45 protein-coding genes are annotated in these 42,269 nt (G+C 69.4%); 22 read left to right on the forward strand and 23 right to left on the reverse strand.

Annotated elements, in window-relative coordinates:
* Positions 1 to 137 precede the first annotated feature (137 nt).
* Entirely contained in the window at positions 138 to 1,292 is a 1,155-nt protein-coding gene (locus MKK54_RS01490; protein ID WP_244008740.1) for a dimethylmenaquinone methyltransferase, read from the reverse strand.
* A gap of 211 nt (positions 1,293 to 1,503) precedes the next feature.
* Between MKK54_RS01490 and dinB the strand changes: the two genes are divergently transcribed.
* Complete coding sequence (gene dinB, locus MKK54_RS01495) at positions 1,504 to 2,592, forward strand: DNA polymerase IV (RefSeq protein WP_244008741.1); 1,089 nt, start codon at positions 1,504 to 1,506, stop codon at positions 2,590 to 2,592.
* A gap of 84 nt (positions 2,593 to 2,676) precedes the next feature.
* Here dinB and pqqA (MKK54_RS01500) read toward each other — a convergent pair whose 3' ends face one another.
* Together pqqA (MKK54_RS01500) and pqqA (MKK54_RS01505) are read right to left on the reverse strand one after the other, a co-directional pair.
* Positions 2,677 to 2,766: a pyrroloquinoline quinone precursor peptide PqqA gene (gene pqqA, locus MKK54_RS01500; protein WP_056092902.1), complete on the reverse strand. Its 90-nt coding sequence runs from the start codon at positions 2,764 to 2,766 to the stop codon at positions 2,677 to 2,679.
* 76 nt (positions 2,767 to 2,842) lie between these two features.
* Positions 2,843 to 2,932 carry a pyrroloquinoline quinone precursor peptide PqqA gene (gene pqqA / locus MKK54_RS01505; protein WP_091970034.1) on the reverse strand — a complete coding sequence of 30 codons (90 nt, stop codon included), beginning with the start codon at positions 2,930 to 2,932 and terminating at the stop codon, positions 2,843 to 2,845.
* Positions 2,933 to 3,438: 506 nt separating this feature from the next.
* Between pqqA (MKK54_RS01505) and mgtE the strand changes: the two genes are divergently transcribed.
* Positions 3,439 to 4,809, forward strand: coding sequence for a magnesium transporter (gene mgtE / locus MKK54_RS01510; RefSeq protein WP_244008742.1), 1,371 nt, complete (start codon positions 3,439 to 3,441; stop codon positions 4,807 to 4,809).
* Between the two features lie 13 nt (positions 4,810 to 4,822).
* On the opposite strand, the gene MKK54_RS01515 is transcribed toward mgtE, so the two are convergent.
* Positions 4,823 to 5,569: a sigma-70 family RNA polymerase sigma factor gene (locus MKK54_RS01515; RefSeq protein WP_244008743.1), complete on the reverse strand. Its 747-nt coding sequence runs from the start codon at positions 5,567 to 5,569 to the stop codon at positions 4,823 to 4,825.
* A gap of 446 nt (positions 5,570 to 6,015) precedes the next feature.
* Positions 6,016 to 6,723 (reverse strand): Crp/Fnr family transcriptional regulator, encoded by a 708-nt coding sequence (locus MKK54_RS01520; protein ID WP_244008744.1) that lies wholly within the window; start codon positions 6,721 to 6,723, stop codon positions 6,016 to 6,018.
* A gap of 448 nt (positions 6,724 to 7,171) precedes the next feature.
* Between MKK54_RS01520 and MKK54_RS01525 the strand changes: the two genes are divergently transcribed.
* Entirely contained in the window at positions 7,172 to 7,954 is a 783-nt protein-coding gene (locus MKK54_RS01525; RefSeq protein WP_244008745.1) for a Crp/Fnr family transcriptional regulator, read from the forward strand.
* Positions 7,955 to 8,099: 145 nt separating this feature from the next.
* Here the strand turns inward: MKK54_RS01525 and MKK54_RS01530 are convergent, their stop codons facing one another.
* Entirely contained in the window at positions 8,100 to 8,273 is a 174-nt protein-coding gene (locus MKK54_RS01530; protein ID WP_244008746.1) for a hypothetical protein, read from the reverse strand.
* Positions 8,274 to 8,507: 234 nt separating this feature from the next.
* Here MKK54_RS01530 and MKK54_RS01535 point away from each other — a divergent pair, with 234 nt between their 5' ends.
* Both MKK54_RS01535 and MKK54_RS01540 read left to right on the forward strand, forming a co-directional pair.
* Positions 8,508 to 9,707, forward strand: a complete 1,200-nt coding sequence (locus MKK54_RS01535; protein ID WP_244008747.1) for an efflux RND transporter periplasmic adaptor subunit — start codon at positions 8,508 to 8,510, stop codon at positions 9,705 to 9,707.
* A gap of 12 nt (positions 9,708 to 9,719) precedes the next feature.
* On the forward strand, positions 9,720 to 12,863 hold the full coding sequence (locus MKK54_RS01540) for an efflux RND transporter permease subunit (RefSeq protein WP_244008748.1): 3,144 nt from the start codon (positions 9,720 to 9,722) through the stop codon (positions 12,861 to 12,863).
* 93 nt (positions 12,864 to 12,956) lie between these two features.
* On the opposite strand, the gene MKK54_RS01545 is transcribed toward MKK54_RS01540, so the two are convergent.
* From MKK54_RS01545 to MKK54_RS01560, 4 genes are all read right to left on the reverse strand, one after another.
* Positions 12,957 to 13,151 (reverse strand): hypothetical protein, encoded by a 195-nt coding sequence (locus MKK54_RS01545; protein ID WP_244008749.1) that lies wholly within the window; start codon positions 13,149 to 13,151, stop codon positions 12,957 to 12,959.
* Between the two features lie 129 nt (positions 13,152 to 13,280).
* The gene (locus MKK54_RS01550) at positions 13,281 to 14,672 is read right to left on the reverse strand and encodes an ATP-binding protein (protein WP_244008750.1); all 1,392 of its coding nucleotides are present in this window, start codon (positions 14,670 to 14,672) and stop codon (positions 13,281 to 13,283) included.
* Between the two features lie 4 nt (positions 14,673 to 14,676).
* A complete protein-coding gene (locus MKK54_RS01555; RefSeq protein WP_244008751.1) occupies positions 14,677 to 15,402 on the reverse strand; it encodes a response regulator in 726 nt (241 codons plus the stop codon).
* Entirely contained in the window at positions 15,402 to 15,911 is a 510-nt protein-coding gene (locus MKK54_RS01560) for a MarR family winged helix-turn-helix transcriptional regulator (RefSeq protein WP_244008752.1), read from the reverse strand. The genes MKK54_RS01555 and MKK54_RS01560 overlap by 1 nt, the downstream gene beginning before the upstream one ends.
* A 253-nt stretch (positions 15,912 to 16,164) precedes the next feature.
* Between MKK54_RS01560 and MKK54_RS01565 the strand changes: the two genes are divergently transcribed.
* Together MKK54_RS01565 and MKK54_RS24600 are read left to right on the forward strand one after the other, a co-directional pair.
* Positions 16,165 to 16,410 (forward strand): DUF3072 domain-containing protein, encoded by a 246-nt coding sequence (locus MKK54_RS01565; protein ID WP_244008753.1) that lies wholly within the window; start codon positions 16,165 to 16,167, stop codon positions 16,408 to 16,410.
* A gap of 10 nt (positions 16,411 to 16,420) precedes the next feature.
* Positions 16,421 to 16,810: a Flp family type IVb pilin gene (locus MKK54_RS24600; RefSeq protein WP_313898367.1), complete on the forward strand. Its 390-nt coding sequence runs from the start codon at positions 16,421 to 16,423 to the stop codon at positions 16,808 to 16,810.
* Between the two features lie 29 nt (positions 16,811 to 16,839).
* Here the strand turns inward: MKK54_RS24600 and MKK54_RS01575 are convergent, their stop codons facing one another.
* The gene (locus tag MKK54_RS01575) at positions 16,840 to 17,643 is read right to left on the reverse strand and encodes a DUF937 domain-containing protein (RefSeq protein ID WP_244008754.1); all 804 of its coding nucleotides are present in this window, start codon (positions 17,641 to 17,643) and stop codon (positions 16,840 to 16,842) included.
* A gap of 195 nt (positions 17,644 to 17,838) precedes the next feature.
* Here MKK54_RS01575 and sfsA point away from each other — a divergent pair, with 195 nt between their 5' ends.
* Together sfsA and MKK54_RS01585 are read left to right on the forward strand one after the other, a co-directional pair.
* Positions 17,839 to 18,546, forward strand: a complete 708-nt coding sequence (sfsA, locus tag MKK54_RS01580; RefSeq protein WP_244008755.1) for a DNA/RNA nuclease SfsA — start codon at positions 17,839 to 17,841, stop codon at positions 18,544 to 18,546.
* A gap of 38 nt (positions 18,547 to 18,584) precedes the next feature.
* Positions 18,585 to 19,118, forward strand: coding sequence for an MAPEG family protein (locus MKK54_RS01585; RefSeq protein ID WP_244008756.1), 534 nt, complete (start codon positions 18,585 to 18,587; stop codon positions 19,116 to 19,118).
* On the opposite strand, the gene MKK54_RS01590 is transcribed toward MKK54_RS01585, so the two are convergent.
* Positions 19,113 to 19,943, reverse strand: a complete 831-nt coding sequence (locus MKK54_RS01590) for an FkbM family methyltransferase (protein WP_244008757.1) — start codon at positions 19,941 to 19,943, stop codon at positions 19,113 to 19,115. The two genes, MKK54_RS01585 and MKK54_RS01590, sit on opposite strands and share 6 nt — an antisense overlap.
* Before the next feature lie 258 nt (positions 19,944 to 20,201).
* Between MKK54_RS01590 and MKK54_RS01595 the strand changes: the two genes are divergently transcribed.
* Positions 20,202 to 21,467 carry an outer membrane beta-barrel protein gene (locus MKK54_RS01595; RefSeq protein ID WP_244008758.1) on the forward strand — a complete coding sequence of 422 codons (1,266 nt, stop codon included), beginning with the start codon at positions 20,202 to 20,204 and terminating at the stop codon, positions 21,465 to 21,467.
* 152 nt (positions 21,468 to 21,619) lie between these two features.
* Positions 21,620 to 22,384 carry an alpha/beta fold hydrolase gene (locus MKK54_RS01600; protein WP_244008776.1) on the forward strand — a complete coding sequence of 255 codons (765 nt, stop codon included), beginning with the start codon at positions 21,620 to 21,622 and terminating at the stop codon, positions 22,382 to 22,384.
* 3 nt (positions 22,385 to 22,387) lie between these two features.
* Here MKK54_RS01600 and MKK54_RS01605 read toward each other — a convergent pair whose 3' ends face one another.
* The 9 genes from MKK54_RS01605 to MKK54_RS01645 all read right to left on the reverse strand — a co-directional run bounded on the left by MKK54_RS01605 (position 22,388) and on the right by MKK54_RS01645 (position 28,459).
* Positions 22,388 to 23,149, reverse strand: a complete 762-nt coding sequence (locus tag MKK54_RS01605) for an ABC transporter permease (RefSeq protein WP_244008759.1) — start codon at positions 23,147 to 23,149, stop codon at positions 22,388 to 22,390.
* The gene (locus MKK54_RS01610) at positions 23,146 to 24,072 is read right to left on the reverse strand and encodes an ABC transporter ATP-binding protein (protein ID WP_244008760.1); all 927 of its coding nucleotides are present in this window, start codon (positions 24,070 to 24,072) and stop codon (positions 23,146 to 23,148) included. The genes MKK54_RS01605 and MKK54_RS01610 overlap by 4 nt, the downstream gene beginning before the upstream one ends.
* 100 nt (positions 24,073 to 24,172) lie before the next feature.
* Entirely contained in the window at positions 24,173 to 24,658 is a 486-nt protein-coding gene (locus MKK54_RS01615; protein WP_244008777.1) for an ATP F0F1 synthase subunit B, read from the reverse strand.
* A gap of 94 nt (positions 24,659 to 24,752) precedes the next feature.
* Positions 24,753 to 25,316 carry a F0F1 ATP synthase subunit B' gene (locus MKK54_RS01620; RefSeq protein WP_244008761.1) on the reverse strand — a complete coding sequence of 188 codons (564 nt, stop codon included), beginning with the start codon at positions 25,314 to 25,316 and terminating at the stop codon, positions 24,753 to 24,755.
* A gap of 110 nt (positions 25,317 to 25,426) precedes the next feature.
* The gene (locus MKK54_RS01625) at positions 25,427 to 25,654 is read right to left on the reverse strand and encodes a F0F1 ATP synthase subunit C (protein WP_018044493.1); all 228 of its coding nucleotides are present in this window, start codon (positions 25,652 to 25,654) and stop codon (positions 25,427 to 25,429) included.
* 111 nt (positions 25,655 to 25,765) lie between these two features.
* A complete protein-coding gene (locus tag MKK54_RS01630; RefSeq protein ID WP_238282203.1) occupies positions 25,766 to 26,521 on the reverse strand; it encodes a F0F1 ATP synthase subunit A in 756 nt (251 codons plus the stop codon).
* A gap of 118 nt (positions 26,522 to 26,639) precedes the next feature.
* Complete coding sequence (locus tag MKK54_RS01635; RefSeq protein WP_244008762.1) at positions 26,640 to 27,014, reverse strand: AtpZ/AtpI family protein; 375 nt, start codon at positions 27,012 to 27,014, stop codon at positions 26,640 to 26,642.
* Between the two features lie 214 nt (positions 27,015 to 27,228).
* The gene (locus MKK54_RS01640) at positions 27,229 to 27,882 is read right to left on the reverse strand and encodes a thioredoxin domain-containing protein (RefSeq protein WP_244008763.1); all 654 of its coding nucleotides are present in this window, start codon (positions 27,880 to 27,882) and stop codon (positions 27,229 to 27,231) included.
* A gap of 91 nt (positions 27,883 to 27,973) precedes the next feature.
* Entirely contained in the window at positions 27,974 to 28,459 is a 486-nt protein-coding gene (locus MKK54_RS01645) for a DUF721 domain-containing protein (protein WP_244008764.1), read from the reverse strand.
* A gap of 162 nt (positions 28,460 to 28,621) precedes the next feature.
* Here MKK54_RS01645 and mutY point away from each other — a divergent pair, with 162 nt between their 5' ends.
* The gene (gene mutY, locus MKK54_RS01650; protein ID WP_409564107.1) at positions 28,622 to 29,968 is read left to right on the forward strand and encodes an A/G-specific adenine glycosylase; all 1,347 of its coding nucleotides are present in this window, start codon (positions 28,622 to 28,624) and stop codon (positions 29,966 to 29,968) included.
* Positions 29,969 to 30,134: 166 nt separating this feature from the next.
* Here the strand turns inward: mutY and MKK54_RS01655 are convergent, their stop codons facing one another.
* On the reverse strand, positions 30,135 to 31,328 hold the full coding sequence (locus MKK54_RS01655) for a site-specific DNA-methyltransferase (protein ID WP_409564108.1): 1,194 nt from the start codon (positions 31,326 to 31,328) through the stop codon (positions 30,135 to 30,137).
* 632 nt (positions 31,329 to 31,960) lie between these two features.
* On the opposite strand from MKK54_RS01655, the gene MKK54_RS01660 reads away from it, so the two are divergent.
* The 7 genes from MKK54_RS01660 (at position 31,961) to MKK54_RS01690 (ending at position 40,083) form a co-directional block, all read left to right on the forward strand.
* Positions 31,961 to 32,275, forward strand: a complete 315-nt coding sequence (locus MKK54_RS01660) for a septal ring lytic transglycosylase RlpA family protein (protein ID WP_409564109.1) — start codon at positions 31,961 to 31,963, stop codon at positions 32,273 to 32,275.
* Between the two features lie 77 nt (positions 32,276 to 32,352).
* Positions 32,353 to 32,667: a polyhydroxyalkanoic acid system family protein gene (locus tag MKK54_RS01665; RefSeq protein WP_244008767.1), complete on the forward strand. Its 315-nt coding sequence runs from the start codon at positions 32,353 to 32,355 to the stop codon at positions 32,665 to 32,667.
* A 126-nt stretch (positions 32,668 to 32,793) separates the two neighbouring features.
* Complete coding sequence (locus MKK54_RS01670; protein ID WP_409564110.1) at positions 32,794 to 32,988, forward strand: hypothetical protein; 195 nt, start codon at positions 32,794 to 32,796, stop codon at positions 32,986 to 32,988.
* Between the two features lie 81 nt (positions 32,989 to 33,069).
* Positions 33,070 to 34,911: an ABC-F family ATP-binding cassette domain-containing protein gene (locus MKK54_RS01675; RefSeq protein ID WP_244008768.1), complete on the forward strand. Its 1,842-nt coding sequence runs from the start codon at positions 33,070 to 33,072 to the stop codon at positions 34,909 to 34,911.
* Between the two features lie 104 nt (positions 34,912 to 35,015).
* The gene (locus tag MKK54_RS01680; protein ID WP_244008769.1) at positions 35,016 to 37,055 is read left to right on the forward strand and encodes a hypothetical protein; all 2,040 of its coding nucleotides are present in this window, start codon (positions 35,016 to 35,018) and stop codon (positions 37,053 to 37,055) included.
* Positions 37,056 to 37,077: 22 nt separating this feature from the next.
* Positions 37,078 to 37,359 (forward strand): hypothetical protein, encoded by a 282-nt coding sequence (locus MKK54_RS01685; protein ID WP_244008770.1) that lies wholly within the window; start codon positions 37,078 to 37,080, stop codon positions 37,357 to 37,359.
* Between the two features lie 162 nt (positions 37,360 to 37,521).
* Positions 37,522 to 40,083: an HWE histidine kinase domain-containing protein gene (locus tag MKK54_RS01690; protein ID WP_244008771.1), complete on the forward strand. Its 2,562-nt coding sequence runs from the start codon at positions 37,522 to 37,524 to the stop codon at positions 40,081 to 40,083.
* A gap of 36 nt (positions 40,084 to 40,119) precedes the next feature.
* On the opposite strand, the gene MKK54_RS01695 is transcribed toward MKK54_RS01690, so the two are convergent.
* Positions 40,120 to 40,728: a biliverdin-producing heme oxygenase gene (locus MKK54_RS01695; RefSeq protein WP_244008772.1), complete on the reverse strand. Its 609-nt coding sequence runs from the start codon at positions 40,726 to 40,728 to the stop codon at positions 40,120 to 40,122.
* A 228-nt stretch (positions 40,729 to 40,956) separates the two neighbouring features.
* Between MKK54_RS01695 and MKK54_RS01700 the strand changes: the two genes are divergently transcribed.
* From MKK54_RS01700 to MKK54_RS01710, 3 genes are all read left to right on the forward strand, one after another.
* Positions 40,957 to 41,400, forward strand: coding sequence for a DMT family transporter (locus MKK54_RS01700; protein ID WP_244008773.1), 444 nt, complete (start codon positions 40,957 to 40,959; stop codon positions 41,398 to 41,400).
* A gap of 122 nt (positions 41,401 to 41,522) precedes the next feature.
* Complete coding sequence (locus MKK54_RS01705) at positions 41,523 to 41,984, forward strand: tellurite resistance TerB family protein (RefSeq protein WP_244008774.1); 462 nt, start codon at positions 41,523 to 41,525, stop codon at positions 41,982 to 41,984.
* Positions 41,985 to 42,128: 144 nt separating this feature from the next.
* The coding region (locus MKK54_RS01710) for a GTP-binding protein (protein ID WP_244008527.1) at positions 42,129 to 42,269 on the forward strand (141 nt) is incomplete at its 3' end.

The following is a 42,269-nucleotide window of genomic DNA, read 5'->3' on the forward strand; positions in this document are numbered from 1 at the left end:
CCTGGAAGGAGAGGGTTGGGGTGAGGTGTAGTCCATCTCCGGAGAGGTCACGCACCTCACCCTGTCCCTCTCCTTCCAGGAGAGGGGACCCGCGCTCCGTCTCGTCAGCTGTCCGACCTAATCTACCGGAGGCCGTATCAGCCCTTCCAGTTCTTCAGGGCGGCGAAGGGGCTCGCCGACGGGTCGGGCGCGGGCGGGTTCAGGACGGGCTCCACCTGCGCGATGGCGTCGGCGAGCGAGAAGGCCGTGCCGCTCGTCAGCTTGCCGCCGGCCGCATCCTTGTGCCCGCCGCCGCGGAAGCGCCGGGCGCCCTCCAGGGCGGTCTCGTTGTTGGAGCGGAACGACATCGTGCCCGCCCGCTGCACGTTGAGGACGCGCCGGGCCTTGCCGCTCTCCATGATGAGATCGGAGACGCGCTGGAAGGTGCCCGAATCGAGGCCGAAGGACATCAGCGTGCCGTCCGAGAGCGGATGGAACAGCTCCGAGCGCGCGAGCACGCGGGCGATCCGCATGCGGGTGGTCAGCGTGCGGTCGTCGGTGGCATCGTCCGCGAGGTAGCGGTCGAGGATGGCGGTGCGCAGCGCGGCGACCTGCCCCTCGACCATGGCGGGGGTGGCGCCGTCGCCGAGCAGGCGCGCCACGCCGAGGAGGAGGTCGCCGACGAAGCGGTCGTGCCAGGGATGCCCGATCGGCACGAGGTTCGAGACGTTGTCCCAGAACACCTCGTCGAGGCTGAGTCCGGTCCGGAATTCCGGCCGGTCCTTGCGCCAGAGGTCGACGGCGTCCACCGCCGTCACCAGCGCGCCCAGGATCGGGTCCTCACCGGCCTCGCGCGTGGCGTAGAGGGCGCGGTGCTCGTAGGCCATGCGGGTGGCGCAGCGGGTCTCGTCGATCAGCACGACGATGTTCGGGTCCTCGAGGTCGAAGCGCTGGACGCCCGGCGCCTCGGGGGCGACCCGCGGCTCCAGCTTCTGGTCGCGGAGCTGGTCCACCGAGGAGGCGTGGTGATCGAGGACGATCAGGCGATGGCGCGCCGCCTCGTCGCGGCGGCGGTTCAGGGCGGCGAAACCGCGGATGAAGCTGACGGCGACCGCCTCCAGGCCGAGATCGGTCATCACGATCATCTCGGGGGCCGCCGCCTTGCCGAGGCGCTTCAGCTCGGCCTCGACCACGGGGCCGACATCGGCGTAGCGCGGCACGTGGACGATGCGGGACACATCGGCGAACTGGCCGACCACCGTGGAGGCGCCGTAGCCGTCGAGGTCGTGGTGGGTGATCTGGGTGACGTTCACGGGGACGGTCCTCGGGCGAATCGCAGACGAGGCCGGCGGTGGTCTCGGTCGCGGTCTTATGCGGCAGGCGGCGGCCGGGGGCGAGCCCCGTCGCCGCGTCGGTTCGGCCGTGGATCGCGCGGCGTGCGGGCTTGATTCATGCGCGCGAACGCGGATTGTGCGAACAGACCACGAACGAACGCTGGGGCAACGCTCAGGAGACCTGTCCGCGATGGACCCGGACGGCATCGGCCAGACCCGCAAGATCATCCATATCGACATGGACGCGTTCTACGCCTCCGTCGAGCAGCGCGACGATCCGGGGCTGAGGGGGCGCCCAGTGGCGGTCGGCGGCTCGCGCGAGCGCGGCGTGGTCGCGGCGGCGAGCTACGAGGCCCGGGTGTTCGGCGTGCGCTCGGCCATGCCCTCGGTCACGGCGCGCCGCCTCTGCCCCGACCTCGTCTTCGTGAAGCCGCGCTTCGACGTCTACCGGGCGATCTCGGAGCAGATCCGGGCGGTGTTCGCCGAGCACACGGATCTCATCGAGCCGGTCGCCCTCGACGAGGCCTATCTCGACGTGACGCACAACCACCGGGGGCTCGCCACCGCCACCGAGGTCGCGCGCGCGATCCGGGCGGCGATCCGCGAGCGGACCGGGCTCGTCGCCTCGGCGGGGGTCTCGTACAACAAGTTCCTGGCCAAGGTGGCCTCGGATTTCCGCAAGCCGGACGCCCTGTTCGTGATCACGCCCGCCATGGGGCCGGGCTTCGTGGAGGATCTGCCGATCGGGCGCTTCCACGGGGTCGGACCGGTGACGGAAGCGCGGATGAAGGCGCTCGGCATCCTGACCGGGCGGGACCTCAGGGGCCAGAGCCTCGACAGCCTGGCGGCGCGGTTCGGCGCCTCGGCGCCCTATTACTACGGGGTGGCGCGCGGCATCGACGAGCGGCCGGTGCGCGTGAACCGGGTGCGCAAGTCCATCGGCGCGGAGAACACCTTCGCGGAGGATTCGACCGACTACGCGGTGCTCGCCGGACGGCTCGGTCCGATCCTCGACAAGGTCTGGGGGGCGGCCACCCACAAGGAGGTCCGGGCCCGGACGGTGACGTTGAAGGTGAAGTTCTCGGATTTCGAGCAGATCACCCGTGCCCGCTCGCTCGTAGGCTTCGTGCCGGACCGGGCGGAGCTGGAGCGCATCGTCCTGGGGCTTCTGCGGGAGCTGTTCCCGCTCCGGCGCAGCGTGCGCCTGCTCGGCGTCTCGCTCTCGGCCCTGGAACACGGGCCTGCCCCCGAGCCCATGCAGCTCGGTCTCGCGCTCTGATCCGGCCAAACGAAAGGGGCGCTACCCTCGCGGGTAACGCCCCTCCGGATCAGCAGACCCCGCGATCGGGGCCCGCGATCACCCTCAGTTGAAGGTATCGATCTCGGCGGACTCGTAGCTCGTCACTTCCATGCCGACGCAGATTTCCTGAACGATGGGGGCAGACCACTTCATCACGTTTCTCCTGTTGACTGGGTTTGTGAAAGCCGAACCGAAAGGGGCTCGATGAACCTGAACCGAGGGCGGACCCTTAGTTGAAGGTGTCGATCTCGGCGGACTCGTAGCTGGTGACTTCCATGCCGACGCAGATTTCCTGGACGACGGGGGCGGACCACTTCATGGGGAAACTCCTTCCTGTTCGACACCCCTGATATGCCATTACATTGGGCGCAATACAAGCGGGCACTACACTTATATTTCTCATAGGATCGCCGATCGCGGTCCCGGGGCGACGTTTCAAACCGCAGGCGGCGCCTCGCGAACGGACTTATGGTGCCGGGTTTCGAGGGAGAATCGGGGCGGACGGGGGCGCGACGGTTCCGGCACCCGCCCGCCCGGCGGCAAATTCCGCCCGGACCGCGTTTCACCCTTGACGCGCGGCAGCCGCGAGGCGCACTCACGCGCCGCCCGGGGCGGCGCACGCCGGTGATTCAAGGCGCCGCTTCCGTCCCGGGCTCCCACTCGATGAACCCCATGCCCAGCGACAATCCCGAACGATCGCCCGCGCCGTGCGCGGCCGCGTCCGCTCCCGTCCCGCGACGCTGAGGCCCCCGGGCTCGCGCGCGGCGGCCGGGGCGGTTCCGGCCCGCCCACGGCTGGATCGCGCCGCCATTCCGAGGTGAGCCCATGAACGAGATCGCCCCCTTCCCGACCGGCATCGACCCGGCCGTGCTCGCCGCCCGACTGTCCGACGAGCGGGCGCCCGACATCGTCGAGGCCCTGAACGAGGAAGCCCCCGAGGTGGCCGCCGCCATCCTGCTCGGATTGCCGCAGGAGCGGGCGATCGAGGTGCTCGACCAGCCCGAACTCGATTGCGCCGCCGACATCATCGAGATGCTGCCGCGCGACCGCGTCGCCTCCTACCTGTCGGGCATGTCGGCCGACCGCATCACCGACATCTTCCGCGAGATCGAGGAGCCGGGGCGCTCCGACCTGCGGGCCCGCCTCGATGCCGAGACGCGGGGCGCCGTCGACCGGCTGAGCACCTACGGCGAGGAGACCGTCGGCTCGCTGATGACGACGGAATTCGTGACCGTGCCGGGCAACTGGACGATCCAGCAGACCCTCGACCACGTCCGGCACGTGGAGAAGACGCGCGAGACGATCTACGCGATCTTCGTCCTCGATCCGCGCACGCGCGCGCTGACCAAGGCCGTGCCGCTGCGCCGGCTGATCTCGGGCAATCCGGGCGACAACGTGCTCTCGGTGGCGCCCGGGCGGCGTCCGCTCGCGGTCTCGCCGACCGCGAGCCGCGAGGAGGCCGCGCGGCTGATCTCGAAATACGACCTCCTGGCGCTGCCGGTCATCGACGCGGTCGGTCATCTCATCGGCATCGTCACCGTGGACGACATGATCGACGCCATGGTCGAGAAGCAGACGCAGGACGTGCAGCGCTTCGGCGGCATGGAGGCCCTGCCGGAGCCCTACATGGACATCCGCTTTCCGACCATGATCCGGAAGCGGGCCGGCTGGCTCTGCGCCCTGTTCCTCGGCGAGATGATGACCGCCACCGCCATGCAGGGCTTCGAGGGCGAGCTCGAGAAGGCGATCGTGCTGACCCTGTTCATCCCGCTGATCATGAGTTCGGGCGGCAATTCCGGCAGCCAGGCCACCTCGCTCCTCATCCGCGCCCTCGCCCTGCACGAGGTGCGCCTGCGCGACTGGTGGCGGGTGGCCCTGCGGGAACTGCCCACCGGCCTCGTGCTCGGCACGATCCTCGGCGCGATCGGGATCGTGCGCATCGTGGTCTGGCAGAAGACCGGCCTGTACGATTACGGCGAGCACTGGATGCTGGTGGCCGCGACGGTCGGGGCGGCGCTGGTCGGGATCGTCACCTTCGGGTCGCTCACCGGGTCGATGCTGCCGTTCCTGCTGCAGCGCCTCGGCTTCGATCCCGCCACCGCCTCGGCCCCCTTCGTCGCCACCCTGGTCGACGTCACCGGGCTCGTCATCTACTTCTCGGTGGCGATGCTGATCCTGCGCGGGACGCTGCTCTGAAGGCGCCGGACCGTCAGGCCCGGGCGCGCGGGCGCGCGTCGCCGAGGACCGAGCCGGCGAGGCGGTCCGGGCCGATCTCGTCGGCGGAATAGCCGACGAGGGCCGCCAGACTCTCGCGAGCCCGCCAGACGCGGCTCTTCACCGTTCCGATCTTGCAGCCCATCACGGCGGCGGCCTCGTCGTAGGTCATGTTGTCGATGGCCACCAGCGTCAGCGCCTGCCGCAGGGTGCTCGACAGCCGCCCGATGGCGGCGTTCACGTCCTCGAGGTCGAGGACGGCGCCCTGCGCCGGCAGGGTCACCAGTTGCGCCGCGTAGCTGCCATCCGTGTCCTCGACCTCGTGAACGCGCTTGCGCTGGCCCGAATAGAACGTGTTGCGCATGATGATGGTGAGCCAGCCGCAGACGTTGGTGCCGGGGGTGAAGCTCTCGCGATACATCCAGGCGCGCAGCATCGTGTCCTGGACGAGGTCGTCGGCGCGGGCGGCGTCGCGGGTCAGCGAGAGCGCGTACTTGCGCAGACCGGGCGCATGATCCCGAAGGCCCTGGCGGACTTCCGCCGTGAGGGTCTCGCCCCGTGCGGCCAGAACCGCCGCGAGGCGGGCGAGCAGAACGGCGAACCGGTCGGGATGATCGTCGTCCAGGGAGGCGTAGGCCTCGCGCAGATGCTGTCCGAGGGATCGTCCGATCGATGACGGGAGCAGCGGCGCTTCCACCATCACGGCGGGGGATGAGGCATCCGTTCCTGCTTGCGATGTCATCCAATGTCTTCTCGGGCGGCCGGAAGCGGCGAGGGCCGTTTCCATCGATCGCCCGGAAGTGTGCGAGAACCTCGGCACACCCGCATCAACACACATTAATGGGAGTGAATTGGTTTCCGATCACACGACGTCGCACGATACCCGGCTACTTCGTGCGGTTACTCGAGATCATACGGTCGAAAATCGATGAAACCGAACGCGAAAAGGCCCGCCGCGGCATGACACCGGGCAGGCTGGTGTCTCGGGAGGAACGCATGATGCGTGGCGGATCAACGGGTTCGCGGGCGGCGGGTTCAATCGCATCCCGGGCCAAGCGACCGGAAAACGAGCGCCGGTTTGCCGCCTCGCGACATCGCCGATCCGTCAGTCCCGGCCGAGCCGCCGGACCCGGATCGCCGCCGCCTCGATCCGCAATGGTCGGATCGAACTGCGCGGCCCGAATGTCTTCAGTCTCCGATCAGACGAACGTATTCGGCTTCGGGCACGCCGTAGCTGTCGCTGGCCACTGCGAGCAGGCCGACGCGGTCCAGCACCGCGATCCGGCCACGCCGGGCCCTGATCAGGCGATTGCCTTCCAGCATCTGCAGGGCGAGCGTCACGGTCGTGCGCTGCACCCCCAGCATGAACGACAGGAAGTCGTGCGTGACGGTGAGTTCGTCCCCGTTGACCCGGTCCTGGCACATGAGGAGCCAGCGGGCGAGGCGGACCTCGATGTTGTAGCTCGCATTGGCGAAGGCCGTCTGCGCGGTCTGGATCAGCAGGGTCTGGACGAAGCGCAGCAGGAGGTTTCGCAGGACGACACTGGTTTCCGTCGCCGCCAGGAACTCCGGAACGCCGATCGCGAGCATCTCGCCCGCGCCCTGAACGAAGTGGTCGTAGGGCGTCCGGTCGCTGCCGAGCAGCACGGGCGTCGCCCCGACGATGCCCTCGGGCCCGATGATCCCGACCTCGACCTTGCCGAGGCCAGCCGTCGTGATCGAGGCATAGCCCGCTTCGGGGAAGAACAACTCGTGGATCGGGACGTAGGGCTGGATGAGCGTCTGGTGCAGCTCAGTCGCGAACGGCCGCAGATGCGGTCTGAGCAAGCCGAAGTCGCTCGGCGAAAGTCGCTTGAGCAAACGGTTGCGAACGGCAGATTGCTCGAAAAGAGACACGGCCTTGCCCTAGCGGGCAAGAGCACAAATAGTCTCCCATCGCCTCCTGCCCAGGAATATATACAAGCGATAGTCCGACTATCCGTACGATATGCGACGAACGCAACCCTGCGAAAAGATCTGTCGGGTAGTCGACATATAGCCAATGTCGGGCATCACACCAAAGCCCCCAAGCGGGGCGCAACGGCGCGAGATCGGATTTATAAAATCCTCAAGACGTGTGAATTCAGGCGGAGGGTCTGGGCTCGCGCGTCGAAAGATCGAGTTTTCGTGTCTCCGCGCGGGTCCACCCAACGAAAACGGGGTCTCTCCAGACTTTTCCTGCGGCGCGTTGCTTCCAGGGTCGGTGCGCATTGACCATCCAACGGGGCGAGGTGTCGGGAACGATGACAGCGAATACGGGAGGCGGCGACAGCCTGCGTGCTCGATCCGCGCAGAGCGGGCACCGATGATGACGGACCGACGTCCGGGACGTTCCTTCAAGACCCTCACGTCGAGCGAGACGAGCGGTGAGCCGAACGCCCTGATCCGCAGACTCGAGGGCTTGGAATCTCTGGGCACCGACGCGAAGGCATGGCTGGCCGGAATCGAGGAGGCCGCGTTTTCCGTGCCGGCTCGAACCGATCTCATCGCCGAGGGCGATGCGCCCGACGGTCTCGTCGTCATCCTCGAAGGCATGGCCTGCCGCTTCAAGCTACGGCCCGGTGGCGCCCGCCAGATCACCGCCTACCTCATTCCGGGCGACCTCTGTAACCTCGACCTAGCGCTGCGGCCGCGAATGGACCACGCCATCGCGACGCTCTCGCCCTGTCGGGTCGCGCGCCTCGACTTCGAGGCGCTTAGCCATTTGAGCGGGGATCTCGACATCGTGACCCGCGCCATGCGCAGGGCGGCCCTGGTGGATGACGCCATCTTGCGCGAGTGGCTGGTGAATGTCGGGTCCCGCTCCGCCATCCGGCGCATCGCGCATCTGTTCTGTGAATTGCTGATGCGGTTCCGGGCCGTCGGCCTGGCGCGGGGCGACAGCTACGAGCTCCCCGTCTCGCAGCTCGATCTCGCCGAAACGACCGGCCTGTCCACCGTCCACGTCAACCGGACGCTGCAGGAACTGAAGCGGCAGGGCCTCATCGAGCTCCGCGCGCGCAGCCTGATGATCCGCAATCTCGCGCGGCTCCAGACACTCGGCGAGTTCGACGCCGGCTACCTGTCGCTCGGCGAGCCGATCGCCTGAGGGCCACGCGATCGCGATCGGCGATCTCCGGGGGCATTCCCGCACACATCGTCCGGCCAAATTCCCTCGACGCACGAAAAAGCCCTTCGTCTCCGATGTGGGAGACGAAGGGCTTTTCAGACCGTCGTGACGGCTGGAACCAGGCTCAGGCGATCGGGCGGGCGACCGGGCAGGCGGCGCGAATGTCGTCGGGAAGCGAGGCGAAATCCACGTAGCCCGCCTCACGCGCCATCGCGTCGAGGGCGGAGGTCTCGTCGAGGGCGCTTCCGGTCCAGAGCACCGCGCCGTTCGTCTGCTGCCGGATCTCGAAGATGCTCATGATTCGTTAACCTCGGCTCGGGAAAGGTCTATCATGCCGCCAACGTGCGGTGACGCTGAAGGTTGCACGATCCTGCCGCGCTCGGCGGCTCGAACATCGGCTCCCGTCCCGGCCACGGGGTGCGCCATGACATCACCCGGCACATCGCTCAGCGCCAGCGCGCCGGACGACGCCTTGAAAACGCCGGTCTCGCCCCGCAGGCATCCGGCTTCCGCCGCCGAGACGCGAAACCCGATGCGCCGCCTTCCTCTCCTTCGTGCCGGCGTCCTCATCCTCGCCGCGAGCTTTGCCGCCGGACCGGCCCGGGCGACGGACGCCCCGGCGGTTCCCGATCCCGCTTCCGTCGCGCCGGCCGTGACGGTGGCGACGGCGGTCCAGCGGGAGGTGGTGGAGCAGGCCGTCGTCACCGGCACCCTCGTGCCGCGCGACGAGATCCTCGTCGCCCCCGAGATCGAGGGCCCCCGCATCACCGAGCTGCTGGTGGAGGAGGGCGCGCAGGTCGCGCGCGGTCAACCCCTGGCGCGGCTTTCCCTCGAGATGATCGTCACCCAGGAAGCCGCCAACGCCGCCGCCATCGCCAAGGCGCAGGCCGCGATCATCCAGGCCCGCAGTCAGATCGTCCAGGCGGAAGCCGCGCAGGTCGAGGCGAACCTCGCGCTGGAGCGCACCCGCAGCCTCATCCGCACCGGCAACGCCACGGCGGTGACCCTGGAGCAGCGCGTCTCGACCGCGCAGGGGAACGAGGGTCGCCTCGCCGCCGCCCGCGGTGGCCTGCAACTCGCCGAGGCCGACCTCGCCACCGCGCGGGCGCTCGGGACCGAGATCGCCCTCAGGCGCGCCCGCACCGAAATCCGTGCGCCGGAAGCCGGCATCGTCAGCCGCCGCACGGCCCGGGTCGGCGCCATGGCGAGCACCTCCGGCGAGCCGATGTTCCGCCTGATCGCGCGAGGCGAGATCGAGCTCGAAGGCGAAGTGCCCGAGATCTGGATGCCGCGCCTGCGTGTCGGCGCCCCCGTGCGGCTCGACTGGGACGAGGGGCGCGCCCTGAAGGGCCGTGTCCGCCGGATCGACCCCGAGATCGACCGTGCGACCCGGCTCGGGCGCGTCCGCATCGGCCTCGATGCCGATCCCTCCTTGCGGATCGGCGCCTTCGCGCGCGGCAAGGTCGAAGTCGCGCGCCGCGCCAGCGTGGTGGTGCCGCTCTCGGCCGTGCTCTACGGCGCGGAGGGCGGGGCGAGCGTCTTCGTCGTGGCCGACGATCGCGTGGAAGCCAGGACGGTCGTCCCGGGCCTGTCCACGGACGGGTCCATGGAAATCCGGTCCGGGATCGCGGACGGGGAGACGGTGGTCGCGCGCGCCAGCAGCTTCCTGCGCGACGGGGACCGCGTCCGGGCGGTCGTCCCGGCCCGGAAGGCGGCCGATGCCGCGCGCTGATCGGATGAACCCATGCGCCTGAACGTTTCCGCCTGGGCGATCCGCAAGCCGATCCCCTCGATCGTGCTGTTCCTGGTGCTGGTGGTCCTCGGGCTCGTCAGCTTCCGGGCCCTGCCGATCACGCGCTTTCCCAACATCGACATCCCGATCGTCTCGGTCCAGGTGCTGCAATCGGGTGCCGCGCCCTCCGAACTGCAGACCCAGGTCACCAAGGTGGTCGAGGACGCGGTGGCGGGCGTGAAGGGCGTCAAGCACGTCATCTCGACGATCTCGGAAGGGCTCTCCAGCACCACCATCGAGTTCCGCCTGGAGGTGAACAGCGACCGGGCGGTCAACGACGTCAAGGACGCGATCTCGAAGGTGCGGGTGAACCTGCCGCGCACCATCGAGGAGCCGATCATCAACCGCGTCGAGATCGCGGGCCTGCCCATCATGATCTACGGCGCCTCCGCGCCCGCGATGACGCCCGAGGACCTGTCCTGGCTGATCGACGACGTCATCGCCCGGCAGGTGCAGAGCGTGAAGGGCGTCGGCGGCGTCGAGCGCCTCGGCGGCGTCGCCCGCGAGGTCCGCGTGACGCTCAGGCCCGACCGCCTGCTGGCGCTCGGCATCACGGCGGCGGACGTGAACCGGCAATTGCGCCTCACCGCCGCCGACATGGCGGGCGGGCGCGGCGAACTCGGGGGCCAGGAACAGTCGATCCGCACGCTCGCGGGGGCCGCCAGCCTCGACACCCTGGCGGAGACCTCCATCATCGTGCCCGGCGGCCGCAAGGTCCGCCTCGACGAGCTCGCCACCCTGGTCGACGGCTCGGAGGAGCCCCGCACCTTCGCGCGCTTCAACGGCGAGCCCGTGGTGGCCTTCGCGATCTCGCGCTCCACGGGCGCCAGCGACGCCGAGGTGGCGGTGGGCGTCGCCAGGCGCATCGCGGAACTCGGCGTCCGGTATCCGGGCGTGCGCTTCGACCTGATCGACACCTCCGTCATCAACACGGTGGGCAACTACCACTCGGCGATGCTGAGCCTCGTCGAGGGCGCGGCCCTCGCGGTCATCGTGGTGTTCCTGTTCCTGCGCGATTGGCGCGCGACGCTGATCGCCTCGATCGCCCTGCCGCTCTCGGTGCTGCCGACTTTCTGGGTGATGAGCAGCCTCGGCTTCTCCCTGAACGCTGTCAGTCTCCTCGCCATCACGCTGGTCACCGGCATCCTCGTCGACGACGCTATCGTGGAGATCGAGAACATCGTCCGCCACATGCGCATGGGCAAATCGCCCTACCGCGCCGCGCTGGAGGCCGCCGACGAGATCGGTCTGGCCGTCATCGCCATCACGGCGACGATCATGGCGATCTTCGCCCCCGTCTCGTTCATGAGCGGCATCGCCGGGCAGTACTTCAAGCAGTTCGGCCTCACCATCGCGGCGGCGGTGTTCATGTCGCTCCTGGTGGCGCGCCTGATCACGCCGCTGCTCGCCGCCTATTTCCTGCGCGACCACGGCCCCGACCACACGCGCGAGGGGTTCGTCATGTGGGGCTACACCCGCGTGGTGGCATGGTCGGTGCGCCACAAGTTCATCACGCTCGTGCTGGGGCTCGCCTGCTTTGCCGGCTCCATCATGTCGACCGGCCTGCTGCCGGCGGGCTTCCTGCCGGCCGAGGACGCGGCCCGCACGATCTTCGTGGTCGAGCTTCCGCCGGGCGCGCGGCTCGCCGACACCACGCAGGTCACCGACGCTCTGGTGGAGCGCATCCGCGCCCTGCCGGAGGTGCGCAGCGTGTTCGTCGACGGCGGCCGCCAGCTTCCCGCCAAGAAGGAGGTGCGCCTCGCGACCTTCACCATCAACCTGACGCCGAAGAACACGCGTCACCGCACCCAGAAGCAGGTCGACATCGCCGTCCGGGCGATCCTGCACGAGGAGCCGGACATCCGGTTCTGGGCCCTGCGCGAGGGCGGACAGCGCGACGTCACCCTGATCGTGTCGGGCCCCGACAAGGCGGTCGTGGCCGAGACGGCGGCCAAGCTCCAGCGCGAGGCGGCGGGCGTGCCCCACCTCGTCAACGTGCTCTCGACGGCGCCCCTCGACCGCACCGAGATCCGCATCCGCCCGAAGGCCGGGGTCGCGGCCGAACTCGGCGTCTCGACCGATCTCATCGCCGAGACGGTGCGGGTCGGCACCATCGGCGACATCGGCGCGAATCTCGCCAAGTTCAACACCATCGACCGGCAGGTGCCGATCCGGGTGCAACTGCCCGAGCGCCTGCGCGGCGACCTCTCGCAGCTCGAGACCCTGAAGGTGCCGGTCAAGGGCGGGACCGCCGTGCCGCTCTCCACCGTGGCCGATCTCAGCCTCGGGCGCGGCCCCACCGCCATCGACCGCTACGACCGCGCCATCCGCGTGGCGCTGGAGGCCGACATGGAGGGCTCGGACGCGCTCGGCTCGCTCATCGGCGCGATCCTGGCCCTGCCCACCGCGAAGGACCTGCCGCCGGGCGTGACCATCCGCCAGACGGGCGACGCCGAGGTGATGGGCGAGGTCTTCGAGGGCTTCGCGCTCGCCATGGGGGCCGGCCTGATGATGGTCTTCGGCGTGCTCGTGCTGCTGTTCGGCAACTTCCTCCAGCCGCTGACCATCCTGTTCTCGCTGCCGCTCTCCATCGGCGGCGCGATCCTGGGCCTGCTCATCTTCAACAAGCCGATCTCGATGCCGGTGGTGATCGGCATCCTTATGCTGATGGGCGTGGTCACGAAGAACGCCATCATGCTGGTCGACTTCGCCGTCGAGGAGATGAGCCGGGGCGTGGACCGCGCCACCGCGATCATCGATGCGGGCCGCAAGCGCGCGCGCCCCATCGTGATGACCACCATCGCGATGGCGGCCGGCATGGTGCCCTCCGCCATGGCGCTCGGCATCGGCGGCGAGTTCCGCGCCCCGATGGCGATCGCGGTGATCGGCGGCCTCATCGTCTCGACCGGGCTGTCGCTGATCTTCGTGCCGGCGATCTTCGTGTTGGTGGACGACCTCTCGCGCCTGTTCGTGCGCCTGTTCGGCCGCTTCATCGGCGCGGTGGACGAGCCGACCGAGGGTGCCTTCGCGCTGCCCCGACCACACTCGGACAATGCCCCGAAGCCGTTTCCGCCGCCCCGCATCGCGGCGGAGTAGGGCGGCGGAGCAGGGTAGACCTTGCCAAACGAAAAGGCCCGGACCTCACGGTCCGGGCCTTTTCGATTCCGAGCGATGGAGAACCTTGCTTGCTCAGCCCTCGGCGCGCGCGGCGAGGCGGCTCGCGGCGAAGCAGAGGCCGCCGGCGACGATGAAGAGCACCACGAAGGTCTTCACGGTGGCGTAGAACAGGGCCGGCTCGATGCCCGCATCGGTGTAGAGCACCGCGCCGATCGCGCAGATCGGCAGGAGCAGGAGGATCAGGAGCGGGGTCAGCGGGCTCTTCATGGGGTCTCTCAACCTCTGTCGGACCCGGTTCACCGGCCCCGTGTGGCGTTCACTGCGCCCCTCATAGCATCGCGAGGCGGGGCGCGCCAAGGTCGTGCGGCCAAGCTCTTCGACGCATCGGGACCGGGTTCAGGCGGGAATCCGCACCGTGGCGCGCAAGCCCCCGAGCGGACTGTCGTGCAGGTTAACGTCGCCACCATGCGCCCGGGCGATGTCGCGGGCGATGGACAGGCCGAGACCGGAGCCGCCGGCATCCTGGCGCGCGTCGTCGAGGCGCACGAAGGGCTTGAACACCTCCTCGCGCTGGTCGGGCGGAATGCCGGGGCCGTCGTCGTCGATGGAGACCAGGAAGGCGCGCGCCTCGCGCCGGCCGGTGATGGACACCGTGTCGCCGTAGCGGGCGGCGTTGGCGGCGAGGTTGAAGAGGCAGCGGCGGATCGCGTCCGGCCGCAGGGTCACGTGGGGATGGTCCTCCATTTCCACGGTCTCCACGTGGGCGCCGAGGCGCTCGACGTCGGAGCGCAGGTCCTCCAGCAGCGCGCGCATGTCGGTGGGGACCGCCACCTCGCCGGAATCGCCCCGCGCGAAGGCGAGGTAGGCCTCCAGCATCCGGCTCATCTCGTCGACGTCGCGCTGCAGGTCCTCCACCTCCGGCGTCTGCTCCACGAGCGCGAGGGAGAGCTTGAACCGCGTGATGATGGTGCGCAGGTCGTGGCTGACCCCGTTGAGCATCGTCGTGCGCTGCTCCATCGCCCGCTCGATGCGCCGCTTCATCTCGATGAAGGCGTGGCCCGCCTGCCGGACCTCGCGGGCGCCGCGCGGCCGGAACTCGATCTCGCGGCCCTTGCCGAAGCTCTCGGCCACGGCGGCCAGCCGCAGGATCGGCTTGATCTGGTTGCGCAGGAACAGGATCGCGACGCCGAGGAGCACCAGGGACGAGCCGCTCATCCAGAGCAGGAAGATATGCGAGTTCGAGGCGTAGGCCATGCTGCGCCGCGCGGTCACGCGCATCACCCCGTCGGGAATCGAGACCCGGATCTCGATCAGGCTGGAACGGCCCACCGTGTCGATCCAGTAGGGCCGGCGGATCTGGCGCCGGATCTCGTCGGAGAGCGCCTCGTCCAGGATGGAGAAGAACGGTCGCGGCCCCGCGGGCGGAAGCTTGGCCCCCTTGAGGATGTCGACGTCGAGGTTGAGCCGCTCGCCCGCGATCCGGCTCAGGGTCTCCGAATCCTTGTCCTGCGGATAGCTCTCGTAGATGTCGATCAGCGCGGCGACGTCGGCCGTGACGGCAGCCGAGAGGCGGCGCGTCACGAGCTGCCAGTGGCGCTCCATGAAGGTGTAGGCGATCACCGACTGGAGCAGCACCACCGGCGCGATGATGATGATCAGCGAGCGGGCGTAGAGCCCCTTGGGCAGCACGTCGCCGATGGCGCGCGCGACGAGGCGCCAGATCCGGGCCGGACGGGGAAGGGCGGCGAGCCAACGCGCGGTGCGCCCGAGGAGGCCGGTGGCCGCCATGACCTCAGTCGACCGCGAGGCGGTAACCGACGCCCCGCACCGTCTGCAGGAACAGGGGATTGGCCGGGTCGACCTCGGTCTTGCGGCGCAGGCGGTTGATCTGCACGTCGATGCTGCGCTCGGCCGCGAGCCCGCCGCCCCCGGCCAGGGCCTCCCGCTCGACATTGGCGCCCGCCGCCTGGGCGAGGATCGTGAGGATCTCGCGCTCGCGCTCGGTGATGCGAATGGTCTCGTCCTCCCGGCGCAGCTCGCCCCGGTCGATCCGGTAGGAAAACGGCCCGAAGGTCACGGTGTCGTGGCCGAGCGCCCGGCCGTCGCCCCCCGCGCTGCGGCGCTTGATGATGTTCGAGAGGCGCAGGATGAGTTCGCGCGGCTCGAAGGGCTTGGGCAGGTAATCGTCGGCGCCGATCTCGAGCCCCATCACCCGGTCGTTCGGGTTCGAGCGCGCGGTGAGCATCAGGATCGGCACCCGCGAGGACTTGCGGACCTCGCGGGCGTAGTCGAAGCCGCTCTCGCCCGGCATCATCACGTCGAGGACCAGGGCGTCGAAGACGAAGCACTGCGCCTTGATGCGCGCCTCCGGCACGTTGCCGGCCGACGTCACCCGGAACCCCTGCTCGAACAGGAAGCGCGCCAGCAATTCGCGCACGCGGCGGTCGTCGTCCACCACGAGGACGTGGGGTGCATGGTCGGGAAGCTCGATGCCCGCCCGGGTGATCGCGGCCGCCATCAGGCGGCGCTCCGCACGCGCCGGGCCATCAGCCGGCGCACGGCGGCGCGCTCCTCGGGCTCGATCATCCCGAACAGGAAGCTCTCGGCCGAGAGCGGGTTCTCGCGCCCGATCTCCGAATCGGCCAGCGCGCGCGCCACCCGCCGGCTCTGGACCCGGATGAGGTCTCCCGCCAGGGCGGTCCCGGCGGCCGTGCAGAACAGCAGGCGCTGGCGCCGGTCGCTCGTGCCGGTCTTCTGGGTGATGTAGCCCTGTCCGATCAAATCCTTGAGCACCCGGTTCAGACTCTGCTTGGTGATGCGCAGGATATCGAGGAGTTCGGCGATCGTGAGGCCCGGATAGCGATCGACGAAGTGCAGCACCCGGTGATGGGCCCGTCCGAAGCCGTACTGCGCCAGGATGCGGTCGGGATCGCCGACGAAATCCCGGTAGGCGAAGAACAGCAACTCGATGAGATCGTCACCGGAATCGCCGGCCGTCCGCAGGGCGTCGGCTTCGACATCGGGCATCGCGCGGGCTGTCACGTCGGGGGCGACCTAATTTTATGTCAGTGTTGTTGACATGTTCCAGCCGCGCTCGAACGCGTCAAGCCGTCCGATCGCGGTTGGGCACTGGCGATTCCGCCCTACGGGGCAGCACGGACAGGCCGAGGCTTCCGGCGAAGTCCGGTTCGGAGCCGGGGCGGGCGCGTGCGGACTGTCTCGGAACTCCGGCTCGCACCCGGCGTTCACTAGAACATTTCATGAACGACGAGGACCAGAGATGGCGAAGACCCAGCAGTCCGAGACCGAGTCCAATCCGAAGACGGACCCGAAGGATACCTCCAACCAGATCAAGGATCCGAGCCAGTGGACCACCGGCGGTGAACCGATGACGGGCGCCCAGGCCTCGTACCTCAAGACCCTGTCGGAGGAGACGAAGGAGCCGGAGGCGTTCGACCCGGACCTCGACAAGGCCGAGGCTTCGCAGCGGATCGATGCTCTGCGCAAGGAAGCCGGCAAGGCCTGACGCCGGCCGCATGGGCCGGACCGCCGACGGACAGCACCGCGGCGGCCCGGCCTTGCCTGCCATTTCGACGGCGGAAGGCCGACCTTCGCGGATCGGCTTAAGTCATCGGCAAGAAACCTGCCCTAGACTCGAAGCCGCTGAAATGGACGAAAGACGATCGGCAGCCATGACCAGACTGGAAGCGATCGTGTCCAGGCATCGGCCCGGTATGGATATCGGAGGCCGAGCCCGCGCGCTCGCGATGCGGTTTCTCAGGGACACCAGCGGTGCGACGGCCATCGAATACGGTCTGATCGCCGGCCTGACCTTCCTGGCGATCGTCGGCGCCCTTCGCGTCTACGCGGACCGGGTGGGCGCGATGTATCAGTATATCGGCAACAACGTCGCCAAGTCCTCCTGACCCGGCCCATCCGACGTCCGAATCCGGTCTCAGCGGCGACCGCGATCCGCGTCCGTCCTCGAACCGGGGGCGCCGGCATTCGGCGCGTCGGTCCCGTTCGCCTCGGTGCCCGCCGACCCGCGCGGGTCCTGCCAGAACGTGTCGAACAGGCGCTGCATCGCGCGGGCATTCTCCTGATGCACCTCCAGTCCGGTCTGGAACATCTGGTTCATCATCTCGAAGGGCGCATCGCCCGCGGCCTTGTCCTGTGCGGCCGGCGCGGCCTTCGACGCCACGGCGAGGCGCGGCGGCGAAGCCTTGCGGGCCTGAGGCGCGCTCGGCGCAGACGGCAGGGCGTTTCCACCGGACCGCAGGAACACATCCATCATCTCAGACCACGCATTGGGGGGGAATCCGAAGGGCTGGGACGCGTTCCGGGGTGCCGGCGCGGGGGGCGGGTTCTGGTTGATCATGACGTGGACGATACCGGCCACCACCATGCCGGCCATGATCGGCAGCATCTGCTTCAGGGCGGGCGTCGCGACGCCGCTCACCGTGGCGGCCTGCTGGAGGACGGCTTGGCTGAGGTTCGACGAGCCGAAGAGCTGCTTGACCAGCATTTCCATCTGCGGCGACTGTGCCGGCGCGGAGGGAGGGTTCGCGCCCACGAGGTTGAACAGGTGCGCGAAGCCGGTGGGGTCGTTGGCGGCATTGCGCTGCAGACCCATGGTCAGGGCCGGCAGCAGCGCTTCCATCGCGCGAAGGCTCTGTTCCTGCGTCAGCCCGAACTGACGGGCGAAGCTCGGGACATGGGCGCCCGCCTGCGCCTGGAGGATGTCGAACAGGTTGAACATGGCGGCGGCCTCACGGACGAACGGCGACAGGTCCGGGACAAGCACCGGACGCGCCCCCGAGTTCTGCCGTATCCCAATTCTGTCGTATCCCATGGGCACTGACCAGCCTGTGTGCCTCACGGGTGCCCGATTCCATGTCGACGGAGCGCGGGAATCGGACCTTCCGCCCGATCGCCGCACGTCCCGGAGCCGTCGATGCGCTTTGCCGAGCCCTTGATCGAGGCGCGCCTCGTGCGCCGCTACAAGCGCTTCCTCGCCGACATGGAACTCGCCGACGGGTCGCTCGTGACCGCGCATTGCGCCAATCCGGGCGCGATGCTGGGGCTGACCACGGCCGGCGCGCGTGTCCTGCTCTCGCGATCCACCAACCTGGCGCGCAAGCTCGGCTTCTCCTGGGAGCTGGTCGAGGCGGACCTTCCCGGCGGCCCGCAATGGGTCGGCATCAATACGATGCGTCCCAACGCCCTGGTGGCGGAGGCATTCGCGGCGGGCGGCCTGCCGCCGCTGTCCGGCTACACGCGCCTGCGCCCCGAGGTCCGCTACGGGCGGGCGAGCCGCGTCGATTTCGTGGCTGGCGGGGAGGGGATGCCGCCCTGCCACGTGGAGGTGAAGAACTGCCACCTGATGCGCGAGGCGGGACTTGCCGAGTTTCCCGATTGCGTGGCCGCCCGGAGCGCCCGGCACATGGATGACCTCGCGGCGGTGGTGGCCGGGGGCGGGCGCGCCATGGTGATCATCGTGGTGCAGATGTGGGCGGCCCGGTTCGACACCGCCCGCGATCTCGATCCCGCCTTCGACCGGGCTTTTCAGGCCGCGCGTGCGGCAGGCGTCTCGGTGCATGCCCATCGCTGCCGGATCGATCCCGCCGGGATCGTCGTGGCCGACGCGATCCCGGTGGCGTAGGCTTCTCGACACCGAAGATGCCCATGAAGGAGCCCGCCATGGATCGTGACGCGGCCTTTCTTCGCGAGCGGCGCGGCGTGCGGCGCGGGGCCGGTCTCGCCCTGCTGATCGGAGCCGCCGCCCTGGGCCTCGCCTTCGGTTTCGCGCGGCCCTCGGATCCGGGTCTCGGCCCGGGGGACCGCATCGCCTTCGCGCTGCGCGTCGATCTCTGCGTCGTCGGCTGGTTCGCCGTAGCGATCGGAAACGTCGCGCGGCTGCGATTCGCATCGCCCGCGGACATCGGCGCGGGCACCGCCTCCGCGTCCGGGCGGCGCGTGACGATCGCCCGGGCCATCCTCGGGAACACGGGCGAACAGGCCGGGCTCGCGGTGTTCGCGCATTGCCTCGTGGCGGTCACCCTGGATGCCTACGCGGTCCTCGTGCCGGTGCTGGCGGGCTTGTTCTGCGCGGGCCGGCTGCTGTTCTGGCGGGGATACGCGGGCGGGGCCTCCGCGCGCGCCCTCGGCTTCGGACTCACCTTCTATCCGAGCCTGGCCGCCCTGATCATCGCGGCGGCCGCGAGCCTGTCATGACGTCCGCTCGAAGATGAGGTTCAGCCGGGTCCGCGCGATCCGCCGGTATCCATGCTGCTCCAGCAGGGCGGGCAGATCGATCTGCCACTGATCCGTGCCGTTCTCGACGATCAGCAGCACGGGATGGAGCGAGACCGGCGCCGCGCGCAGGAACGGCTCCAGGATCAGGTCCTCCGCCCCCTCCACGTCGAGCTTCATCGCGTCGATGCGCGCGATCCCCTCGCTGCGGGCGAGATCGAGGAGCGTCACCGCCGGCACGCGGATCTGCGCGCCCTCGTTGGTGCCGACGATCTTCAGGCTGGATTCGCCCCGGTTGCGCGGATCGACGAAGAGGGTGAGTTCGCCCGCCTTGTCGGCCACCGCGCAGGCCAGGGCCTTGACCGTCCCGAACGGGTTCTGGGCGATGTTGTAGGTCAGCCGATCGAAGACATCCGGCTGCGGCTCGATGGCGAGGATGCGCGCGCGCGGCCCCGCGAAGGCCGCCACGAACAGCGCGTAGGCGCCGATATTGGCGCCGATGTCGAGGAAGGTGCAGCCGGGCGAGAGCCTCGCCTTGAGGAGGTCACGCTCCTCGGGATCGAAGAATTGCGGGGTGAAGAGGACTTTCTTCTCGCAATTGTTGTTGTACGGGTAGAGCCGCATGCGAGCGCCGTAGCGCTCCACGTCGAGGGGCTCTCCGTGCAGCAGGCCGATCGCGATGCGCCGCAGGAACAGCGACAGCCGCCGCCCGCCCCAGCTTCCATAGGTCAGCCGCCCCGTGCGCTCGGCGATGCGGGCAACGAGGCCGGTGGGTGCGTAGGTGCCGTAAGGCTGCATGTCTTTCATCGCGCCTGCTGATGCCAGGACGCGCGCGCGGCAGCAAGCATGCGGGAGGCCGCGTCCGGCCGGACTTCGCCGTTTCCGGCCGATATCCAGTGCGGGCCTTCGCCCGACCTGTTCCTTTGTGGCAACACCGCGACCCAAACCCGTCCGCGACGACCCGATCTGCTCGAAATGTAGGCGGATGCACAAAGGATAGCTTTGCCGCAACGCGAAAGCTTTGAGACCTTGGGCGCAACGCAGATTCCTCCACAGAGTTCCGACATGGCCATGAACCGCTCGCTCCTCGCCCTCTCAGCCGTGCTGTTGTCCTCTGTCTGTGCCTACGCAGCGGACCTGAAGGCGCCCGTCGCCCCGGCGCCCCCGCCGGCGGCCTGCAAGGCCGAGATCACGTTCCCGGCCTATGGCGGCGTCATCAAGCAGAACCCGAACCCGGCCTGCCTGACCATCGGCGGCCTCGGCGACATCTATGTCGGCGGCGCGGTGAGCGGCTACTTCTACACCCAGACCAACCCGTCTTCCATCGTGCTGCCGGGCATCGCCGCCGATCGCGCCGCGCGGGTCGACTTCTCGAACCTGATGGGCTTCATCCAGAAGGCCGATGGTCCGTTCCAGTTCTACGCTGCCTTCGGCGCCTACACGATCCCGGGCCTCGGCGCGCCGATCTTCAGCGCGTTCGACCAGACCAACCTGCTGTTCTCGCCGGCGCCGATCGTCTTCGGCAAATACGTGATCAACGACAACTGGTCGATCCAAGGCGGCCGCATGCCGACGCTGATCGGCTCGGAGCTGCCCTTCACCTTCCAGAACCTGAACATCTCGCGCGGCCTCCTCTTCGCCCAGGAGAACGTGATCAACCACGGCGTACAGATCAACTACGCCGATGGACCGTGGTCGGCCTCGTTCGCGGCGACGGACGGGTTCTTCTCGGGTGAGATCAACTGGGTCACCGGGGCGATCACCTACAAGATCGACGCCGCCAACACGATCGGCATCAACGGCGGCACGCACTTCTCCAGCTACACCCGGTTCGACTTCTCCGACCGTAGCCTGCGCAATCAGTTCACCACCCCGCAGACGCTGCAGAACAGCAGCATCGTCAGCGCGAACTACACCTACGCCGATGGCCCCTGGATCGTGACGCCGTACATCCAGTACACCAATGTCGAGCGCAACGATTTCCTTGTCCTCGCAGGGGCTGAGACCTTCGGCGCTGCGGTCCTGGCCAGCTACGCCTTCACGGATAACTTCGCGCTCGCCGGCCGCGTCGAGTACATCACCCAGAGCGGAACCCGCGGGAACTTCGCCGGACAATCGAGCGTCCTGTACGGCCCCGGCAGCTCGGCGTTCTCCTTCACGGTGACGCCGACCTTCACCTTCGACCGCTACTTCCTGCGCGGCGAGTTCTCGACCGTTCAGCTCTACGACACCAGCACCATCATCCCGGGCGTCCTCGGCACCGGCTTCGGCCGCAACGGCCTGAAGACCTCGCAGGAGCGCTACATGATCGAGACCGGCATCACCTTCTGATCCCGGTATCCCAACACGCGTCCTGAAACACGGCGGCGGGGCAACCCGCCGCCGCTTTCATTTTCAGCGGAGCGTCACGCCAGGGCTTTCGTCGGCGCGCCCGACAGTCCAATGAGGCGGTCACCATGCCCCGACCGATAAGGCCCGAGCCCATGCAGACCTTCGATTCCGACGGCGTCGCCATCGCGTATATCGACGTTCCGGCCGTGGGCGGGTCCGGCGATCCGGTGCTGCTGATCCACGGCTTCGCCTCGAATCACGCCGTGAACTGGGTCAACACCCTCTGGGTCCGCACCCTGACTCAGGCCGGGTACCGCACCATCGCGTTCGACAACCGGGGGCATGGCGAGAGCCAGAAGCTCTACGATCCGGAGGCCTACGGCTCCGACACCATGGCCCAGGACGCGCGCCGCCTCCTCGACCATCTCGGCATCGGCCGCGCCGACGTGATGGGCTATTCGATGGGCGCGCGCATCAGTGCCTTCCTCGCCCTCGACGCGCCGGAGCGGGTGCGCTCGGTGCTCATCGGCGGCCTCGGCCTGCACCTCGTGGAGGGCAGGGGCCTTCCGGACGGCATCGCCGAGGCGCTGGAGGCGGAGCCCGGCGCGCCCGCCCCGAACCCCACGGCCGCCGCCTTCCGAACCTTCGCCGAGCAGACGAAGAGCGACCTGCGGGCGCTCGCCGCCTGCATGCGCGGCTCGCGTCAGGCCCTGTCGCGCGCCGAGGTGGCGCAGATCGAGATGCCGACCCTCGTCACCGTGGGCACCCTCGACACGGTCTCGGGCTCGGGGCCGGCGCTCGCCGCCCTGATCCCCAACGCCACGTCCCTCGAATTGGCGAACCGCGACCACAGCACCGCCGTCGGCGACCGGGGACACCGGACCGGCGTGCTCGAATTTCTCGCCAAACGGGCCTGAAGCTCAGCTCTTCAGGCGGTAGCCGGTCCGGAAGATCCAGGTCACGCCGGCCAGACACAGCGCGAGGAAGACCAGCGCCATGGCGAAGCTGATGCCGACGCCGACATCCGAGGTGCCGAAGAACGCCCAGCGGAAGCCGCTGATCAGGTAGACCACCGGGTTGGCGAGGCTCACCGCCCGCCAGAACGGCGGCAGCATCTCGATGGCGTAGAAGCTGCCGCCGAGGAAGGTCAGCGGCGTCACGATGAGGAGCGGCACCAGTTGCAGCTTCTCGAACCCGTCCGCCCAGAGCCCGATCAGGAACCCGAACAGGCTGAACGTCACCGCCGTGAGGAGCAGGAACAGCACCATCACGAATGGGTGCTCGATGCGCAGCGGCACGAACAGGGCGGCGGTGGCGAGGATGATCAGGCCGATCAGGATCGACTTCGAGGCGGCGGCCCCGACATAGCCGAGCACGATCTCGAGGGGCGAGACCGGCGCCGAGAGGATCTCGTAGATCGTGCCGGCGAAGCGCGGGAAGTAGATGCCGAACGAGGCGTTGGCGATGCTCTGGGTCAGGAGCGAGAGCATCATCAGGCCGGGCACGATGAAGGCTCCGTAGGGAACCCCGTCCACGGAGGCGACGCGCGAGCCGATGGCGGCTCCGAACACCACGAAGTAGAGCGAGGTGGCGATGACCGGCGCGACGATGCTCTGCAGGGCCGTGCGCCAGAAACGCGCCATCTCGAAGCCGTAGATGGCGCGGACCGCGTACCAGTTCATGCGCGTTCCTTCACGAGGTCGACGAAGATCTCTTCGAGCGACGATTGGCTGGTCTGGAGGTCGCGGAAGCGGATGCCGGCCTCCGCGAGGTCGGCCAGCAGCGCCGTGATGCCGGTGCGCTCGCCCTTGGTGTCGTAGGTGTAGACGAGGTCCTGGCCACCCGGCTTCAGAACGAGATCGTGCCGCGCCAGCGCCGGGGGCAGGGCGACCAGCGGCTCCTGCAGGTTCAGGGTCATCTGCTTCTTGCCGAGCTTGCGCATCAACTCGGCCTTCTCCTCCACCAGGATGATCTCGCCCTTCCGGATCACCCCAATGCGGTCGGCCATCTCCTCGGCCTCGTCGATGTAGTGCGTGGTGAGGATGATGGTGACGCCCTTGTCGCGTAACGAGCGCACCAGGCGCCACATGTCCCGCCGCAACTCCACGTCGACGCCGGCCGTCGGCTCGTCGAGGAAGAGGATGCGGGGTTCGTGGGAGAGCGCCTTGGCGATGAGCACCCGCCGCTTCATGCCCCCCGACAGGGTCATGATCCGGGAATCGCGCTTCTCCCAGAGGGAGAGGTCACGCAGCACCCGCTCGATATGCGCCGGGTCCGGTTTGAGGCCGTAGAGGCCGCGGCTGAAGCTCGTCGTCGCCCAGACCGTCTCGAAGGCGTCGGTGGTGAGTTCCTGCGGCACGAGGCCGATCAGGCGGCGCGCCTTGCGGTAATCGACCGCGATGTCGTGCCCGCCCGCCAGGATGCGGCCCGCGCTCGCGGTGACGATGCCGCAGACGATGCTGATCAGCGTGGTCTTGCCGGCGCCGTTCGGGCCGAGGAGCGCGAAAATCTCCCCCTCGGCGATGTCGAGGTCGATGCCGTCGAGCGCCTTCAGGCCCGAGGCGTAGACCTTGGACAGGTTCTGGATCGAGATGATCGGCGGCATCGGGACTCCGCTGCGGCGTGGCGCCGGCCCCGTCGGACCGGCGAGAAATGGAAAAAGCCGCCTCGCGGCGGCTTCTCGACGTTCTCGGAGTTTGGAGGCCTCAGGCCCGCAGGCGGGTCCGAACCTCGCCGAGGCTCTGGCGGACGAGACCTTCAGCGGCCTCGCCCTGCATGCGCTCGCGCAGGATCACCTCGGAGACCTTCACGGCGGCGTCGGCGGCGGCGGCGCGGACCTGGGCGCTGGCCTGGACCTCGGCCTGGGCGATCTTGGTCTCGGCGGACTTGGTCCGGCGGGCGATGAATTCGTTCAGGCGGGCATGGCCCTCGTCGGCGATGCGCTGAGCCTCCTCGCGGGCGGAGGCGACGATGGCCTCGGCCTCACGCTCGGCATCCGAGCGGCGCTTCTTGTAGTCGGCGAGCACGCCGGCCGCTTCCTCGCGCAGGCGGCGGGCCTCGTCGAGCTCGTGCCGGACGCGCTTGGCGCGGCCGTCCAGGCCCTTGGTGATCTGGTTGAAGCCGCCGACCTTCCAGACTACGGCCATGAACAGGACGAAGGCGACTGCGACCCAGAATTCGGCTTCCAACAACATGCTCGTCGTCCCAACTCGATGGTGTCCGGCGAAAACCCCGGGGCTCCGTGGCCCGTGGATCGCCGGTCAGGGATGGTTTGGCGTCCGGCCTTCAGTGCGGCAGCGCGACGCTGTCGAGGGCCTTGGCGAGGGCCGCCTCGTCGGGCGTACGGCCGGTCAGGCGCTCCACGATGGCCGCGGCGGTCTCACCGGCGATGCCGCGAACGTTGCCCATGGCCTCCGCCGTGCGGGTGCGCAGGGTGACCTCCGATGCGGCGATGCGCGCATTGAGCTCGGCCTCCAGGGCCTTGCGCTTGGTCTCGGCTTCCTGCGTCAGGGCCGTGCGGGTCTCGAGGGCGATCGCCTGCGCCTTGGCCTGCGCGTCGCTCAGGGATTTCTCGTAGGCCGCTCCGGCGGCGTCCGCCTCGACCTTCAGGCGCTGGGCCTCGTCGAGGTCGCCCGACAGGCGCACGGCGCGGTCGTGCAGGATGGCCTGGATGCGCGGCAGCGCGATCTTGTCCATCAGGTAGTAGAGCAGCCCGAAGGCCAGCGCGAGCCAGATCAACTGGGACGCGAACGTGTGGCTCTCGAAGGGCGGGAAGCCGCCACCGTGCTCGGCGGCCGGCGTCGCGGCGAAGCCTTCTTTCAGTGCGGTCGAGTGGGCCGGCTGAGCCATGACGTCCTTCGCGTAAGATCATGAGAAGGGACCGGACGCCTGGGCCATCCCTCGGGGAGGCGGCGTCCGGTCCGGTATCGGTTCGCGGTCCCGGGGACCGCGAGGACGCCTCAGACGGCGAACAGGAGCAGCAGCGCGACGAGCAGCGAGAAGATGCCGAGCGCTTCCGTCAGGGCGAAGCCGAGGAGCAGGTTGCCGCGCTGGCCGTCGGCGGCCGACGGGTTACGGAGCGCGCCGGCGTAGAATTGGCCGAAGAGGTTGCCGAGGCCGATGGCGGCACCCGCCATGCCGAGACAGGCGAGGCCGGCACCGATGTACTTGGCAGCTAAGGGATCCATCAAATTGCTCCTGATGTCCGTGTCGTCGTTGCGTGGAGAGAAATCCGGCCGCGACGGCGGACCGGGGACGGAAGGGGGTGTCCCGGCCTCGGCGGCCGGGATGCACCGGCCTCAGTGGCCGGGATGCAGCGCGTCGCTGAGGTAGATCGAGGCGAGCGTCGCGAAGACGTAGGCCTGCAGACCGGCGACGAGGAATTCGAGGGCGGTGACCGCGACGCTGAGGGCCAGCGGCAGCGGCGAGATGGCGCCCCAGGCCCCGGCGGCGAGCAGCGCCGGCACGAAGCCCGCGAAGATCTTGAGCGCGATGTGGCCGGCCAGCACGTTGGCGAAGAGACGAACCGCGAGGCTGATCGGGCGCGAGATGAACGACACGATCTCGATGGCGACGATCATCGGCATCAGCCAGCCCGGGACGCCCGACGGCACGAACACCTTCAGGAACTTCGTGCCGTGGGCCATGAAGCCGTACACGATGACGGTGCCGATCACGAGGAACGCCAGCGCGAAGGTGACGATGATGTGGCTGGTCACCGCGAAGGCGTAGGGGATCATGCCGAGCATGTTCAGCACGAGGACGAACATGAAGAGCGAGAAGATCAGCGGCATGAACCGCTCGGAGCCGTGGCCGGCGGACTGGCGCAGGGTCGAGCCGATGAACTCGTAGAACACCTCGGCCATCGACTGCATGCGGCCGGGCACCACCGAGCGGCGGGCGGTGGCCACCACGGTGATCAGCGCGATGATCCCGACGGCGGCGAACATGTACAGGGCAGACTGCGTGAACGCGATCTCCTGGTTGCCGATATGACCGAAGGAAACCAGCGGCTTGAGCTCGAACTGGTGGATCGGATCCATCTTTACGGCCATTGCCGCTCCCGCCCTTCTGAATCTCGGCCGGCCGAACGGCCTGCCACCACCGGTGCCGCGTGCGCGGCATTCGTAAAGTCCGGTCGGGCCGCGCGAGCGGCCTTTCCCGTCGGACCCCTCACGGGTCCCGCTTCTTGGCCGGCGCCGTCGAGAGTGCTCCCGAGACGCGCATGACGTTGTAGACGCCGGTGACGAAGCCCAGCATCAGCAGGACGATCAGACCCCAGGGCTTCGTCCCGAGGTAATGATCGAACATCCAACCGAGAATGCCCCCGGCCAGGACGCCCGCGATGAACTCGGTCGAGAGCCGCATCGCCTGGCCGAGAGGAGAAGGCCCGGCCGCAGGGCCGGAACGCGTGGAAGGATCGGGAGGGGCGCTGGGCCGCTTCCGCTCGATCTGCGTCTCAAGACGTTTGAGCCTCTGGGAGAGGTCCGCGTCCAGTGCTTTCTTCCGCCCGTCCCCGCCTTCGTCGCCCGCTTCGTTGCCGCTCACGGCGAGAACTCACATTGGCGAGAGGGGAGGGAACCGGCTGGAACGCCTCCTTCAGGCGCGGCGCACCATAGTTTCGCCCACCTTGAGTGTCAAGGCGCCCCCAACACGACGTAACATCCTGTCAAACCACGAGAAAACGATCGTTTTCCACTCCGCCCGGCCGTTCGTCGGTCTCGCGAGAACGACGTCCGGTCTCGGACCGTGGGGACGGCGCTCAGGCGCCCAGGATCGGCTTGATGACCTTCTCCATGCCCTCGATGGTCATCTCGCCCTTGAAGCGCTCGCCGTTGATGAAGAACGTCGGCGTCGAATCGACCTTGAAGGTGTCCATGCCCTTCTGCTTCACCGCGTTGACGGCGCCGTAGAGCTTCTGGTCCTTGAGGCAGGCCTCGAACTTCTCCTTCGAGAAGCCGGCCTGGCGCAGCATCTGCTCCATGGCGTCCACGGGCGATTGCGGCTTCTGGACGTAGGCCCAGGCGGGCTGCTGATCGAAGAGCAGGTCGGTGATGGGGTAGTACTTCGCATCGCCGTCGCAGCGCGCCAGCATGAAGGCGGCGGTGGCCAGCGGGTCGAGCGGGAACTCGCGGAGCGTGAAGCGCACCTTGTTGGTGTCGATGTAGCGCTCCTTCAGGGCCGGCCAAGTGAACTTGTGGAAGGCGGCGCAGTGCGAGCAGGTCATCGAGGCGTACTCGATGATCGTGACCTTGGCGTCCTTCGGGCCGAGCCAGACGTCGCCGAGGGGGCCGGGCTCCATCAGGGTCGAGAGGTTCGCGTCCTCGGCCAGGGCCGGGAGGCTGAACCGGGGCAGGAGAACGGCGGCACCGACCGCAAGGCCGGTGGCTTTCAGGGCGTCGCGTCGGGTGATCATGATCGGGACGGGCTCCGCTCGCGGACAAATCTTCTCGTGAGCGATGCGGTAGAATCCTGCAGGCGTCCTGACAAGACGGCTGTGAGCGGGGCTAACGCTTGTGTGTGGTGGCAACGATCGCCGTCCCGAGGCGATCGAGGGCGTCGCGCAGGGCGTCGTGCTCGATGACCCGGACCGCGAGCGCCACTTCGCCGCGGCGGACGGGATCGACCACCGGGGGCGGGGGCCGCCGCCCCACCCGGTCGACGCGGCCCTGGCGCATCACGATCCGGCCGACGCAGGCCCAGCCGTAATGCGCGTTGATGCGCTGGATCACCACCGGGGCGAGGTGCTGGAGTTCGAGGGCGAAGACGCCCTCGACCCGGACCACGAGGGTGCCGGGATCGGGGCGGCCCTCCTCCTCGCGCCGGCGCCGGCGCGGCCATTCCAGCTTCGAGGGCTGGCAGTAGCGGGACAGGCGCTCGCCGACGATCTCCGGCCAGGCGGACAGGATGTCGGTGGAGGCGAAGCCCTGCGCGGCGAAGGCCGGGCCGATGCAGTCCTCCAGCAATTCGGCGAGGGGTTTGACACGCGCCATGCGCTGCTTTCCGTGGGTCCGACCGGGGCGGGTCCGCGCATCCGATCCTGGATTGCCGTTGATGCCCCCACAAGGGTTAGCACGCGGTTCCGACGGGCCGAAGCCGCCTTCCGCGACGGACGCACCGCACGTCCGGCCTTTGAAGGCGGGGTCCGGAAGGCTATGGACGGACATCCCCATCCCGCGCCGGTGCCCGTGTCCCAGACTCAAGCCTCAGCCCCCACGGCCGCGGACCTCCTGACCTGGTACGACCGGCACCGCCGCGTCCTGCCCTGGCGCGCGCTGCCCGGCGAGACCCCGAACCCGTATCGGGTCTGGCTGTCGGAGGTGATGCTGCAGCAGACCACGATCGCGGCGGTCAAACCCTACTTCCAGAAGTTCCTGGAGCGGTTTCCCACCGTGGACGCCCTGGCGGCGGCGCCCGAGGAGGCGGTGATGTCGGCCTGGGCGGGGCTCGGCTACTATTCCCGCGCCCGCAACCTGCATGCCTGCGCCAAGGCCGTGGCGGCGGCCGGCGGCTTCCCCGATTCGGCGCCGGCCCTGCGCCAGCTGCCGGGAATCGGCGCCTACACGGCGGGCGCCGTGGCCGCCATCGCGTTCGACCGCCCCGAGGCGGCGGTCGACGGCAACGTCGAGCGGGTGATGACGCGGCTCTTCGCGATCGAGACCGCGCTGCCGGCGGCCCGGCCCGAGATCCGCCTCGTGACGCAGGGGCTGGTCCCGACGAAACGCCCCGGCGATTTCGCGCAGGCCGTGATGGATCTCGGCGCCACCATCTGCACGCCCAAGCGCCCCGCCTGCGCCCTCTGCCCCTGGATGGCGCCGTGCCGGGCCCGGGCGCTCGGCCTGCAGGAGACGTTTCCCCGCAAGGTGAAGGCGGCCAAGGGGACCTTACGCCGGGGCGCCGCCTTCGTGGCGATCCGGAGCGGGGACGAGGCGATCCTGCTCCGCACCCGGCCGCCGGAGGGCCTGCTCGGTGCGATGGCGGAGCCGCCGATGAGCCCGTGGGAGCCGGATTACGACCCGGCCCAGGCGCTCCTCGACGCGCCCCTCGACGCGCGCTGGAAGCGCCTGCCGGGGCTGGTGCGCCATGGTTTCACACATTTCCCGCTCGAACTGACGGTGTTCTGCGCCCGCGTCGCGCTCAGCACGGCGACACCGCCCGGCATGCGCTTCACGCCGCGCCGCGAACTCGACGACGAGCCCCTGCCGGGCGTGATGAAGAAGGTGATCGCCCATGCCTTCGACCCGAAGCCCGAACCGGTGAAGGCGGGCAGGCCCGGCCGGCCGAAGGCGATGCGGATGGTGGCGGACACGCCGCTCTTCGCCGAGCCCGAACCGGAGCCGGCCGGGCCGCAGCCGAGCTTCCGCCCCGTGCCGAAGCCGGCGCCGCGCGCCGCCCCTTCGGCACCACCCGAGGGAGAAGCGCTCGAGGACGATTTCGCGGAGTCGCCGGAGATCTCGCCGGCGACGCCGCGCAAGCGCGGCCGGCCGAGAACGCGAAGGTGAGAGGGGGAGCACGAACCCTCACCCCTCTGCGGGGGAGGGTGCCCACGGAGTGGGCGGGAGAGGGGAACGACGTTTCCGGAAAGGTCACACCCCTCATCCGACCCGCTGCGCGGGCCACCGTCTCCCGCAGGGGGGAGAAGGAATCCGAGCTTGATCCGGCTGCCGTTCAGGCCGCCGACCCCATGGCCGCCCGCATCTTCGCCCGGAAGATGTCGATCAGCACCGGCCGGCCCTCGCGGGTGGCGTGCCAGAAATCCCAGCCGTTGCAGGCGGGAAGCCCCTGGACCAGGGCGCCGATCTTGTGGATCGAGCCCGTGGCGGGACCGGTCATCAGAGTGCCGTCGGGGCGCACGATGGCGCTGTGGCGGCCGCGCGCGTCGGTCAGGGTCTCGCCGGCGCGGATGTGCCCGGCCTCGATCACGCTGAGGAAAGCGACGCGCGGCTCGGCGCGCTTGGTGGGCGCTACCAGCAGGGCGGCCTGCGAGAGCGGCTCGACGGCGTCGATGCGGGCGCGGGCCGCGTCGGCATAGACGGTCTCGCGCTCGATGCCGATGAAGCGGCGGCCGAGGCGCTTGGCCACGGCGCCGGTCGTGCCGGTGCCGAAGAACGGATCGAGCACCACGTCGCCGGGATTGGTCGCCGACAGCAGGGTGCGGGCGAGCAGCGCCTCGGGCTTCTGGGTCGGGTGGACCTTCTGGCCGTCGGCGCCTTTCAGGCGCTCGTCGCCGGTGCAGAGGGGAATGAACCAGTCCGAGCGCATCTGGACGTCGTCGTTGCCGCCCTTCAGCGCCTCGTAATGGAAGGTGTAGCCCTTCGATTCCGCCGAGCGGGAGGCCCAGATCAGGGTCTCGTGCGCGTTGGTGAAGCGCTTGCCGCGAAAGTTCGGCATCGGGTTGGCCTTGCGCCAGACGATGTCGTTGAGGATCCAGTAGCCGAGGTCCTGCAGCGCGGACCCGACCCGGAAGATGTTGTGGTAGGAGCCGATGACCCACAGCGTCGCGTTCGGCTTCATCACGCGGCGCGCGGCGGCGAGCCATTCGCGGGTGAAGGCGTCGTAGGCCGCGAAGGTCGAGAACTTGTCCCAATCGTCGTCGACGGCGTCGACGCGGCTCTGGTCGGGCCGCAGCAGCGACCCCTCTCCGAGCTGGAGATTGTAGGGCGGGTCGGCGAAGACGCAGTCGACGCTGGACGCCGGCAGGGCGTTCATGGCCGCGATGCAATCTCCGACGAGGATCTCGTCGAGAGGAAGACGCTGAACGGGGGGTACGAGACCCATCCGCGGCGCCGACACGGGCCGCCCGGTACGCGAGACACTTTTCCGGGCGACGGTGTCGGCAACCGCGGTACGCAGGGAAGCCATGGCAAACACCGGTTACGCGACTGACCGGCGGACCTTGGGGCCGTTAACGTAAAGGCCGGGTTGCCGGGTTGCGGAGAATGCGTCTCGATTTGGGGCTGCAATTTTTGCCGGGTCGGTCCTGCGATCGTCGATCGAAGACGTTTTCAATGATCGTGATGCCTTAATCTCCGATGACCAAGAACACCTCAAGATCACGCTCAAGACGATTCAATACACGTGAACGGGCAGGGGACGCATGCCACCACGGCCGAACCAGCCGGGAACCCGGGTCCTCCGAACGTTTGGAGAAAATTCGTCTCTTCTGCTTCCTTCCTGTCTCGAACAGGGCAGGGTTACGCTCAGCGCATCGCTAGTTTCGTCTCCCCGCACCCATGGGTTGCAGAGAACGGCCCTATGGCGGGTGACTCCGGTCCCGCAACAATCCATCCGACGAGATGGAACACCGCGCGATTACTCAACAATATCCCATCCCGCAACCAGAGATTAAAAAAGCTTATAGCCTCAAAAAAGGCAACGTTCGCCACATTCTACGGGTCTCATTTTGGCCCCGATCCGCTTCATTTTGCCGGTCGTCCGAAACAACAAAGGGAATGCGGATGACCATCAAGCCTGTTCGTGGAGCCGTTGCCATCATGGGAACCGTCGTGACACTTGCCGCCGTTCAGCCGGCCAGCGCCCAGAGCGGCGCCGCCTCCTGGTACGCGAGCGGCCACCGGACGGCGAATGGCGAGCGCTTCAATCCGAACGGGATGACCGCCGCCCATCGCAGCCTGCCGTTCGGTACCCGTGTCCGGGTCGAGAACAAGCGCAACGGCCGCTCCGTGGTGGTTCGCATCAACGATCGCGGGCCCTTCGTGCGCGGTCGGATCATCGATCTCGCCAAGGGCTCGGCCCGCGCGCTCGGCATGGGCGGCACGACCTACGTCTCCCTGCGCGTCGTCGACTGAGCCAATTGGGCCGGTCGGCGTTGTGCGAAGGACCGGCCGGCCCCATCTCGTCGGCGGAACCGAGAGCTCAGGACCCCATGGCAAAGCCGCTGATCGTCGAAATCCCGCATGACCTCGGGCTGGCGGAAGCCCGCCGCCGCATCGCGGATGGCATCACCCAGGCCGACGGGCTGTTCACCAAGGCGGGCATCGCCGTCGAGAAGATGGCCTGGACCGATGATCGCCTCGATTTCGCGATGGCCGCCATGGGCCAGAAGGTGGACGGACAGGTGGATGTCCGTCCCGAGACGGTCCGCGTCGAGGTCCGGCTTCCGCTCCTGCTGGCCCTGTTCGCGCAGCAGATCCAGAAGAAGGTCGGCAAGGAGGGCAACCTCCTGCTGACCAAGAAGTAGCGTCCGACGCACGCGGGCGCCGCCCGCGGGAACCGCACTCTCGGACGGACCGTTCCACCGGTCCGTTCCTTCAGGTTGCGAGAGGCGCAAACGATGTCGAATCCCGGACCGATCCCGGAAGCACCGGTGCCCGAGACGCCCTACGAGGCCCCGCAGACGCCTGCGCCCGGGCCTGACACGCCCGGCACCGACGTGCCGGGCACGACCCCCACCGAGGCCCCGGATGTGACGCCCACCGAGATTCCGGTCAACGATCCGGATATTGGCCCGGCTATCGCCCCGGACCCGATGCCGACGGGGCCGGCCAATCCGACGATGTGAGCACGTCCCGATCGCGGGTTCGTTCGCGAGCCCCGATTGCGGGTTTGTTCGGGAGCACGGTCGCTGCCATAAGCCGGCCCCATGGCCGCTCCTCCGCTCCTCACCCTCCAAGACGTCGCGCTGACTTTCGGCGGGACACCGCTCATCGCCCAGGCCGAACTGGCGATCTCGCCCGGCGAGCGCACCTGCCTCGTCGGGCGCAACGGCTCGGGCAAGTCCACGCTGATGAAGATCGCCGCCGGGCTCGTGGAGCCGGACAAGGGGGCACGCTTCGTCCAGCCCGGCACCACGATCCGCTACCTCGCGCAGGAGCCGGATTTCTCGGGGTTCGACACGACCCTCGCCTTCGTCGAGGCGGGCCTCACCCAGGGCGACGAGGCGTATCGCGCCCGCTACCTGCTGGAGAGCCTCGGCATGACCGGGGCGGAGGATCCGGCGCGTCTGTCCGGCGGCGAGGGCCGGCGGGTCGCCCTCGCGCAGGCGCTGGCGCCGGAACCCGACATCCTGCTGCTGGACGAGCCCACCAACCATCTCGACCTGCCGGCCATCGAGTGGTTGGAGGCCGAACTGAAGAGCGTGCGCGGCGCGCTCGTGCTCATCAGCCACGACCGGCGCTTCCTCTCGGCCCTGTCCAAGACCACGATCTGGCTCGATCGCGGCGTCACCCGCCGCATCGAGCAGGGCTTCTCCACTTTCGAGGCGTGGCGCGACGCCTTCTTCGAGGAGGAGGAGCGCGACCGGCACAAGCTGGAGCGCAAGATCGCCGACGAGGAGCACTGGCTGCGCTACGGGGTCACCGCGCGGCGCAAGCGCAACGTCCGCCGCCTCGGGAACCTGCACGCCCTGCGCAAGGAGCGCCGCGACGACCGCCGCCCGGTCGGCACCGCGACGATGACCTCCACCGAGGCCGAGAGTTCGGGTGCCCTGGTGATCGAGGCCAAGCACGCGGCCAAGGCCTACGGGACACGCCGGATCGTCGACGACCTCTCGCTGCGGGTGATGCGGGGCGATCGCCTCGGCATCGTCGGCGCGAACGGCGCCGGCAAGACCACGCTGATCAACCTGCTCACGGGGCAATCGGCCCCCGATTCCGGCACGGTGGCGCTCGGCACCAACCTCAAGATGATGCTCCTCGACCAGGCCCGCGCGGTGCTGGAACCGACCATGACGGTGACCGAGGTGCTGACCGGCGGCAGCGGCGATTTGGTGATCGTCGGCGGCGTCAGCCGTCACGTCATCGGCTACCTCAAGGACTTCCTGTTCGCGCCCGAGCAGGCGCGCACCCCCGTCAGCGTGCTCTCCGGCGGCGAGCGCAACCGCCTGCTGATCGCCCGGGCCCTCGCCCAGCCGGCCAACCTCCTCGTCCTCGACGAACCGACCAACGACCTCGACCTCGAGACCCTCGACCTGCTGCAGGAGATGCTGGCGGATTATTCCGGCACCCTGATCCTGGTGAGCCACGACCGCGACTTCCTCGACCGCGTCGTGGGCAGCGTGCTGGTCAGCGAGGGGGAGGGCCGCTGGGTCGAGTATGCCGGCGGCTACACCGACATGATCGCCCAGCGCGGGGAGGGCGTGCAGGCCCGCGCAGCATTCCGGGCGGGCAAGGCGGAAGCGCGGGGCGAGGCAAGGGAGCGCGCGAAGGCACCGGACGCGGCGGGCAAGGACTCTTCGGGCAAGGATTCTGCCGGTAAGCTGAAGCTCGGCTTCAAGGACCAGCACGAACTGAAGACGCTGCCGGACCGGATGAAGAAGCTCGAATCCGACATCGCCAAGCTGCGCGAGGTCCTGGCCGATCCCGGCCTCTACGCCCGCGACGCGGCGCGCTTCTCCAAGGCCTCCGACCTCCTGAGCCTCGCCGAATCGGAACTGTCGAAGGCGGAGGACCGCTGGCTCGAACTGGAGATGCTGCGCGACGCGTGAGGCGCGACCGAAAGCGGGTCCCGGCCTTCATGATGCCGTGAAGCGGGTGTGATGTCGGTGGCGATGCGCGCGCCGCGCAGGATCGCCCGCCACCGGAATCCGACGTGCCCGCCTCCGCATTCCGAGACCGTTGCCGCCGTATCGGCTGGGCCGCCGGCCTGCCCGGCCTCGCGCTGATCCTCGGCCTGTCGGCGGTCTGGACCACGCCCCGCATCGAGGCACGGCTCGCGGCCCGGGCGGACGCGATCGCGCGCGAGACGGCGGAGCCCGGCGCCGAGCCATGGCTGCGCGTCACGGCCGAGGGCCGCGACCTCGCCGTCAGGGGCGAAGCCCCCGATGCCGCGACCCGCGACAGGGCCCACGAACGCCTCGCGCGCATCGACGGCGTGCGCCGTCTCGTCGGGCCCGTCGGCGTGGTCGAGCCCGCCTCGCCCTTCACCTGGGTGGCGACCCGCGCCAAGGACGGGATCGACCTCACCGGGTTCCGCCCGGCGGAGATCGGCGCCCTCGCCCTGGCCGAACGGCTCGAGCCCGCCCTGGAGCCCGGAACGCGCCTGCGCGACCGCGCCCACGCCGCCCTCGGGGCTCCGCCGGACTTTGTCGTGGCCGCGAGCTACGCGCTGGCCCGCCTGCGGGGCCTCACCCCCGGAAGCCGGGTGATGCTGGAGGACACGCGCCTCTCCGTGATCGGCGAGGCGGCCACGGTCTCCGACGAGGAAGCCCTGCGGGCCGCCCTCGCCGACCTGCCGAACGGCTACAGCCCCGGCCGGATCGAGATCCTGCCGGCTATGGTTCCGGATTTCCGCTTCGTGGTGACGCGTCCGCCCGGCGGCGGCATCGACCTCTCGGGCCACGTGGTCTCGGAGGCCGCGCGCGGCGTGATCCGGGGGGAGGCCGCGCAGGTCTCCGAGACGGGCCGGATCGAGGACCGGATGCGCACCGCGCGCGGTCTGCCGCCGGGCGTCGACCCGACCGCGATGGCGCGCTTCGCCCTGCAACTCGCGGCCCTGATGCAGGAGGGCAGCGTCACCGTGGCCGACGCGTCCGTCTCGCTGAGCGGCGTCGCCCTCGACGCCCAGGCTCTCCCCGAAATCGATGCGCGGATGCGCGACGCGATGCCGGCCGGCCTGACGCGCGGCGGCGTCGCGCTGACCACGCGTCCGCTCTCGCCCTATCGGGTCGGTCTCCGCCGCGAGCCGGAGGCCGTCACCGTCACCGGCCACCTGCCGGATGCCGGCACCCGGGAGGCGCTGCTCGCGACCTTACGTGCCCGGCTGTTTCGCGAGCGGCTGGTCGACCGCACCCGCCTCGACCAGGCTGCGCCGGCGGGGCTGACTCCCGCGCTGCAAGCCGCGGCGGGGTCGCTCATGCTGCTGGCCCGCGGCGAGGTGCGGATCGCCGACCGCTCCGTCAGCCTGACGGGCGAGAGCCTCTACCCGCAGAGCGCCCGCCGCGTCGGCGACGCGCTCGCTGCCGCGATGCCAGAGGGCTGGACCACGGACGTCGCGCTGACCACACCCGGAGAGACGCCGGCACCGAGCCCCGATGCCTGCGCAGAGGCACTGAGCTCCAGCCTGACCGGCCCGGGCCCGATCTTCTCGCCCGCCAGCGCGACCCTGAAGCCGGACTTCTACCGGCGCCTCGATGCGATCGCGGCGCTGGCCAAGCGATGCCCGTCCCTGCGTCTGATCGTGACGGGCCATGGCGATCCGACCGGAAGTCCGCCGGCGCCGAAGCCCGTTCTGGACACGGCGGTGGAGAGCACGGCCTCGCTGGAGGCGGGCAAGGATGCGGCCAAGCCTCAGGGGGCCAAATCCCAGGGGGCCAAGCCCCAGGAATCCAAGCTCCAGGAGGCCAAGCTCCAGGAGGCCAAGCCTCAAACGGGTAAGTCGCCGGTCGCCAAGGGACCGACCGATAAGGCCTCGGCCGGCAAACCATCCGCCGAGAGGAAGGCCGCAGACGCCAACCAGACCAAGCCGGAGGCGAAGCCGGCCGAGCCCGAACCGGATCTGGCGCAGCAGCGCGCTCTCGCCATCGTCGAGTACCTGCTCCAGGCGGGCCTCCGTGCCGACCAGATCGCGGCCGCGCCGCCCGGAACGGTCCGGCCGGCCGCTCAGGGCGTCGGCTTCGCGCTCCGCTCCTGACGCATCTCACCGAGGCAGACCCGTGACCCTCCTGGCGACCCTGCTCTGGCCGTTCCTGGCGCTGAGCCTCCTCCTCGGGACCGGCATCGGCTGGCTCGCGGGCCTGCCGCGAACGCGGGCGGCCCGCTGGGGCGCCATCGCCCTGGCCGTCGCCGCCTGCGTGACCTGCGGTCTCGCGGCATCGGGGACCGTCGGGGGACGGGCGGGATTCTGGATCGAGGGCAGCGCAATGCTGCTCGGCGCCTACCTCGTCGGTGCCGCCCTGGCCGCCGGTGTCACGCATCGCGCGGGGTCTCGGCCATGACGTCAGCGTTGCATCCCCGTCACAGTCGGGCCGAAATCCCAACTCTCCCGACACATTCAGGGAGACTTTCCGACCGTTCGATCGTTCTCCCTGAGGCTTCGCCGCATGCGGGTGACGATCTTCGCCTGGTGCGGGCAATGGAATCGGCGATCAATCGACGCGATGACGGATCATAGAAACCGAGCCGAGACCGTGGATCTGTCGTCTTGCGACCGGGAGCCGATCCACGTCCTCGGTGCGATCCAGCCCTTCGGGTTTCTCGTCGCCGTTTCGCCCGACTGGATCGTGGTCCGGGCGTCCGAGAATGCCGCGCGCTGGCTCGGGCATTCCGACGCCGACCTCCTCGGTCTGCCCCTGTCCGATCTCATGGACGCCGAAGCGATCCACCTGATCCGGGGTCACCTCCAGGCCCTGCGCGGTCCCGATGCCATCGACCGGATCTTCGGCACCGCCCTGCAGCCGGGCGGGTCGTCCTTCGACATCGCCCTGCACATCTCGGGCGGCAGCATCGTCATCGAGGCGGAGCCGAGCGTCTCCGAGCACCTCGATGCCGGCAACCTCGTGCGCAGCATGGTCGGGCGCCTCCAGCAGACCGTCGGCTTCGACCCGTTCTGCCGCGAGGCCGCGCGCCAGATGCGGGCACTCACGGGATTCGACCGGGTCATGGTCTACCGCTTCGATCCGGACGGGTCGGGCGCGGTCATCGCCGAATCCGCCCGATCGGGCCTCGCTCCCTATCTCGGGCTGCACTACCCGGCCTCCGACATCCCCAAGCAGGCGCGCGCGCTCTACGAGCGCAACTGGCTGCGCATCATCGCCGACGTCGAGGCGCCGCCCGTCGCGGTGCTTCCGCAGCGCGACCCCGAGGGACATCCCCTCGACCTGTCGATGAGCACCCTGCGCACGGTCTCGCCGATCCACATCGAGTACCTGCGCAACATGGGGGTCGCGGCCTCCCTGTCGGTGTCGATCCTGCGCGGCGGCAAGCTCTGGGGCCTGTTCGCCTGCCACCACACCGAGCCGCGCCACATCTCGCTGGAGCGCCGCACCGGCGCCGAATTGTTCGGGCAGATGTTCTCCCTGATCCTGGAGAGCCGGGAACGCGAGGCCGAGACGGCCTACGAGGCGAGTTCGCGCGCCCTGCACGACCGGCTGATGGGCGCCCTGGCCTCCGGCGGCACCAGCCTGGAGAACATCACCGGCTTTCTCGACGACATCGCCGGCATCGTCACCTGCGACGGCATCGGGGTCTGGGTGAACGGCGAGGTCACGCTCCGGGGCGCGACACCGACGGCCGAGGAATTCGCCGGGCTGGTGCGCTTCCTCAACCGGACGGCGACCAGCCGGGCCTTCGCGACCCACGAGATCGGCGCCGTGCATCCGCCGGCGGCGGACTACACCGAACGGGCCGCCGGCCTGCTCGCGGTGCCGATCTCACGGGCGCCGCGCGACTTCCTGGTGTTCTTCCGCCGCGAGATCGCCCGCACCGTGACCTGGGCCGGAAGCCCGGAGAAGCCCGTGACCCTCGGCCCCAACGGCCTGCGCCTGACGCCGCGCAAGAGCTTCGAGGCCTGGACCGAGGTCGTGCACGGCCAGTCGCTGCCCTGGAGCGCCGTGGACCTGCGCATCGCGGAGGCCCTGCGCATCACGCTCCTCGAAGTCATCCTGCGGCTGACGGATTCCGCCGAGAAGGAGCGCAAGACGTCGCAGGAGCGGCAGGAACTGCTGATCGCGGAACTGAATCACCGCGTGCGCAACATCCTCAACCTCATTCGCGGCATCGTCGCGCAGAGCCGGTCGGGCACCGACAGCGTCGAGGATTTCGCGGGCGTGATCGGCCAGCGGATCCAGGCGCTGGCCCGCGCGCACGACCAGATCACCACCACGAACTGGGGACCGGGTTCGCTGCGCGATCTCATCGCCCTCGAGGCGGAAGCCTATCTCGGCGAGCGGGTCGAGCGGGTCCGCCTGAAGGGGACGGACGTCCTCCTCGAACCGCAGGCTTTCTCGACCCTCGCCCTCGTCGTCCACGAACTGATGACGAACTCGGCGAAGTACGGCGCGCTCTCGGACACGAGCGGGCAGGTCGAGGTGGCCTGGGAGCGCGATGCGGCGGAATGCCTCGTCGTCCACTGGCGCGAGAGCGAGGGCCCCCCCGTGAAGCCCCCGACCCGGCGCGGCTTCGGCACCACCCTGATCGAGCGCTCCATTCCCTACGAGCTGAAGGGAGAGGCCGAGATCACCTACGAACTCACGGGCCTGCGCGGCCGCTTCGTCGTGCCCGCGCGCTACGTCCGGGCCGCGCCCGTCGCGCCGGCCCAGCCGCAGCGCGGGCGCGAGAGCACGCCGGACCTCGACCCGATCGCCCTCTCGGGGACGGTGCTGGTGGTCGAGGACAACATGATCATCGCCCTGGAAGCGGAGGAGATTCTCGCCTCCCTCGGGGCCAGGGCAGTGGACATGGCCGGTTCGGTCTACGAAGCCCTGCGGCAGATCGAGGCCTCGCGCCCGAGCTTCGCCCTCCTCGACGTCAATCTCGGCTCGGAGACGAGCCTGCCCGTGGCCCGGCACCTGTCGAAGATCGGCGTGCCCTTCGTCTTCGCCACCGGCTACGGCGAAAGCTTCCGCATCCCGCCCGAACTCGGGACGGTGGCGATGATCAAGAAGCCCTATACGGCCGACACCCTGCGCCGGGCCCTGGCGAGCGGCGCGGGCCGGGTCTGATACCCGGTTTCGACGCGCCCGCCCCATCGGTCGGTCTCATCGCGGTCCGGCATAGCCCGCCGCCTGGGCAGCCTCGAACAGCGCGAAGGCGCGCAGGGCGCCGCGGATCGCGTCCGCGTGCTCCGAGACCGGATGCAGGCCGAGCCATGCGGCGAAGCTCGGCCAGAGGCGCTGGCCCTCGCCGTGACGCAGGAAGCGGGCGTTCTCGCGCACCACCGGATCGGGACTGGCCAGGACCTGCCGCAGCAGAACCTGACCGCCGAGACGCGATCCCTCCAGGACGTACAGCAGACCCGGCGCCTCGGCGCCGGACAGGGTCGGCGGCAAGGCCTCCCCCGAATCTCCGGCATCGGCGATGCCCAGCCCCGACAGGTCCGCGCGCAAGGCTCCGGCGCGCCGGCGGGCGGACCAATCCGCCGGAAGGCGCCTCGCATCCGCTCCGTCGAGCCAGGCTTCGAGCGGCGCGAAGGCCGCGTTCATCGCCGTCAGGAACCTCGCGTAATCCGCGCGGCGGGTGAGATCGTGGGCGGCGAAGCCCGCATCGAGGCGGCGATGCGCGGCTTGCGTCGCATCCCTCAGGACGAAGCGCAGATCGCCGGGCCGCATCTCCGCCGCCGCCGCCTCGACGCGAGACCCCGTCGTCATGCCCATGCTCTCGTCCCGCTCATGCCCTCGTCCCATCCATGCCTCGACCCGCCCATCCCTTGTCCAGCCCATGCCTCGACCCGTCGCATTCCCGAGGGCCGCCGCCGCTCTAGATGGCGGTCATAGACGATCCGGACGTCCGGCGCAGGGTCTGGGCAAAGCCCTTCGCGTCACGGATGTCGCCGGCTTCGCCATCGGGCGGAGGCGCCCTTCGGCTCAGGATTCCCCATGTGGCTCCTCTACGGCCTGGCCCTGCTGGCCGGCATCGCCAATGCCGTGCAGTCGGGCACGAACGCGACTTTGTCCAAGAGCCTGGACCAGCCCTTCGCGGCCGCGATCGTGGTCTCCCTGGTCGGCGGCGCGACCCTGCTCGTCGTCGGGCTGATCCTCGGCCGGTTCGCCCTGCCGAACATGGGCGCCATCCGGTCCGTGCCGCCCTGGGCCTGGTTCGGCGGTGCGATGGGTGCGCTTTTGATCCTCTCGCAGCTCTTCGTGGCGCAGCGAATCGGCGCGGCCCCCTATCTCGGACTGCTCATCACGGCGGGCGTGATCACCTCCATCGTCCTCGACCATTTCGGCTGGGTCGGCTTCGAGCGACATCCCGTAAGTCTCTGGCGCGTCCTCGGCGGGCTGCTCATGGCCGGGGGCATCGCCCTGGTGGCGATGTTCTGAATCGCACGCCGCCGCCTTGGCCCGTGGTCGCGGCCGGGAACGGCTCAGCCGGGTCCCGCGTCGATACGGGGATCCCCTCCGTCACGGTCCGACCTCCAGCATCGCCCAGTCTCAAGGCCGCCATGAACATCTTCCAGGATATCGTCTCTCGCTTCAGCCAGACCGTCACCGCGTATGCCGGCGACAAGGCGCTGATGCAGGCCATGGTCTCGGCGACGGCCAACGTGATGGTCGCCGACGGCGAGGTCGCGAGCGAGGAGTTCGACACGGCGCTGGCGGGCATGCAGGCCAACCCCATCCTCGAGAAGGGCTACGATCGCCTGATGCTCGAGAGCGAACTCTACGAGGGGATCGCGCGGGCGCGCACCCGCGCCGGCCGGGCGGAGAACCTGCGTCGCGTCGCGGCCATCGAGGGGCGCGCCGCGGAGGAGCGCGAGGCCGCGTTCCTGATCGCGGCGGACGTCGCCGACCTCGACGGCATCGCCGAGGTGGAGGCGCGCGCCCTCGACGAGATCGCGGCGGCGCTCGGCCTCGACAAGGCGGCGCTGCTCGCCGCATCCCCGGTCCGCCGCCCCTTTCAGTAGCGCGCGTCCCGGACCGATTCAGCAAAGCCCTTGATCAAAGGACGGCGAGCCTCTAAGCGGGCCCCCGTCTTTCGCCCGGCTCGACATCGCGTCGAGCGACAGCCCGGGTGACCGCTCGTGTGAGCTTGCCGCAGGAAAGAGACGATGGCCAAAGAGAAATTTGCGCGTACGAAGCCGCACTGCAACATCGGCACGATCGGTCACGTCGATCACGGCAAGACGTCGCTGACGGCGGCGATCACGAAGGTTCTGGCCGAGACGGGCGGGGCGACGTTCACGGCGTAC

It is taken from the genome of Methylobacterium sp. J-068 (assembly GCF_022829445.1).
Lineage (GTDB): Bacteria > Pseudomonadota > Alphaproteobacteria > Rhizobiales > Beijerinckiaceae > Methylobacterium.

Excerpts from the sequence above, each read along its gene's own strand:
- MKK54_RS24600 (WP_313898367.1), top strand. The coding sequence starts at position 16,421 with ATGGGCCGGACCGCCGACGGACAGCACCGCGGCGGCCCGGCCTTGCCT.
- MKK54_RS01600 (WP_244008776.1), top strand. The coding sequence starts at position 21,620 with ATGCAGACCTTCGATTCCGACGGCGTCGCCATCGCGTATATCGACGTT.
- sfsA (WP_244008755.1), top strand. The coding sequence starts at position 17,839 with ATGCGCTTTGCCGAGCCCTTGATCGAGGCGCGCCTCGTGCGCCGCTAC.
- dinB (WP_244008741.1), top strand. The coding sequence starts at position 1,504 with ATGGACCCGGACGGCATCGGCCAGACCCGCAAGATCATCCATATCGAC.
- MKK54_RS01675 (WP_244008768.1), top strand. The coding sequence starts at position 33,070 with ATGGCCGCTCCTCCGCTCCTCACCCTCCAAGACGTCGCGCTGACTTTC.
- MKK54_RS01605 (WP_244008759.1), bottom strand. The coding sequence starts at position 23,149 with ATGAACTGGTACGCGGTCCGCGCCATCTACGGCTTCGAGATGGCGCGT.
- MKK54_RS01695 (WP_244008772.1), bottom strand. The coding sequence starts at position 40,728 with ATGACGACGGGGTCTCGCGTCGAGGCGGCGGCGGCGGAGATGCGGCCC.
- MKK54_RS01640 (WP_244008763.1), bottom strand. The coding sequence starts at position 27,882 with ATGATCACCCGACGCGACGCCCTGAAAGCCACCGGCCTTGCGGTCGGT.
- MKK54_RS01575 (WP_244008754.1), bottom strand. The coding sequence starts at position 17,643 with ATGTTCAACCTGTTCGACATCCTCCAGGCGCAGGCGGGCGCCCATGTC.
- MKK54_RS01630 (WP_238282203.1), bottom strand. The coding sequence starts at position 26,521 with ATGGCCGTAAAGATGGATCCGATCCACCAGTTCGAGCTCAAGCCGCTG.
- MKK54_RS01545 (WP_244008749.1), bottom strand. The coding sequence starts at position 13,151 with ATGAAGAGCCCGCTGACCCCGCTCCTGATCCTCCTGCTCCTGCCGATC.
- MKK54_RS01595 (WP_244008758.1), top strand. The coding sequence starts at position 20,202 with ATGGCCATGAACCGCTCGCTCCTCGCCCTCTCAGCCGTGCTGTTGTCC.
- MKK54_RS01515 (WP_244008743.1), bottom strand. The coding sequence starts at position 5,569 with ATGACATCGCAAGCAGGAACGGATGCCTCATCCCCCGCCGTGATGGTG.
- MKK54_RS01565 (WP_244008753.1), top strand. The coding sequence starts at position 16,165 with ATGGCGAAGACCCAGCAGTCCGAGACCGAGTCCAATCCGAAGACGGAC.
- MKK54_RS01665 (WP_244008767.1), top strand. The coding sequence starts at position 32,353 with ATGGCAAAGCCGCTGATCGTCGAAATCCCGCATGACCTCGGGCTGGCG.
- MKK54_RS01550 (WP_244008750.1), bottom strand. The coding sequence starts at position 14,672 with ATGGCGGCCACCGGCCTCCTCGGGCGCACCGCGCGTTGGCTCGCCGCC.
- MKK54_RS01610 (WP_244008760.1), bottom strand. The coding sequence starts at position 24,072 with ATGCCGCCGATCATCTCGATCCAGAACCTGTCCAAGGTCTACGCCTCG.
- mgtE (WP_244008742.1), top strand. The coding sequence starts at position 3,439 with ATGAACGAGATCGCCCCCTTCCCGACCGGCATCGACCCGGCCGTGCTC.
- MKK54_RS01625 (WP_018044493.1), bottom strand. The coding sequence starts at position 25,654 with ATGGATCCCTTAGCTGCCAAGTACATCGGTGCCGGCCTCGCCTGTCTC.
- MKK54_RS01690 (WP_244008771.1), top strand. The coding sequence starts at position 37,522 with ATGACGGATCATAGAAACCGAGCCGAGACCGTGGATCTGTCGTCTTGC.
- MKK54_RS01560 (WP_244008752.1), bottom strand. The coding sequence starts at position 15,911 with ATGCCCGATGTCGAAGCCGACGCCCTGCGGACGGCCGGCGATTCCGGT.
- MKK54_RS01655 (WP_409564108.1), bottom strand. The coding sequence starts at position 31,328 with ATGGCTTCCCTGCGTACCGCGGTTGCCGACACCGTCGCCCGGAAAAGT.
- pqqA (WP_056092902.1), bottom strand. The coding sequence starts at position 2,766 with ATGAAGTGGTCTGCCCCCATCGTTCAGGAAATCTGCGTCGGCATGGAA.
- MKK54_RS01585 (WP_244008756.1), top strand. The coding sequence starts at position 18,585 with ATGGATCGTGACGCGGCCTTTCTTCGCGAGCGGCGCGGCGTGCGGCGC.
- MKK54_RS01590 (WP_244008757.1), bottom strand. The coding sequence starts at position 19,943 with ATGAAAGACATGCAGCCTTACGGCACCTACGCACCCACCGGCCTCGTT.
- MKK54_RS01700 (WP_244008773.1), top strand. The coding sequence starts at position 40,957 with ATGTGGCTCCTCTACGGCCTGGCCCTGCTGGCCGGCATCGCCAATGCC.
- MKK54_RS01540 (WP_244008748.1), top strand. The coding sequence starts at position 9,720 with ATGCGCCTGAACGTTTCCGCCTGGGCGATCCGCAAGCCGATCCCCTCG.
- MKK54_RS01705 (WP_244008774.1), top strand. The coding sequence starts at position 41,523 with ATGAACATCTTCCAGGATATCGTCTCTCGCTTCAGCCAGACCGTCACC.
- mutY (WP_409564107.1), top strand. The coding sequence starts at position 28,622 with ATGGACGGACATCCCCATCCCGCGCCGGTGCCCGTGTCCCAGACTCAA.
- MKK54_RS01530 (WP_244008746.1), bottom strand. The coding sequence starts at position 8,273 with ATGAGCATCTTCGAGATCCGGCAGCAGACGAACGGCGCGGTGCTCTGG.
- MKK54_RS01535 (WP_244008747.1), top strand. The coding sequence starts at position 8,508 with ATGCGCCGCCTTCCTCTCCTTCGTGCCGGCGTCCTCATCCTCGCCGCG.
- MKK54_RS01525 (WP_244008745.1), top strand. The coding sequence starts at position 7,172 with ATGATGACGGACCGACGTCCGGGACGTTCCTTCAAGACCCTCACGTCG.
- pqqA (WP_091970034.1), bottom strand. The coding sequence starts at position 2,932 with ATGAAGTGGTCCGCCCCCGTCGTCCAGGAAATCTGCGTCGGCATGGAA.
- MKK54_RS01660 (WP_409564109.1), top strand. The coding sequence starts at position 31,961 with ATGGGAACCGTCGTGACACTTGCCGCCGTTCAGCCGGCCAGCGCCCAG.
- MKK54_RS01620 (WP_244008761.1), bottom strand. The coding sequence starts at position 25,316 with ATGGCTCAGCCGGCCCACTCGACCGCACTGAAAGAAGGCTTCGCCGCG.
- MKK54_RS01645 (WP_244008764.1), bottom strand. The coding sequence starts at position 28,459 with ATGGCGCGTGTCAAACCCCTCGCCGAATTGCTGGAGGACTGCATCGGC.
- MKK54_RS01555 (WP_244008751.1), bottom strand. The coding sequence starts at position 15,402 with ATGGCGGCCGCGATCACCCGGGCGGGCATCGAGCTTCCCGACCATGCA.